This window comes from Luteibacter sp. 22Crub2.1, from assembly GCF_900167995.1.
Taxonomy (GTDB): Bacteria; Pseudomonadota; Gammaproteobacteria; order Xanthomonadales; family Rhodanobacteraceae; genus Luteibacter; species Luteibacter mycovicinus.
Genome location: NZ_FUYT01000024.1, coordinates 1 through 45206 on the forward strand (window position 1 = coordinate 1; position 45206 = coordinate 45206).

Sequence of the window (45206 nt, forward strand, 5' to 3'; positions counted from 1 at the left end):
GGCGCCTCGTACACCTCCGATCGCTACACCCAACATCTGGCCCGGCACGGCATCGTTCAAAGCATGAGCCGAAAGGGGAACTGCTGGGACAACGCCGTCGTCGAACGCGTCTTCCGAAGCCTTAAACAGGAGTGGTTCGGCGAGGAAACCTTCCCGACCCGAGCTTTGGCATCACAAGACGCGATCGACTATCTGGTTCGCTATTACAACCACGAGCGCCTGCACTCCGCGCTCGACTACCGCCCGCCAGCCGAGTTTGAGAGGATGGCGGCTTAACGCTCCTATGCGTGGTCCTCAAATACCCGGCCACTACAGCCCTGCGCGCGAAGCTCTTTTTATCCCACCCGCGACACGAAATCGCACTCCGTCGTCGCCCGGACCTTCGCCTCGTCCACACCCGGAGCCAGTTCGATCAACGCGAGCCCGTGCGGGGTGACATCGAACACGGCCAGGTCGGTGATGATCCGGTCGACCACGCCCTTGCCGGTCAGCGGCAGCGAGCACTCGGTGAGGATCTTCGGGGTGCCGTCCTTCGCGGTGTGCTCCATCACGACGACGACGCGCTTGACGCCGGCGACCAGGTCCATCGCGCCGCCCATGCCCTTGACCATCTTGCCGGGCACCATCCAGTTGGCGATATCGCCCTCGGCAGTGACCTGCATCGCGCCGAGGATGGAGATGTCGACGTGGCCGCCGCGAATCATCGCGAAGGAGTCGGCGCTGGAGAAGTACGACGCGCCCGGCCGGGCGGTGACGGTCTGCTTGCCGGCGTTGATCAGGTCGGCGTCGACTTCGTCTTCGGTCGGAAACGGACCGATGCCGAGCAGGCCGTTTTCCGATTGCAGCCAGACGTCCACGCCATCCGGCAGGTGGTTGGCGACCAGTGTCGGCAAGCCGATACCAAGGTTGACGTAGTCGCCGTCAGAGAGTTCCAGGGCGGCGCGCTGCGCCATCTGTTCGCGGGTCCAGGCCATGGTGTTCTCCTCAGGCGCGCACGGTGCGCTGTTCGATGCGCTTGGACGGCGCGGGGTTGTGCACGATGCGATCGACGTAGATGCCCGGCGTGTGGATCTGGTCCGGGTCGAGTTCGCCGACCTCGACCATGATCTCGACCTCGGCGATGCAGACCTTGCCGGCCGTGGCGGCCATCGGATTGAAGTTGCGCGCGGTCTTGCGATAGACGAGGTTGCCCGACGGGTCCGCTTTCCACGCCTTGACCAGGGCGACGTCGGCGACGATCGAGCGCTCCATCACGTACATGTTGCCGTCGAACTCGCGGGTCTCCTTGCCCTCGGCCACCTGGGTGCCGTAGCCGGTGCGGGTGAAGAACGCGGGGATGCCGGCGCCGCCGGCGCGAAGCTTCTCGGCCAGCGTACCCTGCGGGGTGAAGTCGACTTCCAGCTCGCCGGCCAGATACTGACGCTCGAATTCCTTGTTCTCGCCCACGTAGGACGAAACCATCTTGCGGATCTGCCGGGTCTCCAGCAGCAAGCCCAGACCCACGCCGTCGATGCCGGCGTTGTTGGAAACGGCGGTCAGGCCTTTGACGCCGGAATCGCGCAGCGCCTCGATCAGCAGTTCGGGAATACCGCAGAGGCCGAAGCCACCCACGGCGATGATCTGTCCATCGGCCACGAGGCCGGCCAGCGCCTCGGCGGCGGTGGCGACGCGTTTGTCGCGGGAAGGCGACTTCACCTGGTTCATGCGTGTCGAGTCCATCCGGTCGGGCCCGCCGCCGGTTCGCCGCCCATCATAGCCGAGGGTCGTCACGTTCCGTGGTACGCGAGGGGGCCAATCTCCCAAGGGTGCCGGGGCGGACGCCACCATCGGATCGTGCAAGAACCCGCGAGGATCGGGCGCTTTGATGGCTTACGGTGCGCCCCCAGTTTTCCTGTGAACCCGAGCCTGGAGTATTCCGACGTGAGCAAACAGAAGATCGGCGTGATCGGTATGGCCGTCATGGGCCGCAACCTCGCCTGGAACATTGAGAGCCGCGGCCACGCGGTGTCCATCTTCAATCGATCCAAAGAAAAGACGGACGACGTCATGGCCGAGAGCAAGGGTAAGCAGCTCGTGCCGACGTACAGTCTCGAAGAATTCGTCGATTCGCTCGAGAAGCCTCGACGCATCCTGCTGATGGTGCAGGCTGGCAAGGGCACCGATGCGGTGATCGAGCAGCTGCGACCCTTGCTGGACAAGGGCGACATTCTCATCGACGGCGGCAACACCTTCTACAAGGACACCGTGCGCCGCGGCGAAGAGCTGGCGAAGGACGGTCTGCACTTCATCGGCACCGGCGTCTCCGGCGGTGAGGAGGGCGCGCTGAAAGGCCCGTCGATCATGCCGGGCGGCCCGCGTGAGGCCTATGACCTGGTGTCCCCGATTCTCACCGAGATCGCCGCCAAGGCGCCGGACGGCGAACCCTGCGTGATCTACATCGGCCCGGGCGGTGCCGGGCACTACGTCAAGATGGTGCACAACGGCATCGAATACGGCGACATGCAGCTGATCGCCGAGAGCTACGCGGTACTCAAGCATGTGCTCGGCTTGTCCAACGACGAACTGGCCGATGTCTACCGTGAATGGAACGAGGGCGAGCTCGACAGCTTCCTGATCGAGATCACCTCGAAGATCTTCACCCGGAAAGACGACAAGACCGACAAGCGGCTGGTCGACGTGATTCTGGACCGCGCCGCGCAGAAGGGCACCGGCAAGTGGACCAGTCAGAGTGCGCTGGATCTCGGCGTGCCGCTGACGCTGATCACCGAGTCGGTATTCGCACGCGTGCTTTCCTCGATGAAGGAGGAGCGTGTCGCGGCGAGCAAGCAGCTGGCGGGCCCGAAGGCGGAAAAATTCAGGGGGGATCGCAAGGCGTTTATCGAATCCGTGCGCCGTGCACTGTACCTGAGCAAGATTATTTCGTACGCGCAGGGCTTCGCCCAGCTGCGCGCCGCGTCGGACGAGAACGAATGGAACCTCGACTACGGCGCCATCGCGAAGATTTTTCGCGCCGGTTGCATCATCCGTGCGCGCTTCCTGCAGAAGATCACCGACGCGTACAAGACCGACAAGGCACTGAAGAACCTCCTGCTCGATCCGTACTTCAAGGACATCGCGCAGCAGTATCAGGTGGCGCTGCGCGAGGTCGTCGGCGAAGCGGTGCGTGTCGGCGTGCCGGTGCCGGGCTTCTCGGCGGCGGTGGCCTACTACGACAGTTACAGGGCCGAAACGCTTCCGGCGAACCTCATTCAGGCTCAGCGTGACTTCTTCGGTGCTCACACCTTCGAGCGCGTGGACGAGAAAGGCAGTTTTCACGCGGAGTGGGCCGAAGGCTGAACGACCCGTTCAAGGCGGAAGCCCCCGCGCCATGGGGGTTTCCGCGCCCTGACCGAAGCTTTTGAGCGGACCGGCGTCACGGGTCTGTAGGGGAACGCTGGCGCTTTGTAGGATGCTCCCTTTAGAGTTGGCGGAATAAGTGCAGCACCAGGGGTCGGTGCTGCGCGCCGCGTCCAACGAGGGAGTACGTTGTTCCATGCTGAGAAAGCCCCTGATCGGCGCCACGGCGCTGGTGGTCGCACTTGCCGGATGCCAGTCGCTGCCGCAGCCGCGTGACGATGGATCGTTGCAGCGCGAGGCGCTGGCCGGCACCGAATTGCCCGCGCCGCGGCCCCGCATCGCTCCGTCGACCAATCCGGCCACGCCAGCGGTCGCCCAGCCGCAGATCAGCACGGGCACGGGCGAATTCGTCAAGCCGGTGGGTCTGGCCAGGCCGAAGCCGGTCGCCGAAGGTGCGGGTACGGTGACCTTCAATTTCGAGAACCAGCCGGTCGAGTCCGTGGTGAAAGCCATCCTGGGCGATCTGCTGCACGAGAACTACTCGATTACGCCGGGTGTGCAGGGCAATGTGTCCTTCTCGACCTCGCAGCCGGTCACGGCCGAGCAGGCCCTGCCGATCCTCGAAACGCTGCTGTCATGGACCAGTAACGCGCTGGTCCACAGCAACGGACGCTATGTGGTCATGCCAGCCAAGGATGCCGTTGCCGGCAACCTCGTTCCCAGCCTTGGCGCGAGTGCGCCGGCCGGTGGTCTGCAGGCGCGCCTGTTTCCGCTGCACTTCATCTCGGCGACCGAGATGCAGAAGCTCATCAAGCCGTTCGCGCGTGCCGATGCCACCTTGCTCGCCGATCCGACGCGCAACGTCATCGTCATGGCCGGTACGCCGACGGAACTGGATAACTACCAGCGCACCGTGTCGACCTTCGATGTCGACTGGCTGCGCGGCATGTCGGTGGGCGTCTTCAGTCTCCAGCGCGCGGAGGTCAAGGACCTCACGCCTATGCTGGACAAGCTGTTCGGCGACAAGGGCAATACGCCCATGGCCGGTCTGCTGCGTTTCATCCCCATCGAGCGGACCAATTCGCTGGTGGTGATCAGCCCGCAGCCGGCGTATCTCGACGAAGTACGCAGCTGGATCGATCGCATCGATCGCGGTGGTGGCAACGAGCCGCAGCTCTACGTCTATGACGTACGCAACGTGCAGGCGTCCGATCTGGCCGATTACCTTTCCGACATCTACGGCGGTGGTTCCGGCGGCGGCGGGTCCAGCGATCGCGGCGGCAAGGTGGGCCCGGGACTTTCGTCGGGCACGCTGGGGGGCGACAGCGATTCCGGTAACCGTAATGGCTCCGGTCTCGGCAGTACCACGGGTACCTTCGGCAACACCTCGTCGTCCGGTTCGAGTCTCAACAATGGCTCGAGCGGGCTGGGTGGCAACTCGTACGGCTCGGGCAGCGGTTCCAGCTTTGGTGGCGGCGGTTCGATGGGATCCAGTGGCAACGGCCTTGGCGATGACGAATCGTCGCGCCGCCAGCGCAACGGACCGATCACCACGGACGACGGCGTGCGGATCACCTCGGTGGATTCGAACAACCAGCTGATGGTGCGCGCGCGTCCGTCGCAATGGACCGAGATCGAGCAGGCGATCAAGCGCCTCGACGCCGTGCCGCTGCAGGTGCAGATCGAAACCCGCATTCTCGAAGTGGCGCTGACCGGCAACTATCAGTTCGGTGTGCAGTGGTATCTCGAGGGTCTTGTCGGAGGCACCAACGGGTCCGTCGGCCAGCCGGGCAACAAGCAGCAGTGGGCCCTCGGTAACGGCGGCAACACGTACGGTGGCGAGAGCTTCTTCTACTCCTTCGTCAACAACAATCTTTCCGTGGCTTTGAAGGCTATGGAAACGAGCGGAAACACGAAGACCTTGTCGGCGCCGTCGCTGGTGGTGCTGAACAACCAGAAGGCGCACATCCAGGTCGGCGACCAGATCCCCATCACGCAGACCTACGTCAACACCACGGCAAACACCGATAACACGATCGGCCAGGTGGAGTACAAGGACACCGGCGTGATCCTGAACGTGCGGCCGCGTGTGAATCCCGGTGGCCTCGTCTATCTCAACATCAATCAGGTCGTGAGCTCGCCGGGTCAGAAGGACGCCGCGACCGGCAATTTCCCGATTCAGCAGCGTGAAGTGGCCACGCAGGTCGCGGTGCAGAGCGGGCAGACCGTGTTGCTGGGCGGTCTGATCAAGCAGGACGAAGGTCTGACCGACACCGGTATTCCGGGGCTGAACCGCATCCCGGTGTTCGGCCGGCTGTTCGGTTCGACCACCCGCAGCCGTAACCGCACGGAGCTGATCGTCCTCATTACGCCACGCGTGATCACCAACGGCGACGAGGCCAAGCAGGTGACGGACGAGTACCAGCGGAAGTTCGAGTCACTGCAGCCCTATCGCGGGAAGGCGGCTACGACGACGGAGCCGGCGGGCGTGACACGGACGGGGAACGGGGAGCCGACGGTGACGGTGCCGTTGCATCCCTGAGGAGCGTGCCGGACCCGGGGGGGGGGCGAATCCGCTTTCCGCTGTCATCCGATGCTGCGAGACTTCAGGCATGCGTACCTATCTGCTTGTCTCGATCGTCGCCACCGTGCTTATCGCTGGCTGCTCCACGCTGCCCCAGCCCCGCGACGACGGCGCGCTGCAACGCGAAGCTCTGGCAGGCACCGAGCTCCCGGTGCCGGGTCCACGCATCCTTGCCTCGACCAACCCGACGACACCGGCGATCTCGCAGCCCCAGATCACCACCGGCACCGGCGAATTCGTCAAATCGTCAGGACTTGCGACACCGAAGCCGGTCGACCAGGGCACCGGCACGGTCACGTTCAATTTCGAGAATCAGCCGGTCGAGTCCGTGGTGAAAGCCATCCTCGGCGACCTGCTGCACGAGAACTATTCGATCACCCCCGGCGTGCAGGGCAACGTGTCCTTCTCGACCTCCCAGCCCGTTACCGCCGAACAGGCGCTGCCGATCCTCGAGACGCTGCTGTCGTGGACCGGTAACGCGCTGGTGCACAGTAACGGCCGTTACGTCGTGATGCCGGCGAAGGATGCCGTCGCCGGGAATCTCGTGCCGAGCATCGGCGCCAACGCGCCGCCCGGCGGATTGCAGGCGCGTCTGTTCCCGCTGCACTTCATCTCCGCGACGGAGATGCAGAAGCTGATCAAACCGTTCGCACGGCCCGATGCCACGCTGCTGGCCGATCCCACCCGCAACGTCATCGTGATGGCGGGCACGCCCACCGAGCTCGACAACTATCAGCGCACCGTGGCGACGTTCGACGTCGACTGGCTGCGTGGCATGTCGGTGGGCGTGTTCAGTCTGCAGCGTGCGCAGGTGAAGGAGCTGCAGCCGCAGCTCGATGCGATCTTCGGCGAGAAAGGCAACACGCCCATGGCGGGCCTGCTTCGCTTCATCCCTATCGAGCGCACCAACTCGCTGGTGGTGATCAGTCCGCAGCCCGCATACCTCGACGAAGTGCGCAGCTGGATCGATCGCATCGATCATGGCGGCGGCAACGAACCGCAGCTCTACGTGTACGACGTGCGCAACGTGCAGGCCGCCGACATGGCGGACTATCTTTCGGACATCTACGGCGGCGGCTCGAAGGGCGGCGGCTCCGGCGACCGCGGTGGCAGGGTCGGGCCGGGCCTTTCCCCGGGCACGCTCGGCGGCGGCGACAGCGATCTGGGCAATCGCGGTGGCTCGGCTCTCGGCAGCACGACGGGTTCGTTCGGTAACGGTGGCTCATCGTCGACGGGCACGAGCGGTATCGGCCCGGGTACATCGGGTACGAACGGCGGTAGCAGTGGCAGCGGGATGTCCGTGAGCGGCCTCGGCGACTCCGGCTCGTCATCGCCGGACGGCGGGGCGGGAAAGAGCCATTCCGCGACCACCACCGACGACGGCGTGCGCATCACCTCGGTCGACGCCAACAACCAGATCATGGTGCGCTGCCGTCCCGCGCAATGGGCCGAGATCGAGCAGGCGATCAAGCGTCTCGACGCCGTGCCGCTGCAAGTGCAGATCGAAACGCGCATTCTCGAGGTCGAACTCAAGGGCGAGTTCCAGTTCGGCGTGCAGTGGTATCTGGAGGGCCTGGTCGGTACCACCAACGGGTCGCCCACGCAGCCGGGCAACAAGCAGCAGTGGGCACTGGGCAACGGCGGAGCGTCATACAACTCGACCAATGACAGCTTCTTCTACTCGTTCGTCAACAACAACGTTTCCGTCGCGCTGCATGCGATGGAGCAGAACGGCAATACCAAGGTTCTGTCCGCGCCGTCGCTGGTGGTGCTGAACAACCAGAAGGCGCACATCGAGGTCGGCGACCAGATTCCGATCACGCAGACCTACGTCAACACCACGGCCAATACGGATAACACGATCGGCCAGGTCGAGTACAAGGACACCGGCGTGATCCTCAATGTGCGACCGCGCGTCAATCCCGGTGGCCTGGTCTACCTCAACGTGAACCAGGTCGTGAGTTCGCCAGGCGTGGTCGACACCACGACGGGCAACTTCCCCATCCAGCAGCGCGAGGTCGCCACCCAGGTCGCCGTGCAGAGCGGACAGACGGTCTTGCTCGGTGGCCTCATCAAGCAGAACGATGCGACCACCGATACCGGCATCCCCGGACTCAACCGAATACCCTTTTTCGGCCGATTGTTCGGCTCAACGACCCGCAGCCGCGACCGTACCGAGCTGATCGTGCTGATCACGCCGCGCGTCATCACCAACGGTGACGAGGCCAAACAGGTCACGGACGAGTACCAGCGTAAGTTCGAATCGCTGCGGCCGCTGACGAAGCGCCCCTGAAGGCGTCCTGAGGTTCCCGACACACGGGCATCACGGACGGCGTCTCATTTTTCGTCTACGTGCTCATCGGGAGGGGAATCGGTGCAATACGATCTGGCGGGCTGGTCGACCGTGCTTGAATTGATGCCCACGGCGATGTTCGTGCGCGATGCCGAACATCGCTGGGTACTGGTCAACCGCATGGGTTGCACCTATTTCGGTCTGAGCGTCGATGATGTCATCGGCCGGACCGACGATGAACTGTTTCCGCCGGAGCAGGCGGCGCGCATGGCCGCGGGGGACGAGTCGGTACTGCGCAGCCACGAGGTGGTCGAGTCGGAAGAATCGGTGACCGACCCGCACGGGAGAGTGCGCACGCTGATCACCCGCAAGACCTGCATCGATCTGGACGGTGAGCCGCATGTCCTCGCCTCGGTGACCGACATCAGCGATCTGCGTGAATCCGAAGCCTATGTGCGCTGGCTGGCCTGCCACGACGCGCTGACCGGTTTGTCCAATCGCACGGCGCTTTTCAGCCGCATCGAATCCGCCATCGCGAAAGCGGCTTCGGGTGGCGCGCGTTCGGTGTTGTTCTACCTCGACCTCGACGGGTTCAAGAAGGTCAACGACACCTGGGGCCACCTCGCCGGCGACGAGCTACTGATCCAGTTCGGCAAGCGTCTGCGTGAGGTGGTCGATGCGGCGGATACGGTCGCACGCATCGGCGGCGATGAGTTTGCCGTGCTCGTGGAGGAACGGGACGACTTCGATGCGGAGACGATGGCCGCAAGCTTCGTCAAACTGGCGGCCAGGCCCTTTGGCGTGCTGTCGACCACGGCGTTCGTCGGCACCTCGGTGGGTGTCATCACCGCCGACGCGAGCGCCGTCGCCGGCGGCGAACTGGCGCGCAAGGCGGACAGTGCGCTGTACGAAGCGAAGAAGCGGCGCAACCGGTATGTGCTTTACAACGACGAGCTCGATGCGGCACTGGCCCATCGCCGCGACGTGGAGCGGTTGCTCGACGACGCGCTGGTCACGGGCGAAGGCCTCAGCTGCCACTACCAGCCGATCGTGCGTGCGAGCGACGGCAAGATCATCGGTCTGGAAGCACTGGCGCGCTGGCGGCATCCGCGTCTGGGTGTGATACCGCCGGTGCAGTTCATTCCCGTAGCCGAGGAAACCGGGTTGATCGACCGGCTGGGCGAGTGGGTGCTGCGCACGGCGTGCGCGCGCGTAGTGGGGGTGGACGACCTCTTCGTCGCGGTAAACGTCAGCGCCGTGCAGTTGCGCGACGACGGTTTTGCCGACATGGTGCTGGGTGTGCTGAAGAGGACCGGTCTGCCACCGAGCCGTCTCGAGCTGGAAATCACGGAGACGGCCATCGTCAATGCGGATGGCATGGCGGTGCGCCTTCTCAAGCAATTGCGCCACGTCGGCGTGCGTGTCTCGCTGGACGACTTCGGCACCGGCTATTCCAGCCTGACGCTGCTGAAGGACCTCGACGTCGACAAGGTCAAGATCGACCGTTCGTTCGTGCAGATGGCGCCGACCGCGGAAGACTCGGCCGCCATCGTGCGTGCGGTGTCCAACCTCGGCGCGGCGCTCGGGTTATCCGTGGTTGCCGAGGGCGTGGAAACCGAACAGCAGCGGGCCTTCCTCTGCGAGGCGGGGTGCGACGAGCTGCAGGGTTATCTGTTTTCCCCGGGCGTGCCCGAGGATCGCATCGAACGCGTGGCTCAGTTGCTGCCTTCGACCGGCACCGCCGTATCGGGAGGGTAGGCGTCGGCCGGCATCGGCCACGTGCGCCGCAGGTCGGGCATGCCGGGCATGCTCGTCGGCTGGGGCAGCGGCAGCGGCATGCGCGTACCCATGGCGCCGCCCGTCGCGTCGCCGACGATGGCGATGACGCAGCCGCCGCTTTCCTGCGATGTCCCGAAGGACAGCCGTCCCCAGGGCATCTGCAGCACGGTGTACCGGTTGGGAAGCATGGATGGCGCCGTCGGCAGGTTCGTTTCCGACGCCGTGGCATGAAAACTTCCGGCCACCTCGGCATGGGCGAAGCAGGGACGCTGCTCGAGCTGGATCGACGTGAAGCGGACCATCGGCACGTCGCCGCCCTCGTTGAAACCACGTGCCTCGAAGGCGCTGACGCGGTAACCGTCGCGGGTCACGAAGGGCTGGCTGCGGACGATCTGCGGCGGCGCGTCGGCGGTGGCGTGCAGGCCGCCGGGCAATTTGCGCGACAGGGCGTCGACGGCGTTCGGCAGGGTGCCCATGGTCGCGTTGACGATCTCGACGAGTGTCTTGTCACTTCGCGGCACAGCCACGGGCTCGGCACCCGCGGCGGTGGCCAGGGTGACGCTGAGCAGGCTGGCCAGGGTGCGGATCGGACGCATGACATCCAGGGCGGGGTGGTCGGGGGCGCTAGTTTGCACGAGTCGGCAAGTTATTGTGGCGACCGATGGCGGAACACCGACGGGTGCCTTGTTTCGCGCCGGTCCGGCCGGATATTTCAGAGATCCCCAAACGCATGACCCCTCACCGCCGATGACAGACCTCCGCTTCGACAACGCCTTCGTCCGTGAGTTGCCGGCCGACCCCTCGTCGCTGAACGCTCCCCGGCAGGTGGAGGGCGCCGCCTATTCATGGGTGGCGCCCACACCGGTGGCGGCCCCGCGCGTGGTCGCCGTGTCGGACGAGGTGGCCGCGATGCTGGGTATCGATCCGGACGCCGCGGACGTCGCCGGGGTGTTCAGCGGCAACGCGCTACTCCCGGGCATGCAGGGCTATGCGATGGCCTATGGCGGCCATCAGTTCGGTCACTGGGCCGGCCAGCTGGGCGATGGACGCGCGATCGGGCTGGGCGAGGTCGTGACGGCCCACGACGGCCGCCAGGAGCTGCAGCTGAAGGGCGCGGGTCGTACGCCGTATTCGCGTGGCGCGGACGGTCGTGCCGTGCTTCGCTCGTCCATCCGCGAGTTCCTCTGCAGCGAAGCCATGCACCACCTGGGCGTGCCGACCACCCGGGCGCTCTCGCTGGTGGTGACCGGTGACGAGGTGCTACGCGACGTCATGTACGACGGCCATCCCGCGCTCGAGCCGGGCGCCATCGTCTGCCGGGTGGCTCCATCCTTCCTGCGTTTTGGCTCGTACGAGCTGCCGACCTCGCGCAACGACGTGGCGCTCCTGCGCCAGCTGGTCGACTTCACCATCCGCACGCATTTCCCCGCGTTTGCCGGGCTGCCCGACGCCGGGCGCTACGGCGCCTTCTTCGGCGAGGTCTGCGAGCGCACGGCGAAGCTCATGGCTCACTGGATGCGCGTGGGCTTCGTCCATGGCGTGATGAACACCGACAACCTGTCGATTCTGGGCCTGACGATCGACTACGGTCCTTACGGCTGGGTCGACAACTTCGACCCCGACTGGACACCGAACACCACCGACCGCGCCAACCGCCGCTATCGCTTCGGCCACCAGCCGCGTGTCGCGTACTGGAACCTGCAGCGCCTGGCCCAGGCCCTGGCGCCCCTGTTCGAGGGGACCGAGGCCCTTCAGGCCGGGCTGGACCGCTACGTGGAGGTCTTCGAGGCCACCGACGCCGCGTTCTCGGCCGCCAAGCTCGGTCTCGTCAGTACCCGCGAGGGTGACGATGCGCTGGTCGCCGACCTGCGTGGCCTGCTGACCGCGGGCGAAATGGACATGACGATCTTCTTCCGCGACCTCGCGGCGCTCGACCCCGATGAGCCCGCCGTCGGCACGGCAGGCGCCGCGTTCTATACCGAGGCGGGCCGCGTGGCGGTCAGCGACGCGCTGGCAACCTGGCTGACGCGCTATGCGGCACGCGTGAAGGACGACGAGGCCACGCCGGGTGAGCGCCTGGCGCTCATGCACGCGAGCAATCCGCGCTACGTGCTGCGCAATTATCTCGCCCAGCAGGCCATCGACCGGGCGGAGCAGGGCGACTACGACGGTGTCCACGAATTGCTCGACGCACTGCGTCGTCCTTACGACGAACAGCCCGGTCGCGACCACCTCGCCGGCCGCCGTCCGGACTGGGCACGCGACCGCGTGGGCTGCTCGATGCTCTCTTGCAGCAGCTGAGCGGGGCCCGCTCGCGCTAGAATCGGCGGCCATCCCGTCGCACCGAGGTCCATGGCGTTGTCCGCCGGAACCGCATCCGAAGCCGCACTCGACGCCCTGTTCGTCCCGTTCATCACGGGTGAACTGGCGTGGCCGGCCGATGGGCGCGTCCTGTTCCTGCGTGCGCGCGACGGCTTCGTCCTCCGCGAGCGGCGCCGTCCCGGCTGGGTGATGCAGCAATCGTTCAAGCCTGCGGCCGATGCGCTGGCGCGCTCCGGCTTCGAGGTCGTCTCCGACCCGCCGGAGGGCGCGTTCCGTGTCGTGATGATCCTGCCGACTCGTCAGCGCGAAGAGAGCCGGGCCCTGTTCGCACAGGCCATGTGTCGCGTGGGACGCGACGGCATCGTCGTGGCCAGTGTGCCGAACAGCGAAGGCGCCAGAACCGCCGAGGCCGATCTCGCCGCGTTGGCCGGCGGTGTCAGTCAGCTGTCGAAGCACAAATGCCGGGTGTTCTGGACGCAGGCGGGTGCCGGGCCCGACGTCGCGTTGATGGAGCAATGGCTCGCCTTCGATGCGCCACAAACGATCGAAGACGGTCGCTTCATGAGCCGCCGCGGTCTGTTCGCCTGGGATCGGATCGACACGGCGTCCGCGCTGCTCGCCGAGGTGCTGCCGGATGACCTGCATGGTCGCCTGGCCGACCTTGGTGCGGGCTTCGGCTATCTCGCCTGCGCGGCGATCGCGCGTTGCCCGGGCATCGTCGCCGCCGATCTCTACGAAGCGGAAGGTCGCGCCATCGCCCCCGCCACGGCCAACCTCGCCGAAGCGGTCGCCCACGCGAATCGCCGCATCGCCACGTCGGTGCGGTGGGCCGATGTGACCCACGGCATCGATACCGGGTACGACACCATTCTTTCCAACCCGCCGTTCCATCAGGGACGCGCGGACCAGCCGGAACTCGGCCGCGCCTTCATCGCCACCGCCGCCAGAGCGCTGGCGCCGGCCGGCCGGTTCTGGATGGTCGCCAATCGCCACCTCGCTTACGAGGCGGCACTCGACGCGGCATTCGCCCGCGTCCGCACGGTCGTCGAACGCGACGGCTTCAAGGTCATCGAAGCACAGGAGCCCCGTCGATGAAGCTCGTCCGCCTGTTGGCGAATCTAGGCTATGGCAGCCGCAAGCAAGTCGCATCCATGTTCCGCGAAGGTCTGGTCACCGATCCCGCGGGCGAGGTGCTTTACGCCGACGACAAGGTTGAACACGCCGACGTGCGCTTCGACGGCGAACCGCTGGACCCGCCGCAGGGCCTGCTGCTGATGCTCAACAAACCCAGCGGCTACACCTGCTCGCGCAAGGACGTCGGCCGCCTGGTCTACGACCTGCTGCCACCCCGCTTCGCGTTGCGCAATCCGGTACTGTCGACGGTCGGCCGCCTCGATCGGGAGACGTCGGGCCTGCTGCTGTTCACCGATGACGGTCCGCTGCTGCACCGGATCATTTCGCCGAAGGCCTCGCTGGCCAAGGTGTACGAAGCGACGCTGGCCGAGGATCTGCGTGGCGACGAGGGCGATACGTTCGCCGCCGGCACGTTGATGCTGGACGGCGAAACCGAACCGCTGCTTCCGGCGACGCTGGAGGTGCTGGGGCCGCGTCATGTGCGTCTGACGCTGACGGAAGGCCGTTATCACCAGGTGCGGCGGATGTTCGCGGCGGTGGGCAATCACGTGGTGACGCTCGAGCGTACGACGCTGGGTGGGTTGTCGTTGGACGGGCTGCCTTCCGGTGAGTGGCGTGCGCTGGATGAGGCGGATAAGGCACGCATGTTTGGCAGGTAGGGACAGCTGCTTCGCGGCGTCCGCAGCGGGAAGCCTGTCGCCTGTGGGTTATGGACGTGCCGTCTACGCCGGGTGCAGTATCCCGGGGTTACCTCGATTCCACAGGAGTGCATGATGAGAAAGATCGCAATCGTGGCCGCTGGCCTGTTCGTCTGTGCCGCCGCTCAGGCTGCCGAGAAGAGTGTGGTGGTACCGCTGACCGCCGTGACCGCCGATGGCGCGGGCGCGTCCGTCGGCAAGGTGACCGTGACCGAAAGCGCCGGCGGTCTCGTGTTCACGCCGGACCTCAAGGGCCTGCCGCCGGGTACGCATGGATTCCATCTGCACGAGAAGGCCAGCTGCGACCCGGGCGAGAAGGACGGCAAGAAGGGCGCCGCGCTCGCTGCCGGTGGTCACTTCGACCCGGCGAAGACCGGCAAGCACGAAGGTCCGGATGCCATGGGCCATGAGGGCGACCTGCCGCGCATCGAGATTGCCGCCGATGGTACCGACACCACGCCGGTAACCGCGCCGCACCTCAAGACGCTGGCGACGCTGAAGGGCCATGCGCTGATGATCCACGCCGGTGGCGACAACTACGCCGACCAGCCGGAACCGCTGGGCGGCGGCGGTGCGCGCATCGCGTGCGGCGTCATCAAGTAAGGGCGACGTGACCCAGGGCTCGCTGTTCGCTGCCGGACCGCTCGTGATCGTCGACGATGAGCACGGGCGGTTCGCGTACGAGCCGGGCCTTATCGCGTCCCCGATGGCGGCGCGATGGTTCGACACGCTGATGTCGACGATCCCATGGCAGGCGCAGCGGCGTGAGATGTACGGGCGCGAAGTGGACGTACCGCGGCTGGTGCAGCATTACGTGCTGGACGATCCGTCCTTGCCGTCGCCCCTGGCCGAGGCTGCTCGCGAAGCGATCGCCGTCACCGGGGTGCGGTTCACCTCCGTGGGCCTCAACCTTTATCGCGACGGTCGCGACAGCGTGGCGCCGCATAACGACCATATCGACGAGATCGCGGAAGGCGAGCCGATCGCGCTGCTGTCGTTAGGTGCGACGCGGCGGATGACGTTGCGTGAGCGCGAAGGGGCGAAGCGCAGCTTCGACCTGGATCTGGAGGCGGGCAGTCTGCTGACGATGAGCCATGCCACGCAGTTCCATTACGACCACGGGATACCGAAGTCGCGCGGCGAGGTCGGGCCGAGGATCAGCCTGGCCCTCCGGGTGCGCCCACGCGGCGGGTCCGCGGGGCGGCGTTATCCGGGAAAGCGCGCCTAGCTGGCGGGTCGTAACGTCGTCAGAAGAGGTCGATGCTGCCGAGGGCGACCGGCGCGGCGAGCTCGCCACGCTGGGTCAGGTCTTCGTACCCATGGACGCTGTTACGACCGTTTTCCTTGGCGAAATACAGCGCCTTGTCCGCGCGATCGAGCACGATCTCGGGATAGTCGTTCTCGGTGATCCGCGCGTAGCCGATGCTGACGGTGACGTGGCCGACCTGCGGAAACGTGTGATCGGCGATGAACTGCCGGAAGCGATCGAGCGCGTGTTGCGCCACGTATTCGTTTTCCGCGGCGATCAGCATGACGAACTCTTCCCCGCCGAAGCGGAAGAGCACGTCGCTCTGGCGGAAGCTGGCGCGCATCTGCTGGGCCAGCATCAGGATGACCTCGTCGCCGTAGACGTGACCGTAGGTGTCGTTGATCCGCTTGAAGTGGTCGATGTCGAGGATGGCGAGGTAGATCTTGCTGTCGTCGTCGCGCACGCCGCCCCGGCGTTCGTCGTCACCGCCCACGGCGGCACGCGCACGCTGGCGGCTGAGCTTGAGCAGGCGGCGCAGGCGCTGTTCGAAGCTGCGGCGGTTGTACAGGCCGGTGAGCTTGTCGCGTTCGCTCTCGTTGAGCAGGGCGATGTAGTTGCCGTAGATGCGCGCGAAGCCTTCGACCATCACACGGACGGCGTCAAGCGAGTCGTCGGCCTCGAGCATCAGGGCGCCGATCGCGGACCCGTCGCGCTGGATGGGAATGACAAGGCGGCAGTCGCCGTTGTCGGTGACGTCGCTGACCGCTTCCAGGGTTTCCATCGCGCAGACGATGGTGTCGACCGGGTCGCCCTCGCGCGGTGGTTCGAGCGCGTTGACGACGAAGCCGCCTTCGCGCTTGCGGCCGCAGACCACCATCGATTCGATGGGCTGTTGGAGACTCTCGCCACGCTTGCACAGGGTGACGCTGTTGACCGGCATGAGCTCGGCCAGCGAAAGGACCAGGCTGTGGTCCAGGGCGTCGATATCGCGGTGGTGGGTGAACTCGGCCACCGACGCCAGCAGTCGCGTCTCGGGAAGGCCGCCCGTCATGGCATGCCACGGCGTCTTCATGGGCGGCCCCAGGACAGGGCATGGCGAACGCGATAGTGACTACTGACTGGCACCGAACACTTCCTCCCCCGAGTGGAGCGCGCCGGATGGCAGCCCCGTGTCGTTTCGACCGGCTTCTACCGGGCGACCCTCAAGGGTGCTAACGGCAGTGCAGCCGCGAACTTTAGGGAAAAGACGGCCCAATGTAAAAAAATGCGACGTGCGTCAGGTTTACGGGTCTTCACGTGCGTGAATGACTGCGCTAGAGACGCCGCTCAGTCACCTTCCAGCCAGCCCCGCCATTTGAAGAACAGCACGGGCAGCAGAATGCTCAGCAGGATGGCGCCGATCGCCATCGGATAGCCGAAGGTCCAGTCCAGCTCGGGCATGTGCTTGAAGTTCATGCCCCAGACGCCGGCCAGGATCACCGGGGGAATGGTCGCCACGGAGGTCACGGTCAGCACCTTCATCACGTGGTTCTGGTCCGTGCTGATGAAGCCCAGGCTTGCATCCAGCAGGAACTGGAGCTTGTTGGTCAGCTGATCGTCGAACTCGTCCAGGGTGCGGAGGTCGTGGTCGACCACGCGCAGACGGACCTCGACCTGATCGGACATCCACTCGGGCTGCTTGGCCCGCACGAACGAGACGATGCGCTGCACGCCCAGCATGGACGAGCGGTTGCGTGCCTGCTCGCCCTCGAGGCGGCCGACCTCGAGCATGCAGTCGCGCAGGGCGGGCGTGCCCAGACGCTCGGTGGTGAACACACGATCGGACAGCTGTTTCAGATCGGCGGACACGTCCTCCATGCGCCTGGCCGCGAGGTTGACGATCGCCTCGATCAGCGTCGCCAGCACGTCGGCGCTGGAATCCCAGTGCTGCTCATCGCAGCTCTGCGCCGCCAGGTCGAAGGCGGGCGAGGTCTGGAAGCGAAGCGTCATCAGGACATGCCCGGTGACCACGATGCCGACGGGGGAAGGGCGATGGCCGGTACCGTTGGGGGCGTCGGGATCGACATCCGCGAAATACGGGATCGACAGGTACATCGCGTCGTCGTCCGTGCGGATGCGGCTGGACAGGGCGAGGTTGTCCACGTCGGCCCGCTCCGGAATGCGTAGGCCGGAGATGTCGGCCGCGCATTTTTTCTCGTCTTCGCTGGGATCGAACAGATCGACCCAGATGGGCGCTTTCGGCCTGCCCATGTCGGCCGTCCAGCGGATGGGCTGGCGCTGGCCGTGTTCGTGAATGATCAGCACGCTGGGTTCGATCCTGTCGGCCAGGGAAGCCGCCGGCCGGGGCCGGCGGCCGGAGCAGTTTACGCTTCGAGGGTGGCGTCCATGCTGATCGCGGCATTCAGCACCTTGGAGACCGGGCAGCCTTCCTTCGCCTGCCTGGCGATGGCTTCGAACCCGGCCTGGTCCGTGCCGGGGATCTTCGCCTTCACGGTGAGATGCACCTTGGTGATGGAGAAACCGTCGCCGTCCTTGTCGAGGGTGACGTCGGCCTTCGTCTCGATCCTGTCGGGGGTGAGGCCGGCGTTGCCGAGCATGAGCGACAGCGCCATCGAGAAACAGCCAGCGTGCGCGGCGCCGATCAGTTCCTCGGGATTGGTGCCCGGGCCGTCTTCGAAGCGCGACTTGAAGCCGTAGGGGGCTTCCTTCAGTACGCCGGTCTGGGTCGAGATCGTGCCCTGGCCATCCTTGATGCCGCCTTTCCAGACCGCTGAGCCTGACTTCTGCATGGAGATTCTCCTTCGGTGGGGGGATGATCGGCTGACCTTAACGGCCCGCCCATCCAGAGAATGCGAAGGTGCGGCTGTCCTTTTGATGGAGATGACCGATGAGCGACAACGCGAAACCGCTGGAAATGACGCATGACGCCGAAAACCAGGTGTTCACGACCGTGGTGGACGGTCACACCTGCGAGGTGGAGTACCGCCTCGCCGGTAACGTGATGACGATCACGCACACCGGCGTGCCATCGCCCGTGGGCGGGCGGGGCATTGCCTCCCTCCTGACGAAGTTCGCCGTACAGGTCGCCGAGGCCAGGGGATGGAAGGTGCAGCCCGCTTGCTCCTACGCGGCGACCTGGTTCAAGCGCAATCCGGAGTTTTCTCACTTGCTGGCCTGACGAAATCCGAGTCGGCAATGGGGTGCTCGCGAGAGTAATGAGTGTCGTGATAGTTTTCACACCTCAATCACACATCAGGTCACCCCATGCGTACGAAGTGGATCGCCGCGGCCGTCGCGCTCGCCTTCACCCAGGCCAGCCTCGCCGACACCCCGACGAAATCCGCCGATGATCCGCGTATCGCGGCCATCCTCTCGTCGCTGGCCAAGGTCCGCACGATCGAGTCCGTCGCGCTTTCGCCCGATGGCAGGCAGCTGGCCTGGGCGGTGAAGACCGATGGCAAGCCGGTGATCGAGATCGCCGACGCGCAGGGCCAGCATGCCCACCGCATCACCGCGAGCAAGGGGTGCAGCGAGACCTCGGTCGCCTGGGCCGCCGACTCCCGCCACCTCGCCTTCCTGTCCGATTGCGCGGGCAGCGCCCCGGGCGTGGAGGAGGGCAAGCAGAACGACATCTACACCGTCGACACCGGTACCCGCGCCGCGCCCGTGCGGCTGACCCACCTCACCGGCTACGTCAGCGGCCTCGAATGGCGCGCTGACGGTAAGCAGCTCGGCTTCCTCTACGTCCCGAACGCGACCCGCCGCGCGAGCGCCACCGCGGCGGCCAAGCCGCAGCTGGGCGAGGTCGGCGTCGAGGGCATCGAAGTGCAGCAGGTGGCCAGCGTCGACGCGGCGGGCGGCGACGTCCACGTCCTCACGCCCGCTGGCCTGCACGTCTACGAGTTCAGCTTCTCGGCCGACGGCGCGCGCATCGCCTATGTCGCCGCCGAGCCGCCGGGAGACAACAACTGGTGGGTGGCCAAACTCTACGTCCAGCCGTCGACCGAAGGCGGCAAGGGTGACGTCGTCGTCGACACCGCGACGCTCAGCGGTCCGCTCAAGGGGCTGCAGGTGGCCGTGCCGCGCTTCTCGCCGGACGGCTCGCGCATCGCCTTCATCGGCGGCCTCATGAGCGATCAGGGCTCGACCGGTGGTGACATCTGGACCGTTCCCGCCGCCGGTGGCGCCGCACCTGTGGACGTCACCCCGGACATCCACACCACCCCGGCCTGGTTCACCTGGACGGCGAACGACTCCCTTCTGGTGGGCGAGCACACGGGCGGGTCCAGCCGCGTATCCCGTTACGCGCTGCCGGCTGAGGGCGTCGCCACGGCGACTCGTCTGTTCGATCTGCCGATGACGATCGGAGACGGTCGCCTCTCGATGTCCTTGTCGCTGGATGCGAAGGCCAGCAAGGCCGCGTTCGTGAGCAGTTCGTTCGACAAGGCCTACGAGGTACACGTCGCCACGCTCGCCGCCTCGCACGCGCCGGTGGCGGTGACCTCATTCAACGCCGCGCTCAAGCCGTCGTGGGGCAAGGCCGAATCGATCTCGTGGACCTTCGAAGGCCACGAGGTGCAGGGCTGGCTGCTGTATCCGGCGCACTACAACCCGAAAAAGCACTACGGGATGATCGTCTCGGTACACGGCGGTCCTGCCGCGGCGGTCACGCCGCGCTGGCCCGGTGTCGGCTACGGCGGTGCGCCGCTTTCCGCGCTGGGCTATTTCGTGTTCATGCCCAACCCACGTGGCAGCTACGGGCAGGGCGCGGCCTTCGTCCAGGCCAACCGGAAGGACTTCGGCTACGGCGACATGCGCGACATTCTCGCGGGCGTCGATACGATCGAGAAGAATCACCCGGTCGACGACAAGCGCCTCGGCCTCACCGGCTGGAGCTACGGCGGCTTCATGACGATGTTCGGGGTGACCCAGACTAACCGTTTCCGGGCCGCGGTCGCGGGTGCGGGAATCTCCAACTGGCAGAGCTATTACGGCCAGAACCTCATCGATCAGTGGATGACGCCGTACTTCGGTGCGTCGGTGTATGACGATCCGGCTGTCTATGCGAAGAGTTCGGCCATCAATTTCATAAAACAGGTGAAGACGCCGACGCTGATCGTGGTCGGCGAGCGTGACGCCGAGACGCCCGCCCCGCAGTCGTTCGAGTTCTGGCATGCGCTGCGCGCCCAGAACGTGCCGACGTCGCTGGTGGTCTACCCGGGCGAGGGTCACGGCTTTGCGCGCGATGAGAACCGCCGTGACGTGCTGGCCCGCGCCCTGGCCTGGTTCGATCGCTATCTGCCGGCCAGTGGGAACTGAGCCGGCTTCCGGACAAGTACGCAGGTAGTGCACATTTTCGGAAAGGCAGGTCGTCAGGCGGATTGCGTTTTTTCGCCGGTCTATCATCATCCGATCGGTGATGGCGTTCTTTTTCTCACGCAGGGCTAAAGTCGGGGGCGGTGGTGGCCGTTAGACCTAGGGAGATGTCGTTTCGCGCCTGGCGTGTTTCCAGGCTCCCGGGCGCGGTCGTTCCGTTTTTAAAGCAAGACGTGCCCCGGATGCCGGGCCGGAGCGTGGTGTGTTGAACCATCGTAGCGTCGAGAGTGGCCTGCACCTGGCCGCATCGAAGTGTGCCCGCTGGACCCTTCCGGGGTCGGGCGACGGTACGCGCTGTGCCAATTTCGGCACCGTTGGCGCTGGACCGGGCTGGGTGGTCAGTCTGATCGTCGTCGTCGCGGTGGCCACTGCCGCCATCGTCTGGCTGGTGGGGCAGCGCCGCCAGTTGCGCAGCCGCATGCGCGATCCACGCGAGCAGGCGCGCCGGGTGCTGGCCTTCCACGCGTATCACGACACGCTGACCGGGCTGCCGAACCGCGCCTTCCTGCTGCAGACGCTGGAGCAGGCCCTGGCCGACTCCTCCGACGATTCGCTCGCGGTCATGTTCATCGACCTGGACGGCTTCAAGTCAATCAACGACACGCTGGGCCACGAGGCGGGCGATGCCTTCCTTCAGGCGGTCGCCACCAGCCTGCGCAGCAGTGTGCGTGAGCGCGACACGGTGGCGCGCTTCGGTGGCGACGAATTCGTCGTGGTGGTGCAGGCCTATGGCGGGATGGAAAACCTCGTTCGCGTCTGCCGCAAGGTGCTGGATCTCGTATCGCAACCGGTCAGCGTGGCTGGCCAGTTCGTTGCGGTAAGCCCCAGTATCGGCGTCGCGGTATCGCCCAAGGACGGTACGGTGGCCGACATGCTGATCCGCAACGCCGACGCGGCGATGTACGCGGTGAAGGAAACCGGCAAGGCCGACTTCCGTTTTTACGAGGAGGGCATGCTCGAGCAGGCCCGCGAGCGTGTCGCGCTCACCGTCGAACTGCGCGAAGCCCTGCAGCAGGGCAATCTGGGCGTCGAATACCAGCCCAAGCGCCACCTGCGCGACGGCACGCTCGCCGGCGTCGAAGCGCTGGCCCGGTGGAACCATCCCACGCGCGGCCAGGTGCCTCCGGCCGTCTTCGTCGCGGTGGCCGAGCGCTCCGGTCTGATCCACGCGCTGGGCGAATACGTGCTGCGCGCGGTGCTCACCCAGGTCAAGGCCTGGGATGCCGCCGGCATCGCGGTCGACTACGTGGCGATCAACCTTTCCATGCACGAGCTGACCCGCCCGGCCTTCGTCGAGACGCTGCACCGCGTGGTGCGCTCGTATGGCGTGGACCCGATGCGTATCCGTTTCGAGCTCACCGAATCCACGGCGATGCGCCAGCCGGAAGAGACCATGCGTCAGCTGGTCAAGCTGCGCTCGCACGGGTTCGATCTGCTGATCGACGATTTCGGCGCGGGTTACTGGAACCTCGGTCACCTTCGGGAACTCCCGGTGGGCACGATCAAGATCGACCAGTCGTTCGTGCGTGGCAGTTCGCTCAATCTGGCGGATCGCGAAATCACCGAAGCGATCGTCGGCCTCGCCAAGAAGCTCAACATGCAGACGATCGCCGAAGGCGTCGAAACCGAAGCGCAGGCCGACTGGCTGCGGGATCTCGGCTGCGACATCGGCCAGGGCTATTTCTTCGCCCGGCCGATGACCGCGGATGCCTTCAGTCGTTACCTCGACCCGACGATGGCCTATGCTGGCTGACCGCGCACCGCGGCCCGTTCGCTCACCGCGCCTCCGAGCACATCTGATTGCCCTCGCGGCCCTGCTGTGCTTTGTCGTCGCTTCGGTGGTCTCCGCGCAGGTCGGTCCGACGGGAAACACGTCGACGGTGGGCGTGGACCCGTGGGCGGTCTACGAGACCTCGTGGTTCGACACGCTGGGCGTGGCGGATGGCTTGCCCCATTCGACCACCACCGCCATCGTGCAGGACAAGCGCGGGCTGATATGGATCGGCACGTTCGGCGGCCTGGTCCGCTACGACGGCTACCGCACGCAGGTATTCGGGCAGGAGCCCGATTCCTACGCGGGCGCCGTGCTGCCCGACGCCTACGTGCGCGCCCTGATGCCGCTGGACGACGGCGGGCTGCTGATCGGCACCAACACGGGCGGCCTCGTCCGTTTCGATCCGAAGACGATGCGCTTCCACGTCTATCCGGTGGGTCCCGGCGGGACATCGCACGCGAAGATTTTCTCGATCGCCGCGTCCCGCGAGCCCAACGTGTACTGGATCGCGACGGAAGGCGGCATCGATCGCATCGACGTGACCAGCGGCCACATCGAGCGCGTCTCGGGGCTGCCGGGCGACGAAAAGGAGATGCTGCCGCGCACCTTCGTGGTGGCGGAGGATGCGGTCGGCAATCTGTGGGCCGGGGCGGATAACGGCCTGTTCGTGCGTCGTCGCGGCGGTCATTTCGAGCGCGTCGTCTCGTCGGACCCGGCGATCGACGAGATCCTGCACGATCAGGTCTGGGCCTTGCTGCCCGACAGCAAGCGGCAGCTATGGGTAGGCACCGGGCAGTCCGGGGCGATCTACATCGACACCGCCGGGAAAGGTCATGCGGTGCCGGGACTGTCGGGCAAGAACAGCCTCGCCCACCGGCGCACCGTACGCGCGTTCCACGAGACGCCGCAGGGTGTGCTCTGGGCCGCGACGGACGGGGCGGGGGTCGTGACCTTCGACATGAACACCGGTCGCCTGCGTCCGCTCAGTCATGACGCGGCGATGCCCTCGTCGCTGCCGGGCGACATCACCCGCGACATTTATCAGGACACCGCGGGCAACATCTGGGTCGCGACCGAACTCGGCGCGGCGCGCTACGACCCGAACGGTCGCAAGGTGTTTTCCGTGCTGCCGTCTCCGCTGGAGACCCACACGCTGTCCAACGCCAACGTCCACTCCGTATTCGTCGATCCGCGCGGAAGGGTCTGGCTCGGCCTCGGCATGGGCCGCATCGATCTGCTCGACCTGGGCAAGGGCAGCATGCGTCACCTGCAACTCGGTGGCGAGCAGGCCGAGCGCGACGTGCAGGCCTTCGTCGTGGCGCCCGACGGGTCGATCTGGGCGGGCGCGCAGGGCATTTCGCGGATCGATCCTGAGACCTTCGAGCTGAAGAGCTCGGTGATCCCGAGCCTGGACGGCAAGCTGATCCTGTCGATGCAGCGCGATGGCGACGATATCCTCATCGGCTGCTATGACGGCCTGTTCCGCTACGACACGGCGACCGGCGCGCTGGTGCAGATGCGCCACGACGCGTCCGATCCGAAGAGTCTGGTCGGCGACCAGGTGCGTTACATCACGCGCATGCCCGGGGCCTGGTGGTTCTCCACCATCAGCGGCATCAGCATCGCGTACGACGGCAAGCCCGGCTTCGTGAACCTGCATCACGACCCGGCCGACCCTACCAGCCTGCCGCACGACTACACCGGCTCGCTGGCGTTCGATTCGCACCACCGCCTGTGGATCGGGACGTTCGGCGGTATCGCCTACCTCGACGACTTCAAGCCGGAAGGACCGTTCCGCTTCGGCGTGATCGGTGCGCGCGAGGGTCTGGTCAATACCAAGATCAACGCGTTGCTGGTCGACCACGACGATCGCATCTGGGCCTCGATGGCCAACGGCGTGGCGATGGTCGATGCGAACAGCCGCCGCGTCTCCGACCTGGGTATCCGCGACGGCCTGCGCATTCCGAGCTACATTCATCGCTCCGCCGCCGAGGCGCCGGGCGGCGAACTGATGTTCGGCGGTCTGGGCGGCCTGACCGTGGTCCGTCCGTACTGGGTTGCCCCCCACGTGCCGCCGCCGCGTCTCGCCATCACGCATGTGTCGACCAACGACAAACCGCTGCCGCTCGCCGACCTGCCTGACGATGGCGGTCGCATCACGCTCGATGGCGATGGCCGCCGGCTACGTGTGGACTTCGCGCTGCTGGACTTCCGGGCGCCGTCGGAAACCCATTACGCCTACCGCATGGACGACGCGGATGGTGGCTGGAACGAGGTGGCCCGTGGCCTCCCGCCCAGTGCGATTTATACCAACCTCGCCAGCGGCACCTATACCCTGCGACTGCGCGCGACGATGCGCGGTCTGGATGCACGTACCGTGGAGTCGTCGGTTCGCGTGACCGTGGTGCCGCGCTGGTATGAAAGTCCCTGGACGCTGCTCGCCGGCGTCGCGCTCGGCGTCGTCGCGTTCTTCGGGCTCGTCTATCTGCGCACGCTGTACCTGCGCCGTCGTGCGGAGCTGCTGCAGGTTCAGGTCGACGCGCGCACACGGGACCTGAAGGCGGCCAACGAGCGACTGGATCACCTCGCCGGCACCGATGAACTGACCGGCTCGCTCAACCGTCGCCGCTTCCTCGAGCAGGCCGAGCGCGTACGCCAGGGGGCGTCCACCGACGGCATTCCGTTCAGCGTGGTCCTGCTGGATATCGACGACTTCAAGTCGGTCAACGATACGTTCGGCCATCTGGCCGGCGACACCGTGATCCGCGAGACCATGCGCGTGATCTCGTCGATGTGCCGCGCGGACGATCTCGCGGGCCGCTTCGGCGGTGAGGAGTTCATCCTCTGCCTGCCGGGCGCGCTGGCCGAGCATGCGCTGGATATCACCGAGCGCGTGCGTCATGCGCTCGGCGCGATGACGATCGTGCACGGGGACTACCGGATCCGCATCACGGTGAGTGCGGGCGTCGCCATGTGGCGGTCGCCCGAGTCGCTCAATTCGCTGCTGGGACGCGCGGACGAGGCGCTGTACGAGGCCAAGAACGACGGCCGCAACCGGAGCCGCATCGCGGGGCTGTAGAAGCGCGCAAGGCCTCTGTAGAAGCGCGCCCCGCGCGCGACACCCGTCACCTCAATCGCGGAAATTCTCGAACTGCAGCGGAATTTCCACGTCCGCCTTGCGCAGCAGCGCCATCGCCGTCTGCAGGTCGTCACGCTTCTTGCCAGTGACGCGGATCTTCTCGCCGTTGATCTGCGCCTCGACCTTCAGCTTTGCTTCCTTGATCTTCGCGATGATCTTCTTCGCGACCGGCTGCTCGATCCCCTGCTTGATGGTGACCTTCTGCCGGCCCTCGGCCAGGTTGGTCTCGACCTTGCCGACGTCCATCGAGCGCACGTCGATCTGCCGTGCGGAGAGGCGCGCGCGCAGGATGTCCATGATCTGGCCGACCTGAAATTCGTTGTCGGCGCGCAGGGTCAGGACGTTCTCTTCCTGCTCGATCTTCGCCGAGGTGCCCTTCAGATCGAAGCGCGTGGTGACCTCGCGGTTGGCCTGGTCGATGGCGTTGACGAGCTCGTGTTTGTCGACTTCCGAGACGATGTCGAAGGAGGGCATGGTGGGGTCCTTGTCTAAGGTGGCGATGACCAAGTTTACGCGACGGCGGTACTATGTGCGTTTGCACCACGGAAACCACGCATGGAATACGACGTACTCGTCATCGGGGCAGGCGCGGCGGGCCTGATGACGGCCATCGTCGCGGGCGGCCGTGGGCGGCGCGTGCTGGTGGTCGACCATGCGAACCGGGCAGGCAAGAAGATCCTGATGTCCGGCGGCGGCCGCTGCAACTTTACGAATACCGCCACCACGCCGGCCAACTTTCTCTCGGCCAACCCGCATTTCTGCAAGTCCGCGCTGGCGCGTTACACGCCCTGGGATTTCATCGCCATGGTCGACCGCCACAGGATCGCCTGGCACGAGAAGTCGCCGGGCCAGCTGTTCTGTGACGAATCGTCCAAGCTGATCGTGCGCATGCTGCTGGACGAATGCGCCGCGGCGGGCGTGCGTGTCGAGACGAACTGCGGCGTATCGCGGCTGCGTGCGACCGACGGTGGCTTCGCCTGCGAGACCCCGCTGGGCCATGTGCGCGCCGCGTCGCTGGTGATCGCCACGGGCGGGCTGTCGATTCCCAGCCTCGGGGCCACCGGCTTCGGCTACGAGGTGGCGAAGCAGTTCGGTCATGCCGTGCTGCCGCTGCGCGCCGGTCTCGTGCCGCTGACGCTCAGCGGCAAGCACCAGGAACGCTTCGACGGGCTGGCTGGCGTGGCGCTTCCCGTCGAAGCGACGGTTGGCGATACCTCGTTCCGTGACGCCTTGCTCATCACCCATCGCGGCGTCAGTGGCCCGGCGATCCTGCAGATCTCCTCGTACTGGCAGCCCGGTGCCGACCTGCGGGTCAACCTGCTGCCGGACACGGATGCCGCCGAGGCCTTGCGCCAGGGCCAGGCCGAGCGTCCTGCCGCCGAGCTCAAGACGGTACTCTCGTCGCTGCTGCCGCGCCGTCTGGCCGAGCGCCTTTGCGAGATCTGGCTGCCCAATAAGCCGATGCGTCAATACCGCGCCGCCGAGCTCAACGATATCGGCGCACAATTGGCCGACTGGCCCATCGTCGCCAGCGGCACCGAGGGTTACCGGACCGCCGAAGTCACCCTTGGCGGTGTCGATACCGATGAGGTGTCTTCTTCCACCATGATGTCGAAAAGACATCCGGGCCTGTATTTCGTCGGGGAGGTTCTCGACGTGACCGGCCATCTCGGCGGCTACAACTTTCAATGGGCCTGGGCCTGCGGACATGCCGCCGGCCTGGCCGTCTGACAGGAGCACGACATGCGTATCGGTTTTCTCGGCCTCGGCGCCATGGGCGCGGCCATGGCCTCCAACCTCATCAAGGGCGGCCACGACGTCACCGTCTGGAACCGTTCGGCCGATGCCGCGAAGCCGTTGGCGGAGCAGGGCGCCAGGGTCGCCACCACCCCGGCCGAAGCCGCCGCGGGCGCCGAGGTCATTCACGGCATGCTGGCCAACGACGCTGCCGTGCGCCAGGTGCTGATCGACGGCGGCGTGCTCGACGCCCTGCCCAGGGGGGCGGTCCACGTGAATCACGCGACGATCTCCGTCGCGCTGGCGCGTGAGCTGGTCGAAGCGCACGAGACGCGCGGCCTGGGCTTCGTCGCCGCGCCCGTGTTCGGGCGTCCCGAGGTGGCTGCCGCCGGCGCGCTCAACATCGTCGTCGCCGGCAAGCCGGATGCCGTCGCCACGGTGCAACCGCTGCTGGATCTGCTTGCCGGCAAGATCTGGCCGATGGGCGACGACCCGATCCGCTCGGTCATCGTCAAGATCGGCGGCAACTTCATGATCGGCGCCGCCATCGAAAGCATGGCCGAGGCCACGGCGCTCACCCGTGCTCACGGCGTCTCGGCCGCCGACTTCCTCGACGTCATGTCGAATTCGCTGTTCGCCGCGCCGGTGTTCAAGAATTACGGTGGCCAGATCGCGAAGAACACCTATGAGCCGGCGGGTTTCAAGCTCAGTCTGGGCTTCAAGGACGTGGGTCTGGCCCGTTCGGCGGCCGACGCCGAGCGCGTGCCGATGCCGCTGGCCAGCCTCTTGCACGATACGCTGCTGGAATCGCTGGCACAGGGCGACGGCGACATCGACTGGGCAGGCATGGCCCGCGTGGCGGCGGCCCGCGCCCACCTCAAGGACTGAACCGTCAGAGCCGATTTACGCAAGTCTTCACAATCTCCAGCCCGGCGGGTCCGCAACAATGGGGTCCGCACGCTGTTGTGCTGTCTTGGGAACGAAGTCATGTCGGCAACCTGGAAGACGGTTTACGAGGGAGAACACGAAGGCCGCTCGGTCACGATCAAGGAATCCAACGACCACACCTTCAAGGTACTGACGAAGCAGAACTTCCACGACGAAGGCATCGCCTACCAGGAGGGCGACCGCTACGTTCACGTCTCGCCGGCCAGCGTCGGCGAGCAGGTCGAGAGCGAGGTGAACTCGCGCGACTCGCTCGAAGAGGCATTGAAGGAACTGCATTTCTCGTCGGAATCGGTCAAGGCGATCCTTGGCAAAATGCACTGACGGATCGGTAGCCGTTTCTGCCATGATGGGGGTTCGTTACCCCATACAGGCGTGTCCCGTCCATGGCAGAAACGATGTCCCCGGCGATCGAGCGTACGGTTCCGCGCGTGCTGATGTGCGCTCCGACATTCTTCGAGGTCAGCTACGTCATCAATCCATGGATGACCGACCACGTCCATGACACCACCAGCGAGCGCTCGCGCCGCCAGTGGGACGCCCTGCGCGACACCGTGTCACGCCATGCCGACGTAGCGCTCCAGCCTGCGGCTGAAGGGCTCCCGGACATGTGCTTCGCGGCCAATGCGGGCCTCGTTTTCGGCAACACTTTTGTACCGAGCCGTTTCCGCTACGCCGAACGACAGGGCGAGGAAGCGCATGCGCGGGCGTGGTTCTCACGTCACGGATTCGACATCGTCGATATCGCTGAAGACGTCTTCTTCGAAGGGGCGGGTGATGCGTTGTTCGACCGCGGCGTGTCGCGTCGTTTGTGGATGGGGCATGGCCATCGGTCCGATCCCGCGGCGGCATCCGAACTGGCGACGCGTCTGGATATCGAAGTCATTCCGCTGAAGCTTGCGGATCCGCGTTTCTATCACCTCGACACGTGTTTCTGTCCGCTGGTCGACGGCTACACGTTGTATTTTCCCGGCGCGTTCGACGCGGCCTCGCTGGCGTCGATCGAGAAGCACATCGCGCCGCATCTGCGAATTCCGGTGAGCGAGCACGATGCGCTGGATTTCGCCTGCAATGCGGTGAACCTCGGCAAGGTCGTGATCCTCAATCGTGCGGGACCGGATCTGCGGTCGCGGCTGGAGGGCGCCGGGTTCATGCTTATCGAGGTGGCGCTTGACGAGTTCATGAAGTCGGGTGGTGCGGCGAAGTGCCTGACGTTGCGGCTGGATGAGGTGACTGGGGTTTAAGGGCTCGGCGTTGGGGCAGGGAGCCGTCGGCTGCCGTTCCTGTCGCTAAGTCCTCCTACGGCCTTCGCCTTCGTGCGGAAGCGCTCCAGGAACGGCAGCCGACGACTCCCCTCCGGCGCTGCCGCAGGTTGTTTGGCGAGCTGAGCCGAGCCGAGCGTAAGTTGCACGCCGGGCATCCCCGCAACGCCACCGTATGCTGGCATGTCGGTGCTCTGCGCTGGACGCGCTCCGACCGGCGGCGTCACGGGCTGGAGGGTGCCGTTGGGTGTCGTTCCCGGAGCGCTTCCGCACGAAGGCGAAGGCCGTAGGAGGACTTAGCGACGGGAATGGCACCCAACGGCACCCTTGCCACAACACAAAGCTCCTCAGCTCTTTTTACGCCGAGCCAACCATTTATCGAGCTCATTCGCGAAGTTCTGCCGATCGCGTGGATGCATCGCAGCGGGCCCGCCGGTGTCGACGCCCGATCCGCGGAGCTCTTCCATGAAGTTACGCATCGAGAGGCGCGCCGCGATCGTGTCCTTCGTGTACATCTCGCCGCGCGGATGCAGCGCCAGTGCGCCTTTCTCGATCGCGAAAGCCGCCAGCGGAATGTCCTGCGTCACCACGAGGTCGCCCGGATGCACGCGGCGGACGATCTCGTCGTCGGCGACGTCGAAGCCGCCCGGGACCTGGATCGACTTGATGAACCGGGAGGCCGGCGTGCGGATCCACTGGTTGGCGACCAGGGTGACCTCGACCTGCTCGCGCTCGGCGGCACGGAACAGGATGTCCTTGATGACGTTGGGGCAGGCGTCGGCGTCGACCCAGATGTTCACGGTCAGACGTCCGTCCAGTCCACGTGGCCGTCGATGATGGTGTTGGTGCGGCCACCGACCCACACGGCCTCGCCGTCGATGCGGATGATGATGCGTGCGTCGTGGCCGACTTCGCGACCCTGGCTGACGATGTAGCCCTTGGCCAGCTGACCGGTCCGGTCGCGCTCGGCGACGTAGGCGGCGATCAGGCCGTTGGCGGCGCCCGATGCGGGGTCTTCGACGATGCCGACGCCGGCGGGAAACGCGCGCACGGCCAGGCCCTCGGCCGAGCGTGCGAACACGCACAGGCCGAGCGTATCGGTGGCCAGGGCGAGGCCGCGGATGGCGGCGTGGTCGGGGCGCCAGCTTCGCAGCGCGGCTTCGTCGGCGAATTCAGCGACCCACCAGCGACGGCCACCTTCGACACAGGCCGGAGGCAGTGCGCCGAGCTGCACGCCGTAGAGAACGGCGGACAGGGTCTCGCCGCCGTGCGACGCGTCACCGACGATGCGTGCCTTCGGCGACTGCACGAAGAGTTCACGCGAGGGACCTTCGCCTTCGACGCGGATCGGCAGCACGCCGGCGCCGCATTCCTGCCAGATGACGCCGGCGGCATCGGGTTTTACCAGGCCGGCATCGAGCGCGGCATGCGCGCTGCCGATCGTCGGGTGGCCGGCGAAGGGAATCTCCTTGGTCGGCGTGAAGATGCGCGCACGATAATCCGCACCGGCGGCGCGCGCGGGCATCAGAAACGTGGTTTCGACCAGATTGGTCCAGTGGGCGAAGCGCTGCATGCGCGCGTCCGACCAGCCGTCGGCTTCGACGACGACACCGAGCGGATTACCGCCGCCGTGACGGGCGGCGAAGACGTCGAGCTGCTTGTAACGGGTCGAAGGCATCGGTGGGACCGGATCGATGGGGGAGGGCGCCATGATAGCCGCATCATTCGACATCGGGCCCCGCAAGCGCGAAGATGCGCGCTGGTTCGACCCCTGAAGGACACTGTTCCAGGCATGATTACGCTGATCATCATCCTCGTGACCTGCGTGGTCTCGATCGTCGCATTCCGCAACCAGCGCCTGCTGGACGACCTCATCCTCTGGCCGCCGGCCCTGTCGCGAAGCCGTGAGTACTACCGGCTGGTTACCTATGGCCTGGTCCACGCGGACATGGGCCACCTGTTCTTCAACATGTTCTCGCTGTACTTCGTCGGTCGCAGCATGGAGCAGCTGTTCACGCAGGAGATGGGGCCGCTGGGCTTCGTCACCTTCTACATCGGTGCGCTGGTCTTCTCGATCCTGCCGTCATACATGGCCAACCGTCGCAACGCGGGCTATCGCAGCCTGGGGGCGTCGGGTGCGGTGTCCGCCATCCTCTTCGCGTTCATCCTGGTCCAGCCCTGGGCACGCATCATCGTGTTCATCGTGCCGATGCCGGCGATCCTCTATGCCGTTCTTTTCGTGGTCTATTCGATCTACATGGACAAGCGCGGCGGTGACAACGTCAACCACAGCGCGCACCTGTGGGGCGCGGCTTATGGCGTCATCTTTACGATCGCACTGGAGCCGCGCGTGCTGCCGTATTTCCTGCAGACGCTGATGAATCCGCGGTTCTGATCACCCCGAACCTGAATTCTTTCCGACGGATTTGTGTGACTTCGGGCGACGGCTGATACATGATGAGGTTGTCCGCGACGAAGACCTATCACTTTTGAGTCGTCCGGCATGCACGCGGGTTTCCCCCGGTGGGGTGGTTCGCGTCGGCTACTACCGCAGGAGGAATGAACGCATGGCTACGACCCGCAAGTCCGCCGCGAAGAAGTCCGCGGCAAAGAAGACGGCTACGAAGAAGACCGCCGTCCGGAAGGCTGGCGTCTCCGCCGCCGCGAAGAAGACGGCCCGTAAGAGTGCCGCACGTCCGGCAGCGAAGAAGACGGTCGCTAAGAAGACTGCCGCTAAGAAGACGGTAGCGAAAAAAACGGCGGCGAAGAAGGGCGCGGTCAGGAAAACCGCCGTCAAGAAGTCGGCCGTCAGGAAGTCGGTGGCGAAGAAGGCGGCTGTGAAGAAGGCGGCCGTAAAGAAATCGCCGGCGAAGAAAGCGCCGACCCGCAAGGTCGCTGCGAAGAAAGCCGTCAGCAAAACCGCTGCGCGTACGGTCGCAGGCAAGAAAGCCGCCGTGAAGAAGGTCGCGAGCCGGCCGTCGACGCGCAAGTCGGCGGTGAAGAAGGTGCCCGCCCGCAAGGTCGTTGCCGCGAAGAAGGTCGCGACGAAGTCGCCCGCCCGTCGTGTCGTCGCCAGCAAGAGTCCGGCGAAGAAGGCGGCGGTAAAGAAGGCCGCGAGCAAGTCGGTCGTACGGAAGGCACCGGCGAAGAAAGCGTCGGTCCCGACGACATCGGCTACGGCGGCACCCGCGTCCAGGAAGTCCGCGCCGCGTTCGTCCGCTGCGCACCCCGTCGAGCACAAGCCCGTCCAGCGGGCACCGGAAACCAGGGCCGCACGTCAGGCGTCCCCGTTAGTGGCGAAGCCGAAGGCGACACCGACATCGGCGCCAGCGCCAGCGCCAACGCCTAAGCCCACGTCGGGCGCCAGCCCGACGCCCGTCGCGAAGGCCGCACCCAGGCCGCGTCCGAAACCCGTTCCGGCACCCGCTCCCGCGCCTTCACCCGCCGCTGAGCCTTCGGCCGACGAACCGGTTCAGCACATCAGCCAGGAAGAAGCGGTCGCGCATATCCAGGCGTTGCTCGATGCCAAGCGCGAACGCGACCGTCAGCCACCGACATGGCCCACGGGCGACAACGGCAACGGTACGCCGGCCGTGCAGCCAGGCAATGAGCCCAACCCCGCTCCGAAGTCGCCATCGGCGGAAGCGACTCACGCCAACGCGGCGCACGAGCGCGGCGATCAGCAGAAAGACAAGGGCTGACATGCAGCCTGAATGAAAGGGAAGGGCCGCCATGTGCGGCCTTTCTCGTTTTAGCGGCCATTCAATCGCGCGAGCGCAGTGTCCAAAGCGCCATCTGCCGAGGTTCCCCATGCGTACCGCGCGCGTCTTGCTGTTGACCCTGGCCGTCTGCCTTCCGCTCACCGGGTGCTACTACGACCCGGGCTACGGCTATGTCCGTAATGGCTCCGGCGGCGATGCCTACTACGGTGAAGAGACCACGACGACGGTCGTCGATCCCGGCTACGGCTACTACGACAATGGCTATGGCTACGGTCCGGGTTGCTGCTATTCGGGCGTCACGGTTGGGGCGGTGTGGTACGACTATGGCGGTCGTCGGTATTACCGCGGTCGCGATGGGTATTACTTCGACCGCGACGGGCATCGCGGCCCGCCTCCGGGTCGCGGCGATCGGCGACCGCCTCCCGGCGGCTGGCATGGTGGCGATGACGATCACCGGCCGCCCGGAGGCTGGCAAGGCGGCAATCGTCCCGGCGGCTGGCAAGGTGGCCGTCCCGGTGGCGATCGCCCCGGCGGCTGGCAAGGTGGCCGTCCCGGTGGCGACCGGCCTGGCGGCTGGCAGGGCCAGCGTCCGCCGCAGAACGGGGATGCCGGAGGCGGTAACCGTCCGCCGCCGCCCGGCGGCTGGCACGGCGGTGACCGTCCTGCCGGCGGCAACCCCAATGCGCACCCTCCCGGGCAGCGCATGCGCGACGACAACGGCCCGCGTATCGATCGCCGCGGCAATCGCGATCGGTAAACGCCGACATCGCAACGCGGACCACCCTGAGGTCATCGCCACCTACGCTGCAGGCTCTCCGAGTCGATGACCAACGGTGTTTCGCGTCCCTGCTGTCTCCCTCATTACCGTGGCGGTCGCCGCGCTGCTCGGTTGCACGTGGGTGCAAGCGGCGCGGTCGCTTCCTCCGTGGCCGGTATGTGCGCTCACGGCGTGCGTATCGCTCTGCGCGGCGCTGCGTGCGCGACGACGCCCGGCCTTATGCCATGTCGCCCTCGTGTCGGCCTTCGCGGCATGGGCGGCGCTGCACGGCGTGCGAGCGTTCGAGGCAAGGCTGCCGCGTGAGCGCGAAGGCGACGATGTCACACTCGTCGGACATGTCATCGAGCTACCCCGCCGCATCGACGCCGACACCAGCTTCGTGTTCGTTCCTGACGACGCCACCGGCAACGACGCGGCCTTGCGGGGCAAACTTCGCCTCACGTGGTACCGGGCCGAGGCAGCGCCGCGCGCCTGCGAGCGATGGCGACTCACCGTACGTCTGCGTCGTCCGCGCGGTTCGCTCAATCCCGGGGGCAACGATGCGGAGCGCGGCGCGCTGCAGCGGGGTGTGGTGGCGACGGGCTACGTGCGCCCCTCGGCAGGCAACGAACGACTGGCGACAGGCACGTGCGTCGACGGCTGGCGATCCGCGATCGCGGATGCGCTGGACCGGCAGCTCGGCCCGCAGGGTTCCCGTGTCGTCAAGGCACTCACCGTCGGCGACACGCGAGGTCTCGACGCGTCGGACTGGGACGTCGCGCGCGCGACGGGCGTCTCCCACCTCATCGCCATTTCCGGCTTCCATGTGGGGGTCGCCGCGGGCGGTGGTCTGCTGTTGGTCCGCCTGCTTTATGCGCTGTTGCCGTGGCTGGCGCTGCGCGTGCCACGGCCCATCGCACAGTCGGTCGCAGGCCTTGCCGTTGCGGGTATCTACGGCCTGCTGGCGGGGATGGGGCTGCCGACCACGCGCACACTGTTGATGATCGCGGTGGTGGGTGTCGCGGCATGTCGTCGTCAGCGGACCCATGGCCTGACGATGCTTGCCCTCGCGTTGCTGGTGGTGCTGATCGTGGCGCCGCTGTCCGTCCTGTCGGCGGGCTTCTGGATGTCGTTCGCGGGCGTCGGCTTCCTGATGGTCTGTGTCGCGCCGCGCGCACAAGGCTGGTGGGGCTGGGTCGGCGAGCTGTTGCGCGCGCAAGCCGCGATGAGTCTCATCCTGCTGCCGATGTCGCTGTGGTGGTTCGGCAGCGCCTCGCTGGCCGGCTTCATCGCCAACCTGGTGGCCGCGCCGCTCGTGAGCTTCGTCGTCGTGCCGATGTGCCTCGTCGGCTGCGCGCTGCTGGCGTGGCCGGTGCTGGCAGGCCCCTTGCTCGACGGCGCGGTGTGGTTGCTGGAGTCACTGTGGCAAGGGCTGGCCGTGATGGCGCAGTGGCCTGCCGCACGTCTGGGCGTCGCCGAAGCGGGGCTGTTGCCAGTCCTGCTGGCGACGTTCGGCGCGGCGTGGCTGTTCGTTCCCCGGGGTGTCCCGTTGCGCGGTTATGGTGCCTTGCTCTGCCTTCCGCTGTTGCTGCCTCCGCGAGACGAACCGGCGCACGGCGCGTTTCGCGCATGGGTGCTCGATGTGGGGCAGGGCCTGGCCGTGCTGGTGCGCACACGCTCGCATACGCTGGTCTACGACGCGGGCCCGGCATGGGTGGGAGGGCGGGACGCCGGTAGCGGCGTGGTGCTTCCCGCCGTTACGGCACTGGGTCTGTCGCCGGTGAACCGATTGGTCATCAGCCATGGCGATCGCGACCATGCCGGCGGCGCGGCATCCATCGCCGCGCGCTATCCGTCCGCGGAGCGCCTGTCCGGCGAGCGTCGCCGGCTGTCGTTCGAGGCGGAGCCCTGTACCCCCGATCGATCCTGGTCGTGGGACGGTGTGGACTTCCGCTTCCTCGTCGTGCCGCGCGAGCGCAGCGGCAAGACGCCGGGTAACGACCGTTCCTGCGTCCTGTCCATCGAAGGGGAAGGGGGCCGGTTGTTACTCACCGGGGACATCAGCGATCGTGCCGAGCGACGCATGGATCCGGCGTCGCTCGCCGTGGACGTCCCGACCGTCACCACGGTGGCGCATCACGGCAGCCGTCATGGCTCGAGCGACGCGTGGCTGGCCGCGGTGGCTCCGGTCCTCGGCGTGGCTTCGGCCGGCTATCGCAACCGCTTCCACCATCCGCATCCCGCGGTCGTGCAGCGTTACCGGGCGGCCGGTGGCGACGTGGTCGTGACCGCGGATACCGGTGCCGTTCGCATCGATTTTCCGGTCCGGAACGGTCCCCGGCGGGTCCGCGAGTGGCGCCGCCCGAAGGATCGCTACTGGCGCGAGTGACCGGCGTTGTGTTGCAGCGCGGTTTGACATTCCAAATTTAGAACGATTTAAATGGGGATTCCGCACTCAAGGGGATAGACGCGTGATGCGATCGAAGCAGGGTTGGGGCAGGACGGCATTCGTCCTGGCGATGGCGGCTATGGTGGTACCCGTAGGGGCCCTCGCGGCCAATCAGCGCTTCGACAGCTCATTCGAGCCGGGTGATCCCGCGCTGGCGAACAAGGCGCCGGGCGGTCTCGACGTCAGCCTGGTCGGCGGCCCGCCCGCCGAAGCCGTCCTTACGGCCAAAGCCAATGTCGGCTTCACCGGTACGCACTCACTGCGCTACGCCGGCAACTCCACGGGCGCGCCCAACACGGCGAAGCTGTTCGACACCGATATCCGCGTCGGCGAAGGCACCACGCTGTCCTGGCTGGTCTTCCCGCGCTCGAACAAGGACGACCTCGCCAATCCGGCCAACTACGTCGCCGTGGACCTCGTCTTCGACGATGGCTCCCGCCTGTCGACCACGGGAGCGCGTGACCAGCACCTTATCGCCGCCACGGCGAAGGCGCAGGGCGACGGCCGCGTGCTCTATCCCGACCAGTGGAACTACGTCAGCGTGGATCTGGGCGCGGTCGCCAAAGGCCGTCGTGTCCGCTCCATCGAGCTGGTCGCCGACGCGCCGCCGGGCGAAGCCTTCGAAGGCTTCATCGACGACGTGCGCATCGGCACGGCAACGCCTGTATCGAGCACGCACCCCACGGACTACGTGGACACACGCCGCGGCTCCAACGCCAATGCCAACTTCTCGCGCGGCAACAACTTCCCTGCCGTGGCGACGCCGCACGGCTTCAACTTCTGGACGCCGGTGACCAACGCCGGTTCCAACTGGCTCTACCAGTACCAGGAGCGTAACGGCGACGACAATCGCCCGCGCATCGAGGCATTCGCGCTGTCGCATGAGCCTAGCCCGTGGATGGGTGAGCGGCAGACCTTTCAGGTCATGCCCGCACAGGCGGAGTCGGGCGCACCTGCGCTGAAGCGCGAAGCGCGTGCGCTGGCGTTCGGCCACGATGCCGAGGTGGCGCATCCGGACTATTACCGCGTGCGTTTCGACAACGGCGTGACCACCGAAATCACGCCGACCGACCATGCGGCGATGTTCCGCTTCACCTTCACGGGCAAGCGTTCGCAGCTCATTTTCGACAACCTCAACGACAAGGCCGAAGTCACCCTGGATCCGGGTCATCGCGCGATTCAGGGCTGGTCGGACGTCAGGAGCGGCCTGTCGACCGGTGCCACGCGTCTGTTCTTCTATGCCGAGTTCGACCGCGATGTGTCTGAGAGCGGCCGCCTGACCGGCGAGAAGCGCGACGCCGCCTCGGCATGGTTCGGCTTCGACACCGCGAAGAAGGGCAATCGCACGGTCAACATGCGCATCGCCACGTCGCTGATCTCGGTCGATCAGGCCAGGGCCAATCTCGGTCAGGAAATCGCGAGCGCCGATACCTTCGACAGCGTGCGCGAACGCGCGCGCAAGGCCTGGGACGACCGCCTCGACATGATCAAGGTCGAAGGGGCATCGCCCGACGAGCGCACGATCCTCTATTCGAGCCTGTACCGTCTGTTTCTGTACCCGAACCAGGCCTATGAAAACACCGGCACGAAGGACAGGCCGGTGTGGCGCTACGCCAGCCCGTTCTCCGCGCCGGCCGGTCCGAACACGCCGACGCAGACCGGCGCACGCGTGGTCGAGGGCCAGCCCTACGTCAATAACGGCTTCTGGGATACGTATCGCACGGCGTGGCCGGCTTACGTCCTGTTTACGCCGACCGAAGCGGGCAAGATGATCGACGGTTTCGTGCAGCAGTACCGCGACGCCGGCTGGATCGCGCGCTGGTCCTCGCCCGGTTACGCCGATCTGATGGTGGGTACCAGTTCGGACGTGGCCTTCGCCGATGCATGGCTCAAGGGCGTGCGTAACTTCGACGTGTCGGCGTTCTATCAGTCGGCGATCCGCAACGCCTCGACGGTCAGCGACGTGAAGGGCACGGGCCGCAAGGGCATCGAGCGGTCGCTGTTCAACGGCTACACCGACGACAAGGTGCACGAAGGCCTGTCGTGGTCGATGGACGGCTATATCAACGACTTCGCGATCGGCAACCTCGCCGCCGCGCTGTCGAAGGACCCGGCCGCCGCCGGTGGCTACAAGGCCTACGCGGACGATGCCGCCTGGTACCGCTCGCGTGCGGTCGGCTACGCCAACCTGTTCGATCCTGCCGTCGGCTTTTTCGTCGCGCGCGACCCGGCTGGCAAGTGGCGCTGGACCGACAAGGACTTCAGCCCGATCCGCTGGGGCGGCGACTACACCGAGACCAACGCCTGGAACATGGCGTTCCACGCACCGCAGGACGGCGCCGGCCTGGCCGCGCTTTATGGCGGTCGCGAAGCGCTGGCCGCCAAACTCGACCAGTTCTTCAGCGCGCCGGGCAAGTTCGACGTGGGCGACTACGGCGACGTGATCCACGAAATGCTCGAGGCGCGCGATGTCCGCATGGGCCAGTACGGCCATTCCAATCAGCCCTCCCACCACATCATCTGGATGTACGACGAGGCCGGCCAGCCGTGGAAGACGCAGGACAAGCTGCGTGACGCCGTGTCGCGCCTGTATGTCGGCAGCGAGATCGGTCAGGGCTACCCGGGTGATGAGGACAACGGCGAGATGTCGGCGTGGTGGCTGTTCGGCGCCGCCGGTTTCTACCCGCTGCGCATGGGCACGCCCGAATACGTCATCGGCGCGCCGCACTTCCCGCACATGACCATCCGCCTCGAAAACGGCGCGAGCGTCGACATCCGTGCGCCGGGCGTCAGCGACACCAATCGCTATGTGCAGTCGCTCAAGGTGAACGGGCAGGTGTGGGACAAGGTCACCTTGCCGCATGAGCTGCTGGCCAAGGGCGCCACGCTGGACTTCGAGATGGGTCCGGCGCCGTCGAGGTGGGGTACGGGTGAGGACGCGTTGCCTGCGTCGATCACGGCGGAGGGCGCGAAGCCCGCGCCGCTGGTTGACCTGACCGCCGACGGCGGCAAGGCGTTCGGTTCGGTTAAAGCCGACGAGCTGGCCAGGCTGTTCGACAACACCTCGGACACCACGGCTCACCTCGATGCCAAGGGCGCGGCGCTCGGCTGGCACTTCGCCAAACCGGTCACCGTGGAGATGCTGACCCTGACCTCCAGCGCGAAACCGGCCGATCCGTCGGGCTGGGTGCTGGAGGGCTCCAGCGACGGCAAGCACTACACGCCGGTCGATGAGCGCAAGGGTGAGACCTGGCCGTGGCGTCGGCAGACGCGCGCGTTCGCCGTGGCGACGCCGAAGGCGTATGCCTGGTACCGCCTGCGTCTGGTGGCGGCTGACCCGGCAGCGGGTGTGGATATCAGCGAAGTGGAGTTCCTCGGCCACCGCTGAGAGCTTCACTCTGGCGGGGCCTGTGGACATTGCCTGCCCTGGTAGGAGCCAGCCCGGCTGGCGATTCATGCTTGCCTCGGTTCTTCGTGGAGACTGAGGCAAGATCCTTTCGCCAGCAGGGCTGGCTCCTACCAGAGCCGGCCTCTGGAGCTGGCCGTTCGCCGTAGTGTTAAGAGCGCCTCAGTCCCTTTCCCGGGCCCTGCTATGATGCGCATCTGACTCAAAAGTACCTCCGGGGTTCACGTGCTCGAGATCCTTCTCGCTGGCGGCTGGGCATTGCTGCCGATCCTGATCTGCTCGCTGGTCGCCATGGCGATCGTGTTCGAACGCTTCTGGGCGCTGCGTCGCGCGGCCGTACTGCCGCCGGGGCTGGGTGAAGAGGTGCGGCAGTGGGCCCGCTCGGCACAGCTGGACGCGGCGCACCTTGCCGCGCTGGAGAAGGGGTCGCCGCTGGGCGAGCTGTTCGCTGGCGCGCTGGCCGTGCGCGACCGTCCGCGTGAGATCATCAAGGAGCGCATCGAGGACAGCGGCCGTCACGTGGTCCACCGCATGGAGCGCTACCTCAATACGCTCGGCACCATCGCCCTGATCGGTCCGCTGCTCGGCCTGCTGGGCACGGTCATCGGCCTGATCCGCATGTTCATGGGCGTGATGGCCGGCGGTATCGGCGATCCGACCAGGATGGCCGGCGGTATCGGCGAAGCCCTGATCTGCACGGCCTTCGGCCTGATCGTCTCGATCCCGGCCTACGTGCTGCACCGTTATTTCCGCTCCAGGGTAAGCGGCTACGTCGTTCAGATGGAAAAAGAGGCGACCGCGCTGCTCGACGACCTGTCGGCCCCACGTTCCGCCGCGCCGCGTCGTCGCACCGCCGCGGAAGCTGCCGCGCCGCAGGCTGGCTGATCCATGCGCATCGGTTCCCGCCGTGAGGACGACTTCGAGATCAACGTGATCTCGCTGATCGACGTCCTGCTCACCCTGCTGATGTTCTTCGTGCTCAGCACCACCTTCGTCCAGCATTCGCGCCTCAAGGTCAACCTGCCCAAGGCGGACAGCGAGGCGCGCGAAGGCACCGACAACGCGCTCAACGTGGTCATCGACCGCGACGGCCATTACTCCGTCGGCAGCGACGAAGTCATGGGCGAGGGCATCGAGCCGCTCAAGACCGCCATCCAGCGCGTCGCGGGCGACGATCGCAATCGCCTCGTGGTGATCCGCGCCGATGCCATGACTCCCCACCAGAATGTCGTGCGCGCCATGGATGCGCTGGGCCAGGTCGGTTTTACGCGCCTGTCCATCGCCACGACCCCGTCCGAGGCGGCTTCGGCCCAGTGAGTACTCCACGCGTTTCGGTCTGGGATGTCCGCACCTGGCAGACGTACAAGCGTCTGCTCAGCTACACGAGACGGTTCCGCACCGCCGGCATCATCGCCATCATCGGGATGGTCATCGACCCGGCCTGCCTCTCGCTGTTCACCAACCTGCTGCAGCCGCTGATCGACAACCTGTTCATCGCACGCGATCCGCACACGATCTTCTGGATGCCCATCTGGATCATCTGCATCTTCGCGGTGCGTGGCGTGGCCTCGTACTGCACCGACTACGGCATCGCCTTCGTCGGTCGCAACGTGGTCCAGGCGATCCGCATCGAAGTGTTCGCGGCGTATCTGCGCCTGCCGTCGACGTTCTTCGCCAGGGAGCCGTCGGGCCAGCAGATCTCCCGCATCACCTACACCAGCGAGCAGGTCGCGGCGGCATCGTCGGATTCGCTCAAGGTCGCGGTGACGGAAGGCCTCACGGTCGTCGGCCTGCTTGCTGTCATGCTCTATCAGAGCGCGTATCTCGCGATGGCGTTGCTCGTACTGGTGCCTTGCGTGGTGGTCATCGTCACGGTGATCAGCCGCCGCTACCGCAAGATCAGCAAGCGCATCCAGGGCAATATGGGCACCGTGACCAGCGCCGTCGAAGAAGCGGTCGCGGCCAATCGCGAAGTGCGCATCTACGGTGGCCAGGCGCGCGAGGGCGACCGCTTCGGCGCGATCGCCGACCGCCAGCGCCGGCTCAATCTCAAGGTGTCCGCCACCAGCGCAGCCTCCAGCGCGACCATCCAGACCGTCGGCGCCATGGCGCTGGCGACACTGGTGTTCCTGGGCACGCGCCCCGGCGTCATCGAGACGATCACCCCGGGCGTGTTCACCGCCGTGCTGACCGCGATGGGCGGCATGCTGCCGTCGCTGAAGCGACTGGCCGGCATCCAGTCGAACCTGCAGAAGGGCGTGAGCGCGGCGGAAGACCTGTTCGCGATCATCGACGAGCCGCCGGAAGTCGACCATGGCACCGAGAACCTGGTCCGTACCAGGGGTGACATCCGTTTCGAAGGCGTCAAGCTGGTCTACGAGCGCAACGACCATATCGCGCTGCGCGGCGTCGACCTGGTCTGCGCCCCCGGCACGGTCACCGCCCTGGTCGGTCGTTCCGGTAGCGGCAAGTCCAGCCTCGTCAGTCTGCTGCCGCGTTTCTACGAGCCGACCGAAGGCAACATCCTGATCGACGGCCGCGACTATGCGCAGTACACGCTGGCCTCGTTGCGCCGACAGATCGCCTGGGTCGGCCAGCACGTGGTGCTGTTCGACGACACCGTCGCCGCCAACATCGCCTACGGCGAGATGGCCGGTGCCGCCGAGGCGGACATCATCGCCGCCGCGAAGGCCGCCAACGCGATGGAGTTCATCGAGCGCCTGCCCGAAGGCCTCAATACGCAGATCGGCCAGGGCGGCAACTCGCTCTCCGGTGGTCAGCGCCAGCGCATCGCGATCGCCCGTGCCATCCTGAAGAACGCGCCGATCCTCGTCCTCGACGAAGCGACCAGCGCGCTCGACACCGAATCCGAGCGCCTGATTCAGGACGCGCTGACCCGCCTCATGCGCGACCGCACCACGCTGGTGATCGCGCACCGCCTGTCCACCATCGAACACGCCGATCAGATCGCCGTGATGGAGCAGGGCAGGATCATCGAACTCGGCACGCACCGCGAGCTGCTCGACAAGCAGGGCCAGTACGCCGCCCTGCATCGCATGCAGTTCCACGAGCAGGTCTCCGAGGGCTGACCGTGGCCCTCGGAGCGTCGTTACAGAGGCGTTGGTACGGGGGCGGGAAGCCGCCCTTGTGGACGCTGCCTCTTGAAGCGTTGTACCGCTCCGTTGTCGCTCGTCGCGCGGAACGTTTTCGACGTGACGCATCGAGCGTTGTGAAGCTGTCCGTGCCGGTCGTCGTGGTGGGCAATATCACCATCGGCGGTACCGGAAAGACACCGCTGATCGTCGCGCTGGCCAGAGCGATGGCCGAGCGCGGGTTCGAGCCCGGCATCGTGAGCCGCGGGTACGGTGGGTCCGAGCGTGGCCCGTACCTGCTCACCGGCAGCGACGATCCCTCGAAGGTCGGCGACGAGCCCACCCTGATCCGCCAGAGCGGCTTTCCTGTCGCCATCGGTCGCGAGCGTCCCGAAGCCGCGCAACTCCTGATCGATGCGGGTTGCGATCTGATCCTCGCCGACGATGGCCTGCAGCATCACCGCCTCGGTCGCGACGTGGAAATCTGCGTCATCGACGGCGAGCGTCGCCTAGGCAATGGCCACCTGCTGCCCGCCGGGCCATTGCGCGAACCGGCCAGTCGCCTCGCACAAGTCGACTTCATCGTCGTCAACGGCCACACCGGTCAGCCGAACGAAATCGTCATGACGCTGGAAGGCGGCATCGCGATCAACATGGCCGACCCCTCGCGCACGGCACCGCTCGCTGACTTCGCGGGCCGACCTGCGCATGCGGTCGCGGGGATCGGCAATCCGTCGCGGTTCTTTGCCAGCCTCACGGCGCAGGGCATCGCTGTCGACGGCCACCCGTTCGCCGATCACCATGCGTTTACCCGCGACGACTTTACGTTCGCCGATGGGTGTCCCGTGTTGATGACGGACAAGGATGCGGTGAAATGTCGTTCGTTTGCGCGCGAGAACTGGTGGCGCGTCCCGGTGAGTGCGTCGTTGCCGCCGTCGTTTTATGACGAAGTCGCGGCGTGCGTCGCACGTAAGCGATCATAGATAAGGTTTTCTGACTGGAGTTCGCATGAAGCATGGAACAGCTTGGGTCGTCGGCGTATGCGGGCTTCTTTTTTCGCTCCAGTCAGTCGCGGGCGCCGCTTCCTTCATCGGCATCCGTCCGGGATATGCGGCCTGTCTTGACGCTACCGAGGGTCCTGACCTCGATTGGATCGGCTGCTCGCGTAATGAATTCGGATTCCAGGATGTGCGCTTGAATGCGGCTTACCGGACACTCCTGAGCAAACTCCCGGTCGAACAGCGATCTGAGCTGAGGGCAAGTGAGCGGGCATGGATTTCTGCGCGCGATGGCGTTTGTGCCAATAGCAAAGAGGACGGGCAAGGCAAGCCGTTGACGGCGAATGATTGCGCCGTCGTATTCACTGCGCGCCGTGCCTCCGCTCTTGAGGTCGCCCTGACGTCTGGAAACATAGATCGGCTTATCGCCACTGACGATCCGTCCTGGCGTGGCGAATATGGCGCATTCGCGCCGCCAGGCGGGTCCGTATACGCGTATCAACCGGGATTTTTATCGGACTCTTCGACGCCGGGCGCGGTTTTAGTGACGACCGCAAGTTCAGATTCGAAGTCCGATCGCTCGGTGGAGCTGTTCGTTCCCGACGGCGAGGGTCGGTTGCGAAAAGCCGTGAGTAATTCACGGCTTGTTCCTTGCGCAGGATGTGGTGGGCTGCACGGTGATGACCCGCTAGCCTACGTATGGCTGGCGCAAGGTCGACTGCTGGTCGTGACGAGTGGGGGCGGCCGTGAGCGATGGTCGAATACCTATGCATTCAAGTACTCAGATCCAGCGAAGGCCTGGATCTTGTCCAGCGCGCTATTTGGCGAGAAAGACACGGTGACAGGTCAGGAGAAGCGCCGCCTTCTCACGTCCAGGGACTTTGGCGTTGTGAGGTTCGAGGACGCGGATCCAGCGCAACTTTCAGAGTTCAGCAAGCTTTGATGAGTTCATCGTCGGAAGCGAGCCAATAAGGCGCAAGCACCTTCAACCGCTACAGATGCCCAGGGGGCTCGGCTAGCGGCCCAGTGATGGAGCGAACCGCCGCTCGACCCCACATCGCCTTACCGTCCGAAAGAGTCGGCGGGTGCCACTCTCGCGTCCGGTAGCCGCAGGCGAGGGCTCCGACTGGAAGAGGCCGCGAGAGCGGGGCCGG

Annotated in this window: 37 protein-coding genes; 28 read left to right on the plus strand and 9 right to left on the minus strand. The window is 66.1% G+C overall.

Annotated elements, in window-relative coordinates:
• On the plus strand, positions 1–276 hold a 276-nt coding region (locus B5X73_RS19485), incomplete at its 5' end, for an integrase core domain-containing protein (RefSeq protein WP_139382855.1).
• 59 nt (positions 277–335) lie between these two features.
• Here the strand turns inward: B5X73_RS19485 and B5X73_RS19490 are convergent.
• Together B5X73_RS19490 and B5X73_RS19495 are read right to left on the minus strand one after the other, a co-directional pair.
• On the minus strand, positions 336–974 hold the full coding sequence (locus B5X73_RS19490; RefSeq protein ID WP_079522971.1) for a CoA transferase subunit B: 639 nt from the start codon (positions 972–974) through the stop codon (positions 336–338).
• Positions 975–984: 10 nt separating this feature from the next.
• Entirely contained in the window at positions 985–1704 is a 720-nt protein-coding gene (locus tag B5X73_RS19495; RefSeq protein ID WP_036112547.1) for a CoA transferase subunit A, read from the minus strand.
• A 216-nt stretch (positions 1705–1920) separates the two neighbouring features.
• Between B5X73_RS19495 and gndA the strand changes: the two genes are divergently transcribed.
• The 4 genes from gndA to B5X73_RS19515 all read left to right on the plus strand — a co-directional run bounded on the left by gndA (position 1921) and on the right by B5X73_RS19515 (position 9971).
• On the plus strand, positions 1921–3336 hold the full coding sequence (gene gndA / locus B5X73_RS19500) for an NADP-dependent phosphogluconate dehydrogenase (RefSeq protein ID WP_079522972.1): 1416 nt from the start codon (positions 1921–1923) through the stop codon (positions 3334–3336).
• Positions 3337–3532: 196 nt separating this feature from the next.
• Positions 3533–5878, plus strand: coding sequence for a type II secretion system secretin GspD (gspD, locus tag B5X73_RS19505; RefSeq protein WP_079522973.1), 2346 nt, complete (start codon positions 3533–3535; stop codon positions 5876–5878).
• 70 nt (positions 5879–5948) lie between these two features.
• Positions 5949–8213, plus strand: coding sequence for a type II secretion system secretin GspD (gspD, locus tag B5X73_RS19510; RefSeq protein WP_079522974.1), 2265 nt, complete (start codon positions 5949–5951; stop codon positions 8211–8213).
• 81 nt (positions 8214–8294) lie between these two features.
• Positions 8295–9971: a putative bifunctional diguanylate cyclase/phosphodiesterase gene (locus B5X73_RS19515; protein WP_052191302.1), complete on the plus strand. Its 1677-nt coding sequence runs from the start codon at positions 8295–8297 to the stop codon at positions 9969–9971.
• Here B5X73_RS19515 and B5X73_RS19520 read toward each other — a convergent pair.
• Positions 9929–10588: a hypothetical protein gene (locus B5X73_RS19520; RefSeq protein ID WP_036112555.1), complete on the minus strand. Its 660-nt coding sequence runs from the start codon at positions 10586–10588 to the stop codon at positions 9929–9931. The genes B5X73_RS19515 and B5X73_RS19520 overlap by 43 nt on opposite strands.
• A gap of 151 nt (positions 10589–10739) precedes the next feature.
• Here B5X73_RS19520 and B5X73_RS19525 point away from each other — a divergent pair, with 151 nt between their 5' ends.
• The 5 genes from B5X73_RS19525 (at position 10740) to B5X73_RS19545 (ending at position 15374) form a co-directional block, all read left to right on the plus strand.
• On the plus strand, positions 10740–12293 hold the full coding sequence (locus B5X73_RS19525; protein ID WP_079522975.1) for a protein adenylyltransferase SelO: 1554 nt from the start codon (positions 10740–10742) through the stop codon (positions 12291–12293).
• A gap of 51 nt (positions 12294–12344) precedes the next feature.
• The gene (locus tag B5X73_RS19530) at positions 12345–13409 is read left to right on the plus strand and encodes a class I SAM-dependent methyltransferase (RefSeq protein ID WP_139382856.1); all 1065 of its coding nucleotides are present in this window, start codon (positions 12345–12347) and stop codon (positions 13407–13409) included.
• Positions 13406–14107 (plus strand): pseudouridine synthase, encoded by a 702-nt coding sequence (locus B5X73_RS19535; protein WP_036112560.1) that lies wholly within the window; start codon positions 13406–13408, stop codon positions 14105–14107. Before B5X73_RS19530 ends, B5X73_RS19535 begins: the two co-directional genes overlap by 4 nt.
• A 114-nt stretch (positions 14108–14221) precedes the next feature.
• Positions 14222–14749: a superoxide dismutase family protein gene (gene sodC, locus B5X73_RS19540; RefSeq protein ID WP_036112562.1), complete on the plus strand. Its 528-nt coding sequence runs from the start codon at positions 14222–14224 to the stop codon at positions 14747–14749.
• A 7-nt stretch (positions 14750–14756) separates the two neighbouring features.
• The gene (locus B5X73_RS19545) at positions 14757–15374 is read left to right on the plus strand and encodes an alpha-ketoglutarate-dependent dioxygenase AlkB (protein ID WP_254857343.1); all 618 of its coding nucleotides are present in this window, start codon (positions 14757–14759) and stop codon (positions 15372–15374) included.
• Between the two features lie 19 nt (positions 15375–15393).
• Here the strand turns inward: B5X73_RS19545 and B5X73_RS19550 are convergent, their stop codons facing one another.
• From B5X73_RS19550 to B5X73_RS19560, 3 genes are all read right to left on the minus strand, one after another.
• Positions 15394–16467, minus strand: a complete 1074-nt coding sequence (locus tag B5X73_RS19550; RefSeq protein ID WP_079522976.1) for a GGDEF domain-containing protein — start codon at positions 16465–16467, stop codon at positions 15394–15396.
• A gap of 254 nt (positions 16468–16721) precedes the next feature.
• The gene (locus tag B5X73_RS19555; protein WP_079522977.1) at positions 16722–17699 is read right to left on the minus strand and encodes a CorA family divalent cation transporter; all 978 of its coding nucleotides are present in this window, start codon (positions 17697–17699) and stop codon (positions 16722–16724) included.
• A gap of 59 nt (positions 17700–17758) precedes the next feature.
• Positions 17759–18184 carry an OsmC family protein gene (locus B5X73_RS19560; RefSeq protein ID WP_079522978.1) on the minus strand — a complete coding sequence of 142 codons (426 nt, stop codon included), beginning with the start codon at positions 18182–18184 and terminating at the stop codon, positions 17759–17761.
• Positions 18185–18282: 98 nt separating this feature from the next.
• Between B5X73_RS19560 and B5X73_RS19565 the strand changes: the two genes are divergently transcribed.
• From B5X73_RS19565 to B5X73_RS19580, 4 genes are all read left to right on the plus strand, one after another.
• Positions 18283–18573, plus strand: coding sequence for a GNAT family N-acetyltransferase (locus B5X73_RS19565; protein WP_254857344.1), 291 nt, complete (start codon positions 18283–18285; stop codon positions 18571–18573).
• A gap of 86 nt (positions 18574–18659) precedes the next feature.
• Entirely contained in the window at positions 18660–20714 is a 2055-nt protein-coding gene (locus B5X73_RS19570) for a S9 family peptidase (protein ID WP_079522979.1), read from the plus strand.
• A gap of 262 nt (positions 20715–20976) precedes the next feature.
• On the plus strand, positions 20977–22524 hold the full coding sequence (locus tag B5X73_RS19575; RefSeq protein WP_139382857.1) for a putative bifunctional diguanylate cyclase/phosphodiesterase: 1548 nt from the start codon (positions 20977–20979) through the stop codon (positions 22522–22524).
• Positions 22514–25624 carry a ligand-binding sensor domain-containing protein gene (locus tag B5X73_RS19580; RefSeq protein WP_079522981.1) on the plus strand — a complete coding sequence of 1037 codons (3111 nt, stop codon included), beginning with the start codon at positions 22514–22516 and terminating at the stop codon, positions 25622–25624. The genes B5X73_RS19575 and B5X73_RS19580 overlap by 11 nt, the downstream gene beginning before the upstream one ends.
• Positions 25625–25675: 51 nt before the next feature.
• On the opposite strand, the gene B5X73_RS19585 is transcribed toward B5X73_RS19580, so the two are convergent.
• A complete protein-coding gene (locus B5X73_RS19585; RefSeq protein WP_043694515.1) occupies positions 25676–26158 on the minus strand; it encodes a YajQ family cyclic di-GMP-binding protein in 483 nt (160 codons plus the stop codon).
• Positions 26159–26239: 81 nt separating this feature from the next.
• On the opposite strand from B5X73_RS19585, the gene B5X73_RS19590 reads away from it, so the two are divergent.
• From B5X73_RS19590 to B5X73_RS19605, 4 genes are all read left to right on the plus strand, one after another.
• Positions 26240–27415, plus strand: coding sequence for a BaiN/RdsA family NAD(P)/FAD-dependent oxidoreductase (locus B5X73_RS19590; RefSeq protein WP_079522982.1), 1176 nt, complete (start codon positions 26240–26242; stop codon positions 27413–27415).
• Positions 27416–27427: 12 nt separating this feature from the next.
• Entirely contained in the window at positions 27428–28309 is an 882-nt protein-coding gene (locus B5X73_RS19595; protein WP_079522983.1) for an NAD(P)-dependent oxidoreductase, read from the plus strand.
• Positions 28310–28408: 99 nt separating this feature from the next.
• On the plus strand, positions 28409–28690 hold the full coding sequence (locus tag B5X73_RS19600) for a hypothetical protein (RefSeq protein WP_036112584.1): 282 nt from the start codon (positions 28409–28411) through the stop codon (positions 28688–28690).
• 62 nt (positions 28691–28752) lie between these two features.
• Positions 28753–29610: a dimethylarginine dimethylaminohydrolase family protein gene (locus B5X73_RS19605; protein WP_139382858.1), complete on the plus strand. Its 858-nt coding sequence runs from the start codon at positions 28753–28755 to the stop codon at positions 29608–29610.
• A 365-nt stretch (positions 29611–29975) separates the two neighbouring features.
• Here B5X73_RS19605 and B5X73_RS19610 read toward each other — a convergent pair whose 3' ends face one another.
• Positions 29976–30428, minus strand: a complete 453-nt coding sequence (locus B5X73_RS19610) for a YaiI/YqxD family protein (protein ID WP_079522985.1) — start codon at positions 30426–30428, stop codon at positions 29976–29978.
• A gap of 2 nt (positions 30429–30430) precedes the next feature.
• Positions 30431–31306, minus strand: coding sequence for a PhzF family phenazine biosynthesis protein (locus B5X73_RS19615; RefSeq protein ID WP_079522994.1), 876 nt, complete (start codon positions 31304–31306; stop codon positions 30431–30433).
• 114 nt (positions 31307–31420) lie between these two features.
• Here B5X73_RS19615 and B5X73_RS19620 point away from each other — a divergent pair, with 114 nt between their 5' ends.
• The 10 genes from B5X73_RS19620 (at position 31421) to B5X73_RS19665 (ending at position 44995) form a co-directional block, all read left to right on the plus strand.
• Entirely contained in the window at positions 31421–32023 is a 603-nt protein-coding gene (locus B5X73_RS19620) for a rhomboid family intramembrane serine protease (protein ID WP_043694507.1), read from the plus strand.
• A 172-nt stretch (positions 32024–32195) separates the two neighbouring features.
• On the plus strand, positions 32196–33329 hold the full coding sequence (locus tag B5X73_RS21545) for a histone H1-like repetitive region-containing protein (protein WP_079522986.1): 1134 nt from the start codon (positions 32196–32198) through the stop codon (positions 33327–33329).
• Between the two features lie 109 nt (positions 33330–33438).
• Positions 33439–34107 (plus strand): hypothetical protein, encoded by a 669-nt coding sequence (locus tag B5X73_RS20810; protein ID WP_139382859.1) that lies wholly within the window; start codon positions 33439–33441, stop codon positions 34105–34107.
• Positions 34108–34183: 76 nt separating this feature from the next.
• Complete coding sequence (locus B5X73_RS19635; protein ID WP_139382860.1) at positions 34184–36496, plus strand: DNA internalization-related competence protein ComEC/Rec2; 2313 nt, start codon at positions 34184–34186, stop codon at positions 36494–36496.
• An 85-nt stretch (positions 36497–36581) separates the two neighbouring features.
• On the plus strand, positions 36582–39944 hold the full coding sequence (locus tag B5X73_RS19640; protein ID WP_079522987.1) for a GH92 family glycosyl hydrolase: 3363 nt from the start codon (positions 36582–36584) through the stop codon (positions 39942–39944).
• Between the two features lie 243 nt (positions 39945–40187).
• On the plus strand, positions 40188–40847 hold the full coding sequence (locus tag B5X73_RS19645; protein ID WP_139382861.1) for a MotA/TolQ/ExbB proton channel family protein: 660 nt from the start codon (positions 40188–40190) through the stop codon (positions 40845–40847).
• Between the two features lie 3 nt (positions 40848–40850).
• A complete protein-coding gene (locus tag B5X73_RS19650; protein ID WP_036112599.1) occupies positions 40851–41279 on the plus strand; it encodes an ExbD/TolR family protein in 429 nt (142 codons plus the stop codon).
• Complete coding sequence (msbA, locus tag B5X73_RS19655) at positions 41276–43051, plus strand: lipid A export permease/ATP-binding protein MsbA (protein ID WP_079522988.1); 1776 nt, start codon at positions 41276–41278, stop codon at positions 43049–43051. Before B5X73_RS19650 ends, msbA begins: the two co-directional genes overlap by 4 nt.
• A gap of 2 nt (positions 43052–43053) precedes the next feature.
• Positions 43054–44037, plus strand: coding sequence for a tetraacyldisaccharide 4'-kinase (gene lpxK, locus B5X73_RS19660; RefSeq protein WP_079522989.1), 984 nt, complete (start codon positions 43054–43056; stop codon positions 44035–44037).
• Between the two features lie 25 nt (positions 44038–44062).
• Positions 44063–44995 (plus strand): lysozyme inhibitor LprI family protein, encoded by a 933-nt coding sequence (locus tag B5X73_RS19665; RefSeq protein WP_079522990.1) that lies wholly within the window; start codon positions 44063–44065, stop codon positions 44993–44995.
• Positions 44996–45206 lie beyond the last annotated feature (211 nt).

Bases quoted from the DNA above. Each gene is read 5' to 3' on its own strand.
- B5X73_RS19490 (WP_079522971.1), bottom strand. From the start codon at position 974: ATGGCCTGGACCCGCGAACAGATGGCGCAGCGCGCCGCCCTGGAACTC.
- B5X73_RS19495 (WP_036112547.1), bottom strand. From the start codon at position 1,704: ATGAACCAGGTGAAGTCGCCTTCCCGCGACAAACGCGTCGCCACCGCC.
- gspD (WP_079522973.1), top strand. From the start codon at position 3,533: ATGCTGAGAAAGCCCCTGATCGGCGCCACGGCGCTGGTGGTCGCACTT.
- gspD (WP_079522974.1), top strand. From the start codon at position 5,949: ATGCGTACCTATCTGCTTGTCTCGATCGTCGCCACCGTGCTTATCGCT.
- B5X73_RS19520 (WP_036112555.1), bottom strand. From the start codon at position 10,588: ATGCGTCCGATCCGCACCCTGGCCAGCCTGCTCAGCGTCACCCTGGCC.
- B5X73_RS19525 (WP_079522975.1), top strand. From the start codon at position 10,740: ATGACAGACCTCCGCTTCGACAACGCCTTCGTCCGTGAGTTGCCGGCC.
- B5X73_RS19530 (WP_139382856.1), top strand. From the start codon at position 12,345: ATGGCGTTGTCCGCCGGAACCGCATCCGAAGCCGCACTCGACGCCCTG.
- B5X73_RS19535 (WP_036112560.1), top strand. From the start codon at position 13,406: ATGAAGCTCGTCCGCCTGTTGGCGAATCTAGGCTATGGCAGCCGCAAG.
- sodC (WP_036112562.1), top strand. From the start codon at position 14,222: ATGAGAAAGATCGCAATCGTGGCCGCTGGCCTGTTCGTCTGTGCCGCC.
- B5X73_RS19550 (WP_079522976.1), bottom strand. From the start codon at position 16,467: ATGAAGACGCCGTGGCATGCCATGACGGGCGGCCTTCCCGAGACGCGA.
- B5X73_RS19560 (WP_079522978.1), bottom strand. From the start codon at position 18,184: ATGCAGAAGTCAGGCTCAGCGGTCTGGAAAGGCGGCATCAAGGATGGC.
- B5X73_RS19565 (WP_254857344.1), top strand. From the start codon at position 18,283: ATGAGCGACAACGCGAAACCGCTGGAAATGACGCATGACGCCGAAAAC.
- B5X73_RS19570 (WP_079522979.1), top strand. From the start codon at position 18,660: ATGCGTACGAAGTGGATCGCCGCGGCCGTCGCGCTCGCCTTCACCCAG.
- B5X73_RS19580 (WP_079522981.1), top strand. From the start codon at position 22,514: ATGCTGGCTGACCGCGCACCGCGGCCCGTTCGCTCACCGCGCCTCCGA.
- B5X73_RS19585 (WP_043694515.1), bottom strand. From the start codon at position 26,158: ATGCCCTCCTTCGACATCGTCTCGGAAGTCGACAAACACGAGCTCGTC.
- B5X73_RS19590 (WP_079522982.1), top strand. From the start codon at position 26,240: ATGGAATACGACGTACTCGTCATCGGGGCAGGCGCGGCGGGCCTGATG.
- B5X73_RS19595 (WP_079522983.1), top strand. From the start codon at position 27,428: ATGCGTATCGGTTTTCTCGGCCTCGGCGCCATGGGCGCGGCCATGGCC.
- B5X73_RS19600 (WP_036112584.1), top strand. From the start codon at position 28,409: ATGTCGGCAACCTGGAAGACGGTTTACGAGGGAGAACACGAAGGCCGC.
- B5X73_RS19605 (WP_139382858.1), top strand. From the start codon at position 28,753: ATGGCAGAAACGATGTCCCCGGCGATCGAGCGTACGGTTCCGCGCGTG.
- B5X73_RS19615 (WP_079522994.1), bottom strand. From the start codon at position 31,306: ATGCCTTCGACCCGTTACAAGCAGCTCGACGTCTTCGCCGCCCGTCAC.
- B5X73_RS19620 (WP_043694507.1), top strand. From the start codon at position 31,421: ATGATTACGCTGATCATCATCCTCGTGACCTGCGTGGTCTCGATCGTC.
- B5X73_RS21545 (WP_079522986.1), top strand. From the start codon at position 32,196: ATGGCTACGACCCGCAAGTCCGCCGCGAAGAAGTCCGCGGCAAAGAAG.
- B5X73_RS20810 (WP_139382859.1), top strand. From the start codon at position 33,439: ATGCGTACCGCGCGCGTCTTGCTGTTGACCCTGGCCGTCTGCCTTCCG.
- B5X73_RS19640 (WP_079522987.1), top strand. From the start codon at position 36,582: ATGCGATCGAAGCAGGGTTGGGGCAGGACGGCATTCGTCCTGGCGATG.
- B5X73_RS19650 (WP_036112599.1), top strand. From the start codon at position 40,851: ATGCGCATCGGTTCCCGCCGTGAGGACGACTTCGAGATCAACGTGATC.
- B5X73_RS19665 (WP_079522990.1), top strand. From the start codon at position 44,063: ATGAAGCATGGAACAGCTTGGGTCGTCGGCGTATGCGGGCTTCTTTTT.